This window comes from Leptospira tipperaryensis, assembly GCF_001729245.1.
GTDB classification, from domain to species: domain Bacteria; phylum Spirochaetota; class Leptospiria; order Leptospirales; family Leptospiraceae; genus Leptospira; species Leptospira tipperaryensis.
In genome coordinates, this window is sequence record NZ_CP015217.1 from 3,783,265 (window position 1) to 3,840,935 (window position 57,671).

54 protein-coding genes (2 of these 54 only partly in view) are annotated in these 57,671 nt (G+C 41.6%); 34 read left to right on the top strand and 20 right to left on the bottom strand.

The genetic code is table 11. The features are described from left to right. The 4 genes from A0128_RS17805 to A0128_RS17820 all read right to left on the bottom strand — a co-directional run. Positions 1–783 carry the beginning of an adenylate/guanylate cyclase domain-containing protein gene (locus A0128_RS17805; RefSeq protein ID WP_069608737.1) on the bottom strand. It extends 3,408 nt beyond the left edge of the window, so only the first 783 of its 4,191 coding nucleotides appear in the window; its start codon is at positions 781–783; its stop codon lies off the left edge, out of view. Between the two features lie 116 nt (positions 784–899). Then, positions 900–2,624, bottom strand: coding sequence for a GMC oxidoreductase (locus A0128_RS17810; protein WP_069608738.1), 1,725 nt, complete (start codon positions 2,622–2,624; stop codon positions 900–902). Between the two features lie 27 nt (positions 2,625–2,651). Beyond that, positions 2,652–3,086: a hypothetical protein gene (locus tag A0128_RS17815; RefSeq protein ID WP_069608739.1), complete on the bottom strand. Its 435-nt coding sequence runs from the start codon at positions 3,084–3,086 to the stop codon at positions 2,652–2,654. Next, positions 3,080–4,084: a hypothetical protein gene (locus A0128_RS17820; RefSeq protein WP_069608740.1), complete on the bottom strand. Its 1,005-nt coding sequence runs from the start codon at positions 4,082–4,084 to the stop codon at positions 3,080–3,082. Before A0128_RS17820 ends, A0128_RS17815 begins: the two co-directional genes overlap by 7 nt. A gap of 370 nt (positions 4,085–4,454) precedes the next feature. Between A0128_RS17820 and A0128_RS17830 the strand changes: the two genes are divergently transcribed. After that, the gene (locus A0128_RS17830) at positions 4,455–6,974 is read left to right on the top strand and encodes a SpoIIE family protein phosphatase (RefSeq protein ID WP_069608742.1); all 2,520 of its coding nucleotides are present in this window, start codon (positions 4,455–4,457) and stop codon (positions 6,972–6,974) included. A gap of 246 nt (positions 6,975–7,220) precedes the next feature. Continuing rightward, positions 7,221–8,153: a cation diffusion facilitator family transporter gene (locus A0128_RS17835; RefSeq protein WP_069608743.1), complete on the top strand. Its 933-nt coding sequence runs from the start codon at positions 7,221–7,223 to the stop codon at positions 8,151–8,153. 50 nt (positions 8,154–8,203) lie between these two features. Here A0128_RS17835 and A0128_RS17840 read toward each other — a convergent pair whose 3' ends face one another. Together A0128_RS17840 and A0128_RS17845 are read right to left on the bottom strand one after the other, a co-directional pair. After that, entirely contained in the window at positions 8,204–8,707 is a 504-nt protein-coding gene (locus A0128_RS17840; protein WP_069608744.1) for a PaaI family thioesterase, read from the bottom strand. Then, complete coding sequence (locus tag A0128_RS17845) at positions 8,694–9,287, bottom strand: TetR/AcrR family transcriptional regulator (RefSeq protein ID WP_069608745.1); 594 nt, start codon at positions 9,285–9,287, stop codon at positions 8,694–8,696. Before A0128_RS17845 ends, A0128_RS17840 begins: the two co-directional genes overlap by 14 nt. A gap of 432 nt (positions 9,288–9,719) precedes the next feature. Between A0128_RS17845 and A0128_RS17850 the strand changes: the two genes are divergently transcribed. The 3 genes from A0128_RS17850 (at position 9,720) to amt (ending at position 14,916) form a co-directional block, all read left to right on the top strand. Next, positions 9,720–11,333: a 7TM diverse intracellular signaling domain-containing protein gene (locus tag A0128_RS17850; protein ID WP_069608746.1), complete on the top strand. Its 1,614-nt coding sequence runs from the start codon at positions 9,720–9,722 to the stop codon at positions 11,331–11,333. A gap of 2 nt (positions 11,334–11,335) precedes the next feature. After that, positions 11,336–12,430 (top strand): MltA domain-containing protein, encoded by a 1,095-nt coding sequence (locus tag A0128_RS17855; protein ID WP_069608747.1) that lies wholly within the window; start codon positions 11,336–11,338, stop codon positions 12,428–12,430. A 380-nt stretch (positions 12,431–12,810) separates the two neighbouring features. After that, positions 12,811–14,916: an ammonium transporter gene (gene amt, locus A0128_RS17860; RefSeq protein WP_083244174.1), complete on the top strand. Its 2,106-nt coding sequence runs from the start codon at positions 12,811–12,813 to the stop codon at positions 14,914–14,916. Here amt and A0128_RS17865 read toward each other — a convergent pair. Further along, positions 14,913–15,944: a cyclic nucleotide-binding domain-containing protein gene (locus A0128_RS17865; RefSeq protein WP_069608749.1), complete on the bottom strand. Its 1,032-nt coding sequence runs from the start codon at positions 15,942–15,944 to the stop codon at positions 14,913–14,915. The genes amt and A0128_RS17865 overlap by 4 nt on opposite strands. A gap of 219 nt (positions 15,945–16,163) precedes the next feature. On the opposite strand from A0128_RS17865, the gene map reads away from it, so the two are divergent. Beyond that, positions 16,164–16,922: a type I methionyl aminopeptidase gene (map, locus tag A0128_RS17870; RefSeq protein WP_069608750.1), complete on the top strand. Its 759-nt coding sequence runs from the start codon at positions 16,164–16,166 to the stop codon at positions 16,920–16,922. A 21-nt stretch (positions 16,923–16,943) separates the two neighbouring features. On the opposite strand, the gene A0128_RS17875 is transcribed toward map, so the two are convergent. Next, a complete protein-coding gene (locus A0128_RS17875; protein ID WP_069608751.1) occupies positions 16,944–17,732 on the bottom strand; it encodes an SDR family NAD(P)-dependent oxidoreductase in 789 nt (262 codons plus the stop codon). A gap of 246 nt (positions 17,733–17,978) precedes the next feature. Here A0128_RS17875 and A0128_RS17880 point away from each other — a divergent pair, with 246 nt between their 5' ends. Beyond that, positions 17,979–18,419 (top strand): hypothetical protein, encoded by a 441-nt coding sequence (locus A0128_RS17880; RefSeq protein WP_083244176.1) that lies wholly within the window; start codon positions 17,979–17,981, stop codon positions 18,417–18,419. A gap of 123 nt (positions 18,420–18,542) precedes the next feature. Here A0128_RS17880 and A0128_RS17885 read toward each other — a convergent pair whose 3' ends face one another. Continuing rightward, positions 18,543–20,255, bottom strand: coding sequence for an acyl-CoA dehydrogenase family protein (locus A0128_RS17885; RefSeq protein ID WP_069608752.1), 1,713 nt, complete (start codon positions 20,253–20,255; stop codon positions 18,543–18,545). Positions 20,256–20,315: 60 nt separating this feature from the next. Here A0128_RS17885 and A0128_RS17890 point away from each other — a divergent pair, with 60 nt between their 5' ends. After that, entirely contained in the window at positions 20,316–20,540 is a 225-nt protein-coding gene (locus tag A0128_RS17890; protein ID WP_156781876.1) for a hypothetical protein, read from the top strand. 7 nt (positions 20,541–20,547) lie between these two features. On the opposite strand, the gene A0128_RS17895 is transcribed toward A0128_RS17890, so the two are convergent. Continuing rightward, a complete protein-coding gene (locus tag A0128_RS17895; RefSeq protein ID WP_069609387.1) occupies positions 20,548–23,931 on the bottom strand; it encodes a hypothetical protein in 3,384 nt (1,127 codons plus the stop codon). Between the two features lie 212 nt (positions 23,932–24,143). On the opposite strand from A0128_RS17895, the gene A0128_RS17900 reads away from it, so the two are divergent. The 7 genes from A0128_RS17900 (at position 24,144) to A0128_RS17930 (ending at position 30,936) form a co-directional block, all read left to right on the top strand. Beyond that, the gene (locus A0128_RS17900; RefSeq protein WP_218918950.1) at positions 24,144–24,551 is read left to right on the top strand and encodes a MerR family transcriptional regulator; all 408 of its coding nucleotides are present in this window, start codon (positions 24,144–24,146) and stop codon (positions 24,549–24,551) included. 1 nt (position 24,552) lies between these two features. Then, positions 24,553–25,479, top strand: coding sequence for a DMT family transporter (locus tag A0128_RS17905; RefSeq protein WP_069608755.1), 927 nt, complete (start codon positions 24,553–24,555; stop codon positions 25,477–25,479). Positions 25,480–25,489: 10 nt separating this feature from the next. Continuing rightward, positions 25,490–26,638, top strand: a complete 1,149-nt coding sequence (locus A0128_RS17910) for a hypothetical protein (protein WP_156781877.1) — start codon at positions 25,490–25,492, stop codon at positions 26,636–26,638. Positions 26,639–26,811: 173 nt separating this feature from the next. Then, complete coding sequence (locus A0128_RS17915; RefSeq protein ID WP_156781878.1) at positions 26,812–28,143, top strand: porin; 1,332 nt, start codon at positions 26,812–26,814, stop codon at positions 28,141–28,143. 81 nt (positions 28,144–28,224) lie between these two features. Then, the gene (gene msrA / locus A0128_RS17920; RefSeq protein WP_069608757.1) at positions 28,225–28,752 is read left to right on the top strand and encodes a peptide-methionine (S)-S-oxide reductase MsrA; all 528 of its coding nucleotides are present in this window, start codon (positions 28,225–28,227) and stop codon (positions 28,750–28,752) included. Positions 28,753–28,876: 124 nt separating this feature from the next. Then, complete coding sequence (locus A0128_RS17925) at positions 28,877–29,950, top strand: alpha/beta hydrolase (protein WP_069608758.1); 1,074 nt, start codon at positions 28,877–28,879, stop codon at positions 29,948–29,950. Between the two features lie 20 nt (positions 29,951–29,970). Further along, positions 29,971–30,936, top strand: a complete 966-nt coding sequence (locus tag A0128_RS17930) for an alpha/beta hydrolase (RefSeq protein WP_069608759.1) — start codon at positions 29,971–29,973, stop codon at positions 30,934–30,936. Here A0128_RS17930 and A0128_RS17935 read toward each other — a convergent pair. Beyond that, a complete protein-coding gene (locus tag A0128_RS17935; protein ID WP_069608760.1) occupies positions 30,902–31,513 on the bottom strand; it encodes a uracil-DNA glycosylase in 612 nt (203 codons plus the stop codon). The two genes, A0128_RS17930 and A0128_RS17935, sit on opposite strands and share 35 nt — an antisense overlap. Before the next feature lie 45 nt (positions 31,514–31,558). Here A0128_RS17935 and A0128_RS17940 point away from each other — a divergent pair, with 45 nt between their 5' ends. Then, entirely contained in the window at positions 31,559–32,563 is a 1,005-nt protein-coding gene (locus A0128_RS17940) for a ligase-associated DNA damage response exonuclease (protein ID WP_069608761.1), read from the top strand. Positions 32,564–32,900: 337 nt separating this feature from the next. Beyond that, the gene (locus A0128_RS17945; RefSeq protein WP_069608762.1) at positions 32,901–34,199 is read left to right on the top strand and encodes an ankyrin repeat domain-containing protein; all 1,299 of its coding nucleotides are present in this window, start codon (positions 32,901–32,903) and stop codon (positions 34,197–34,199) included. Between the two features lie 12 nt (positions 34,200–34,211). Here A0128_RS17945 and A0128_RS17950 read toward each other — a convergent pair whose 3' ends face one another. Beyond that, complete coding sequence (locus A0128_RS17950; protein WP_069608763.1) at positions 34,212–36,734, bottom strand: penicillin acylase family protein; 2,523 nt, start codon at positions 36,732–36,734, stop codon at positions 34,212–34,214. A 169-nt stretch (positions 36,735–36,903) separates the two neighbouring features. Between A0128_RS17950 and A0128_RS17960 the strand changes: the two genes are divergently transcribed. The 10 genes from A0128_RS17960 (at position 36,904) to A0128_RS18005 (ending at position 46,648) form a co-directional block, all read left to right on the top strand. Next, positions 36,904–38,460: a DNA ligase-like domain-containing protein gene (locus tag A0128_RS17960; protein ID WP_156781880.1), complete on the top strand. Its 1,557-nt coding sequence runs from the start codon at positions 36,904–36,906 to the stop codon at positions 38,458–38,460. Positions 38,461–38,984: 524 nt separating this feature from the next. Beyond that, positions 38,985–39,365, top strand: a complete 381-nt coding sequence (gene queD, locus A0128_RS17965; protein ID WP_069608766.1) for a 6-carboxytetrahydropterin synthase QueD — start codon at positions 38,985–38,987, stop codon at positions 39,363–39,365. 27 nt (positions 39,366–39,392) lie between these two features. Beyond that, positions 39,393–40,097 (top strand): 7-cyano-7-deazaguanine synthase QueC, encoded by a 705-nt coding sequence (gene queC, locus A0128_RS17970; protein ID WP_427854354.1) that lies wholly within the window; start codon positions 39,393–39,395, stop codon positions 40,095–40,097. Positions 40,098–40,162: 65 nt separating this feature from the next. Continuing rightward, the gene (locus tag A0128_RS17975; protein WP_069608768.1) at positions 40,163–40,447 is read left to right on the top strand and encodes an NAD(P) transhydrogenase subunit alpha part 2; all 285 of its coding nucleotides are present in this window, start codon (positions 40,163–40,165) and stop codon (positions 40,445–40,447) included. Positions 40,448–40,451: 4 nt separating this feature from the next. Next, entirely contained in the window at positions 40,452–41,852 is a 1,401-nt protein-coding gene (locus tag A0128_RS17980) for an NAD(P)(+) transhydrogenase (Re/Si-specific) subunit beta (RefSeq protein ID WP_069608769.1), read from the top strand. Between the two features lie 751 nt (positions 41,853–42,603). Then, positions 42,604–43,047, top strand: a complete 444-nt coding sequence (locus A0128_RS17985) for a hypothetical protein (RefSeq protein ID WP_069608770.1) — start codon at positions 42,604–42,606, stop codon at positions 43,045–43,047. Between the two features lie 220 nt (positions 43,048–43,267). Continuing rightward, positions 43,268–44,236, top strand: coding sequence for a dienelactone hydrolase family protein (locus A0128_RS17990; RefSeq protein WP_069608771.1), 969 nt, complete (start codon positions 43,268–43,270; stop codon positions 44,234–44,236). Between the two features lie 110 nt (positions 44,237–44,346). Further along, positions 44,347–45,231, top strand: a complete 885-nt coding sequence (locus A0128_RS17995; protein ID WP_245667175.1) for a WGR domain-containing protein — start codon at positions 44,347–44,349, stop codon at positions 45,229–45,231. Between the two features lie 274 nt (positions 45,232–45,505). Further along, positions 45,506–46,114 carry a hypothetical protein gene (locus A0128_RS18000; protein ID WP_069608772.1) on the top strand — a complete coding sequence of 203 codons (609 nt, stop codon included), beginning with the start codon at positions 45,506–45,508 and terminating at the stop codon, positions 46,112–46,114. A 117-nt stretch (positions 46,115–46,231) separates the two neighbouring features. Beyond that, positions 46,232–46,648 (top strand): YbaN family protein, encoded by a 417-nt coding sequence (locus A0128_RS18005; protein ID WP_069608773.1) that lies wholly within the window; start codon positions 46,232–46,234, stop codon positions 46,646–46,648. A 337-nt stretch (positions 46,649–46,985) separates the two neighbouring features. Here A0128_RS18005 and A0128_RS18010 read toward each other — a convergent pair whose 3' ends face one another. From A0128_RS18010 to A0128_RS18020, 3 genes are all read right to left on the bottom strand, one after another. Next, the gene (locus A0128_RS18010; protein ID WP_069608774.1) at positions 46,986–48,050 is read right to left on the bottom strand and encodes a tetratricopeptide repeat protein; all 1,065 of its coding nucleotides are present in this window, start codon (positions 48,048–48,050) and stop codon (positions 46,986–46,988) included. Positions 48,051–48,081: 31 nt separating this feature from the next. Then, complete coding sequence (locus tag A0128_RS18015; protein ID WP_245667259.1) at positions 48,082–48,429, bottom strand: LIC10301 family lipoprotein; 348 nt, start codon at positions 48,427–48,429, stop codon at positions 48,082–48,084. Positions 48,430–48,536: 107 nt separating this feature from the next. After that, positions 48,537–48,827, bottom strand: a complete 291-nt coding sequence (locus A0128_RS18020; protein WP_069608776.1) for an STAS domain-containing protein — start codon at positions 48,825–48,827, stop codon at positions 48,537–48,539. Between the two features lie 125 nt (positions 48,828–48,952). Here A0128_RS18020 and flgB point away from each other — a divergent pair, with 125 nt between their 5' ends. From flgB to fliE, 3 genes are all read left to right on the top strand, one after another. Further along, entirely contained in the window at positions 48,953–49,384 is a 432-nt protein-coding gene (gene flgB, locus A0128_RS18025; protein WP_069608777.1) for a flagellar basal body rod protein FlgB, read from the top strand. 64 nt (positions 49,385–49,448) lie between these two features. Then, positions 49,449–49,910: a flagellar basal body rod protein FlgC gene (gene flgC / locus A0128_RS18030; protein WP_069608778.1), complete on the top strand. Its 462-nt coding sequence runs from the start codon at positions 49,449–49,451 to the stop codon at positions 49,908–49,910. 2 nt (positions 49,911–49,912) lie between these two features. Then, positions 49,913–50,296, top strand: a complete 384-nt coding sequence (gene fliE, locus A0128_RS18035) for a flagellar hook-basal body complex protein FliE (protein ID WP_069608779.1) — start codon at positions 49,913–49,915, stop codon at positions 50,294–50,296. Positions 50,297–50,358: 62 nt separating this feature from the next. Here fliE and A0128_RS18040 read toward each other — a convergent pair whose 3' ends face one another. The 3 genes from A0128_RS18040 to A0128_RS18050 all read right to left on the bottom strand — a co-directional run bounded on the left by A0128_RS18040 (position 50,359) and on the right by A0128_RS18050 (position 52,946). Further along, positions 50,359–50,538: a hypothetical protein gene (locus tag A0128_RS18040; protein ID WP_069608780.1), complete on the bottom strand. Its 180-nt coding sequence runs from the start codon at positions 50,536–50,538 to the stop codon at positions 50,359–50,361. A gap of 5 nt (positions 50,539–50,543) precedes the next feature. Continuing rightward, positions 50,544–51,206: a hypothetical protein gene (locus A0128_RS18045; RefSeq protein ID WP_069608781.1), complete on the bottom strand. Its 663-nt coding sequence runs from the start codon at positions 51,204–51,206 to the stop codon at positions 50,544–50,546. 66 nt (positions 51,207–51,272) lie between these two features. Continuing rightward, positions 51,273–52,946 carry a P83/100 family protein gene (locus A0128_RS18050; protein WP_069608782.1) on the bottom strand — a complete coding sequence of 558 codons (1,674 nt, stop codon included), beginning with the start codon at positions 52,944–52,946 and terminating at the stop codon, positions 51,273–51,275. Positions 52,947–53,071: 125 nt separating this feature from the next. Between A0128_RS18050 and serC the strand changes: the two genes are divergently transcribed. The 4 genes from serC (at position 53,072) to A0128_RS18070 (ending at position 57,112) form a co-directional block, all read left to right on the top strand. After that, entirely contained in the window at positions 53,072–54,202 is a 1,131-nt protein-coding gene (serC, locus tag A0128_RS18055) for a 3-phosphoserine/phosphohydroxythreonine transaminase (protein ID WP_069608783.1), read from the top strand. Next, positions 54,199–54,786 (top strand): hypothetical protein, encoded by a 588-nt coding sequence (locus A0128_RS18060; RefSeq protein WP_069608784.1) that lies wholly within the window; start codon positions 54,199–54,201, stop codon positions 54,784–54,786. Before serC ends, A0128_RS18060 begins: the two co-directional genes overlap by 4 nt. Before the next feature lie 87 nt (positions 54,787–54,873). Beyond that, entirely contained in the window at positions 54,874–55,311 is a 438-nt protein-coding gene (rpiB, locus tag A0128_RS18065) for a ribose 5-phosphate isomerase B (RefSeq protein WP_069608785.1), read from the top strand. A gap of 13 nt (positions 55,312–55,324) precedes the next feature. Continuing rightward, positions 55,325–57,112 carry a glucanase gene (locus A0128_RS18070; protein WP_069608786.1) on the top strand — a complete coding sequence of 596 codons (1,788 nt, stop codon included), beginning with the start codon at positions 55,325–55,327 and terminating at the stop codon, positions 57,110–57,112. Here the strand turns inward: A0128_RS18070 and A0128_RS18075 are convergent. Together A0128_RS18075 and A0128_RS18080 are read right to left on the bottom strand one after the other, a co-directional pair. Continuing rightward, complete coding sequence (locus A0128_RS18075; protein ID WP_069608787.1) at positions 57,074–57,490, bottom strand: hypothetical protein; 417 nt, start codon at positions 57,488–57,490, stop codon at positions 57,074–57,076. The genes A0128_RS18070 and A0128_RS18075 overlap by 39 nt on opposite strands. Further along, positions 57,487–57,671: the 3' portion of a CopG family transcriptional regulator gene (locus A0128_RS18080; RefSeq protein WP_069608788.1), read on the bottom strand. Its footprint extends 10 nt past the window's final position; only the last 185 of its 195 coding nucleotides appear in the window; its start codon lies beyond the right edge, outside the window; its stop codon occupies positions 57,487–57,489. The genes A0128_RS18075 and A0128_RS18080 overlap by 4 nt, the downstream gene beginning before the upstream one ends.

Sequence of the window (57,671 nt, forward strand, 5' to 3'; positions counted from 1 at the left end):
GATTCTTTGATATAACTCAGGAACGATAAAACGTTTGCAACGTCTGAAAAAACGTTCCGAAGAAATTCTATCCGTCGTCGCTCTAGAAGGAGGAACGTAGTCGTTGTCGATTCTTTCACAATCGATCAAGCGTACAAATTTAGAATTGATACTTTCTCCTGTTTTCGAATCCGGAAGAAGATCCCAGAGTTTTGAGCTGAGAATGATTTCTCCGCCTAACGCTAATTTTTCGGCGGCGATCGACTCGTCGATGGGACCTCCCGCGATCACCGCTCTTAAAAAACGATCCGGATCTCCCAAAATAAATTCGTTATATTCTCCGTAACCGAGACCTACTCTTGCGGGTAAATTTACGATTTCTCCTAAGAGTTGATTGGAACTGTATTCCGAAATCGAATTAAAGATTCCTAATGCACAATTGGCGACGCGTAACGCGGTTTCCGAATCGGTTTCTTCCTCTTTTTTTTCGAAACTTACGAGCACCGAATCTCCCGCAAACTGATAAACGGCTCCTCCCCATTGATGCATGTGTTCCAAAAGGGCGGTGTAGTAATTTGAAAGAACGGTTTGTAATGCGTCGATTCCCCTTGTACCTTTTGCCGCGAGAGCCAAGGTGGTAGGAGTAAAACCGACGACGTCAAAAAAGAGAACCGCGCCCTCGAAGGACTGAGAACGCTGAAGTTTCGATTCGTTGGAATCTGCCAATTTCCGGACTACTGAAGACGGAAGATAAGGTCTGATCAGTTCAAGTGTGTCTTTGATGGATTCCGTTGCACTATTCATAATAATCCTAAAACGAATGTTATTTTTGTTTAATTAATTCTGTAAGGCTGTTAGACGAAGAATTTTGACCAATTATTCCCGGTATTGTCCTTTTGCTTGCAGAATTGTGATTTTTATTAAAGTTTTGGCGTCGGCTTTATTCCGGTAATTCCCTCCGCAACCCGCTCCGAAAGCGCCGCAATCGTCATCGAAGGATTGGCTCCGATCGCAGTCGGCGCAAGACTTCCGTCGGCCACGTAAAGGCCCTGATACGAAAAAACCTGCCCGAACGTCTTCGGTTCCGCGGAAGTCACCGCATTCGTCTTAGAATTTCCGAGGACACAACCACCTAACGGGTGCACGGAGACGTTATTGCGAATCGGCCAAGCCCAAGTCGGCATTGCAAAATGAGCCTTTGCCTTTACGAAGGACGCAAAATTCTTTGTTACATCCAAAATTGCTTCGTAGAGAGGCATACTATTCTTCTGAGGCCATTGCAGTTGCAGTCCTCGTTTTCGATCCAGAACCATTCTTCCGTCCGAACGATCCACCCCCATACAAAGTAAAACCAGAGATGTATAAGAGACGTCCCCTTTCATCAACTCGCTCATGAGATAACCGATTCTTCCGAATATTTTTCCGCTGAGAAAACGTCTGAAAAGTTCTCCTATCATGTGAAAGAAAAATCCGATTCTGAAAATAAACGGAATCGCCGCCTCTGCAAAATATGCAGCAAAGACCGGATAACTCGCGTCCTCAAGAACGAAAGCTTTATTGGGATCAAAATTTTTGAAAAGATTGTAATCGGTATACTGAGTGATCACCGGTCCGTAGTTCGGATCAGCGGGTTGTGTTCCCTTGGTCGCAAAGGAAAGAAAGTCTCCGTTTCCGGAAAATTGTTTTCCGATATGTTCCGAAATATCGGGAAGGGTTTTGTATTCGTCCTTACACTTGAGAAGAAGTTCGGTGGTGCCTAACGTTCCCGCGGAGACCACGACTCTTTTTGTAAGAACGGATTCAAGTCCTCGATTGGTCGAAGATAGATCGAGAAAATAGATTCGATATCCGTGTTCTCCGTGAGCGGACGGATCGTCGTTTCCTTCGGAAGAAACGGGAACGATTTTTTGAACGAGATGTTCCGTACGAACATCGGCTTTGTATTTATTCTCGGCAACAAACAAGTAATTCAGATCCAACGTATTTTTAGAATGTGTGTTACATCCTATATCGCATTCCGCGCAGTAAGTACAGGAAGTCTGAACGGCTCCGTAACGATTTTTTTCCTGAAGTCCGATTTCAGTCGGTTTTTTAAAATCGTTTCCAAAGAATACGTTGATATCGGCGAGTTTGGATTCTCTTCCTTGAGACTTCGCGAACTTTTGATAGAGTTCGGCGCGTACGATTCTTCTTCTTGGATCGTTGTTAAGCGGAATCGGCCGAGACCCCAAAACTTCCTTTACAATTTTATAATAGGATGTAAGGCTTTTCTTTTTTACAGTGGCCGGCCATCTTTCGTCGAAGATATGTTCCGGCGGTTCTAAAAAGACGTTTGCGTAGATCAGAGATCCTCCGCCGAGTCCCGCGGACAAAACTACGTCCATATTCGGATAATTACGAATATCGAATAGACCCGTTTGGTTTAGTTTCGATAGTTTGCCCGGTCTTATTTTTGTCTTATTTTCTTCCGGAACGTTCCAGAAGTTTTTGGCCATATCGTGCGGAGAACGCGGGAAAGAGCCTTTTGGATAACGTTTTCCCCGTTCCAGGATCAAAACCTGACCGGGCCATTTTTTACTCAACCTACAACCGTTTACGGCTCCCCCGAAACCGGTGCCTATCACAACCGCTTCATATTTTTTCATTACAACCCCGATTATTATATTAATATATTAAAATAAACTAAATTCAAAACGATACAGAAGATAAATTCCTATAATCAAGGCTCCCAAAAAGGAGGAAACGGAGAATAGAAAATGAAACTTTTCCCAGTTATCCAAGGAACGAAATCCTTTGTAACTCCGTTTCCAAGCCCATTTTGGAAGGTCTTCCAGTTCATCGCCTAACTTATGAAGATCGAAAATTGTGATCGCCAACAAGACGAGCGTGGAAATCAAAAGGATCGGTTTTATAAATCCGGAAACTCTGCAAAAAAGGTCTTCGAAAAAACCTAAGTTTCCCCAGCACACGAACGTACGCACCGTGACCCAAACCACCAAAATCGGCAAGCCGGCAAAAACGATGAGAATCTCTCCCCAAATCGAATTTCGTTTAACTTTACGTTTTCTCTTTTTACGAGGGTTTTCTTCGTTTACCGCTTCTACCATAAGTCGTCTCCGTTATAAAGTTCGATTTGTTTTCGAGAATCCTCGTCCTGAAAATAACCGAGGGCCTTCCAGACTTCCAAAGAAACGGTTTTATAAACCTTCCAGGATTTTTCGCAACTTGGCGTAATCGGAATATCTCTGAGCGCTACGACCTTTTGAACGTATTCCTGACAATTATCGGCTTTGTATCGATCCTTTTGAATGGGATCGTATTTAGGAGAAGAATCGGAAATTCTCAAACGATTCAATAAGATTTTTCGCATATTGTCTTCGCACTTCGTCCCGAAAATACAATGCCAGGGATTGTCGTTGCCCGTAAGTTGTCTGACTTTAGGGAAATCGTCGTTGACTATGATCTCTTTCAGTTGCGATCGAAAGAGGTTCGGAATTCCTTTCGCGTATTTTTCCCATTCGGTGACTCGATCGTCGCTATGAACGGGATGATCCGGAAGAGTCATATCCGATGCGTGTCCTCTTCCGGTCGGATACATTTTATTAGAATTATGTAATTTACGATGTGCGAATGAATCCCCTAATAGATGAAACGCAAATCCCAAAGCACAAAGTTTTTCAGGTTGTTTTTCTTTTTTAGAAGTAAGCTCGTTTCTCAATCGATCGAGCACGACTAAGGCGACGTTTCTGAGGTGTTCGCTATTACCGCCCGTCAATCCGTGCAAAAGCTGCTGAACTTCCGCCATTCTACCAAGCGTATAACGAGAACCTCGATCCGTAAAAACCCAGAGTAGATATTGAAACGGATGATCGATCGCCAGCTTTCTGTAAACGCCGATCGCATCCAACTCGGGCACTTCATCCGGAAGCTGCGCGCAAAACGCTACGAGCGCCGTTTCTTCCTTTGTCAACGGAGATGGAGTATGAAAATTATTTAAAACGGTTTGGACCGTATAAAAATGACCGTCTTCCTGATACGCACCAAGGCTGTGACATAACAAAAGAAAGGCGATCAAGACGAACTTAGTCAATTTCTTACCAAACATAAATCGACAATAAATGCATCTTTTAACAACAATTGCAACAATAGTTTACTTCCCTGACCTCTTTCTTGACATTTTTTAAGAAAAGTGAGAAACAAAAAGATTCCAAAAATGGAGAATCAAGACATCAAAGTCTTGAGAAAAAGTCGAAACGCCGTTCGTTGCAAAAAGAAACCGAAAGTATGCCGATCGTTTTCAGGTAAAAAATATGCTTGTAAATGCGGCGTTACGTTTCATTCTCCCCTGGGTCTTATCGATTTCCATCCACGGTAGAAAATTCGAAACAATTCCGATAACGAAACGTGCGGGCTATCCTTTATAAAGTCCAAATTATAACGGCTCGAACGGGAAGAGCCTTCTCGATAAAAAACAAATGAATCATCAGTTTAGAACTTTCGCATATACTTTCATCCTGATTCTCCTTTTTCAAACGTCACTTTTTTCGCAAAACTCGATCGATCTGGTAAAGAACTGCGATGAAGAAGGGAGTTGTAAACCCAAGGAATGGAGAATTTTAGATCGATTTGAAAGTCGTTTTTTAAAAGAAGACTTCGTTCCCGATTCCGAATGGAAGAATGTTCAGACGTTTCCGATTTGGGTGAACAAACTCTACTCGCACAATTCTTCCCTTCATACGTTTACCTTTTATACTGAGTTCGATTTACCGAATCGGTTTGTGGAAAGTCCTTTAGAACCTGGAATTCGTTTGGGAGAAATCGGAGAAGTTTTCGAAATTTACATCAACGGCAAAATTATCGCCAAAGAAGGAGAGGTTTCGAAAGAAAAAGTAATCTTTCATAGAACCGTTCGCGGTCAGGTTTATGAAATCGATCGTGAAATTCTAAAACCGAAAGGAAACCGCTTAGTCGTAAAAATTTCGGGAGATCCGAAATACGATCATACCGGATTTTATCTAATCTCGGGATATGAAATCGGATATTATAAAGAACTCATATACAAAGAGCAGGATCGGATCGCCCTCGTTCTGATCGGAATCTATATCACCACCGGGCTCTATCATCTTTTTCTTTTTCTAAAACGAAGAAAGGAAAGACACAACTTTTCCTTCGGTCTTTTTGCCCTTTCGCTCGGACTTTATATTTATACGAGATCTTCCGCGGTTTTTGAAAACCCGATCGATTCTACGACGATCCAAAGAATCGAATTGATCGGATTGTATATTTGTATTTCGAGTTATTTTACGTTTATGAGTCAACTTTTCTACGGAAAAACATTTTCACTGATTCGTTACTATTCGATCTTCAACGCGATCCTCATAATTCCGACTCTTTTTGCGCCGATGTATATCTCCGAATACTTGCTGAGACTTTGGCAAATGGGTGCGATCTTTTACGCGGTGCCGGTTAACTTCTATGTTTTGATCAAGGGTATGCGTCTGAAACTTCCCGCGGCAAAAAGATTGTTTTTGGGCACCGTCATCATCACGTTTACCGCTATCTTTGACGTTTTGGATTCATTGTTTTTTAATACTGGTTTTGCTCTTAGTAAATACGGATTTTTCTTTTACGTGATGGGAATCGCGACCATTCTTGCGGAACGGTTCAGCGAATTACACGCGAAAACCGAAGAACTCAACTCCAATCTGGAACAAAGAGTGGAAGAAAGAACGAGAGAACTTACGGACACTCTCGACAAGATGAGTAAACTCAAGGATCAACAAGACGGAGATTACTTTCTTACTTCTTTGCTCATCAATCCTCTGGGACAAAACAACGCCGAAAGCGAGAACGTTAAGATAGAATTTTTTATCAAACAAAAGAAACAGTTTCATTTTAAGAATCTCCGAAACGAAATCGGAGGCGATCTTTGCAAAACGGAAAGTATCATTCTCAAGGGAAGAAGGGTCACCGTATTTTTCAACGCGGACGCGATGGGAAAATCGATGCAAGGGGCCGGCGGAGCTTTGGTCTTGGGCGCGGTTTTCAAATCGATCATCGAAAGAACCCGTTTCAGCGCTTTTATGAAAGATCTTTATCCGGAACGATGGTTGAAAAACGCATTCATAGAATTGCATAGAGTTTTTGAAAGTTTCGAAGGTTCCATGCTGGTTTCGATCGTACTCGGAGTCATCGAAGACGACACCGGCTTTACATACTACATGAACGCGGAACATCCGTATTCCATTCTCTATCGAGACGGAATCGCTTCCTTTTTGGGCGAGAATGTTTTTTACAGAAAACTCGGATCCCAACTCGTAGAAGGAACTCTTTCCGTTCAGACGTTTCAGTTTATGCCGGGAGACATTCTCTTCAACGGATCGGATGGAAGAGACGATATTCTTTTAGAAAACATCGACGGCAAAAAGAATATGAACTACGATGAGACAAGAATTCTTCGCATAGTGGAAGAATCCAAAGGTGATCTGGAAAGAATCAATTCTCAACTCGAAAGAGAAGGAGTTCTTACCGACGACCTTTCCATTATGAGAATTGAATGGAACGGAACTGTTCCCAAAAGAGTAAAGATCAAACTCGCCAAAAAGGATAAGAAGTCCTTGGATAAATTTTTTACCGAAATCAGAGACGGAAGACAGGCCCATCCGGCCGCGGTAAAGGAACTCAGCTTGGCTTACTTTCGTTTGAGAGAATACGACAAAGCATCTTTTTGCGCGCATGAATATTTGAAAGCGGTTCCTTCCGACGATAGTATGCTGGGATATACTTCTCGAATGTTGAGAAAATCGGGACAAATGAATCAGTCCGTCGACGTCGGAGAACGTTTGCGAATTCGAGATCCGAAAAACGTCCGAAATCTGAGGAATCTCATTCGAGCTTACAAAGGATTAAACAACGCGGAAAGAATTATCAAGTTAGAAGAAATTCTCAACGCTACCGTTTCTAAAAATAAAAATCCGAAATCGATTCCTCTTTGATTTTTCCGTTTCAAAACTGAAATCCGAAGCAGAACGGAGCCATTTCATTCTTTCGATCATAAGAAATCAATTGCAAACGTCCGAAAATTCGTTTAGAAAAGTCTAATAGAAACAAGTCCTCAAGGATAAAAACAAAACGAAGATCTCTTAAGAGAATCCATTCTCAACAACGAATATATTTTTCTATTTACATATCGGTGGAGCCTCTAATCTGGGAATAGAACTCCAACTCAATTCGGAAACAATATGGGCCATCATCACTCACATCACCATTCTCACGATCATTCTCATCACGCCCATGACCATCATCAAAGCTCGAGTAAAGCGTTGATGATCGCGATGACTTTCAATCTTCTCTACGCGGCGATCGAGGCGGGAATCGGATTATGGTCCGGGTCTCTGGCTTTGTTATCGGACGCGGGACACAATTTGATGGACGTGAGTTCTTTGTTTCTCGCTTGGATTGCGATCAAACTCCAGCAAAGAGCTCCTTCTCCCGGCTTTACTTACGGTTTAAAAAAATCTTCGATATTAGTCAGCCTTCTCAATTCCATTCTTCTTTTTGGAACCTTTGCTTTCATTGTCTACGAATCGATTGAAAAACTATCCAGACCGAATCCGGTTTCCGGCGGTATGATCGCGATCGTCGCTCTTGCGGGAGTTTTTGTAAACTTCTCGACTTCGTTTTTATTTCACAAAAGTAAAGACAAGGATTTAAACATGAAAGGAGCCTATCTGCACCTGCTCGCAGACGGATTGGTTTCTTTGGGAGTGATCGGTTCCGGTTTGTTGATTCAATGGAAAGGAATCTATTGGATCGATCCTGTGACCGGTCTTATCATCGGTTTGATCATCGTCTACGGAAACATCCCGCTCTTTAAGGAAAGTCTTCGATTGAGTTTGGATTCCACTCCCGACACAATTCATTCCGAAACGGTTGAAAAAAAACTCAAAGCCATCGACGGAGTATTAAATATTCATCATGTTCATATCTGGCCTTTGAGCACGACAGAAAATGCGCTGACCGCCCATCTCGTCTTAAAAAACGATCTTTCTTCGGATCGAAGACGAAGTATCAAATCGGAAGCGCGAACAATTTTAAAAGAACTTCAAATCGCGCACGTAACCTTGGAAACCGAGGAAGAAAGGGAGAATTGCAATCAGATCGATTGCAAATGACTCGGTCTTCCGATCCGATTTACAAAGATTACGGCTTTATAATATATATTCTATTCTTCTTGCTCTTGTTTTCCGCTCATTCGTTTCAACATAGAATCTTGTAAAATCAACATACTCGTAGTGGAAGTCGCGATGAGTTTCTTTTTCGGATTGCGAACTTCAGCAAGCATGGTCAACATCGCAGGAGACTTAGCGACAACCCTGGCTTCGATTTCGATATATTCGTCTCGCGGTGCAAACGATCTAAAAAATTGAGTGGAAAGATCGGTGGTAACACAGGGCCTTTTTGCGGTGATATAGGAAAGCGGTCCGAACGTGTTATCCAAAGCCGTGCAGAGCATTCCGCCTTGAAACATACCGATCGGATTCGCAAAACGCGCGTCATACGGGAAACGAACCAGAATTCTTTTCGATTCGATTTCCAAAAATTCTCCTTTCATTTCTTTAAAAGACTTCGGCGGAACTTCAAGGCTGATCCCGAATTCCTTTGCCATTTTTGCGGACATTCTATTGAGTTCTTCGTTAACTTTTGTAATCGTATCAGTGGCCGGCATTTTTATGCTCCTTAATTTGAATCATCGATTTGAGACTTTTGATTATCCTAGGAAAATATTCCCTATCTTTACGAATTCTTGCGATTTGCATCGCACCTTGAATCGCGGACATAAACAAGTCCGCGGTTTCCTTAGAATGTAACGGAAGAATAAAGGATCCGTCTTTGACACCGTCGTTTAGAGTTTGAATTAGAAAATCTCGATGCTGATTGTGAAGGACCAAAGCTTTGTCCCTGATCGGTTGTGTGAGAACGTGATATTCGCTACCAACAACGCCGAAAGGACAGATCTTTTCATTTTCCCCTGTATAAGCCTCGTAGAGTTTAAACAGTCCAAATAAACGAACTCTCGGAGGTCTTCCTTTTAGATTTTCCGTATATTCTTCAAAATCCTTGTAAAAGATTTCCAGAAGTTCCAAACCCAATTCTTCTTTCGAAGAATAGTGATAATGAATACTGGACTTCTTAATCCCCAAATCATCCGCTATGTTTTGAAAGCTGAATGACTGAAATCCAACGCTCTGAAAGTAATCCCTGGCGAGATTTACGATCTTTTCGCTTGTATCTCCGACGAGTTTCATTCTAATCTCAAACCTACCTACCAGTAGGTAGGCAGTCAAGAATTTTATACTCAAATACCGTTGAAATTTTCTTCCAAGGAAGGTGAAACTTCGTTGTGGAAATTGATTTTTTTTTCAGTCTAAAAGAGCGCCGAAGGCCTGACGAATTCGAAATTATTTTCCACTTCGCTTAATCAAAATCGGATTAACGGAAATTAGAATTCGTTCCCATCTAAGAATCCGATTCCCTCACGCTTCGAATTTTGATTTTTAAGAGAGTAGAAAAAGTCAGCCAAATTATTTGGAACTCTTGACTGGAATAGTAGCTCTTGATAATATTAAACCGCTTGAGTTCTCGGCTTAGAAGAATGTAAAGAAAACATAGACTAACGACTGTTTTCAAACGTTTCCGATCTTCTAATAAGAACTTTAAATAAATACAATTTTATTAGAATGTTCTATCGTTTCACAAAATCAAAAATCATGGTAAGGATCCGTTTCGTTCTATTCCTTATAATTTTAGGATTCGCTTCGCCTAATTCGCTTTATTCGAATCCTCAAACTGAAATCTGCGAGTTCGGAAAAATCGAATTTGCAACCGATCCAAATCCTAACAACTCGATCCCTTTGAAACCAAAGACTGATCTCCCTTATTCGGAACTCAAAAAACCGTTTTTAAAATTCGGGTTTATAAAAGAGGCAGTTTGGGTAAGATTTAGCATCAAAGAATATCCGCGATCGAGATGTTTTTTAAGAATTCCTCAAGTCACCTTAGACGCGGCGTCGGTATTCTCCAATTCCACGATTCAAATTTCAGGAGATCGATTTCCTTATCCGGAAAGATCCGTGGACGATTACTATCCCGTTTTTCACTTGGAACCTTTGGAAGATAGCAACGCGGAAAATATTTATTATCTCTGGGTCCAGACTTCTTCCATTATCAACTTTCCTTTGCTTTTAGAATCCGGAGTGGAATATGAAAAAGGAAGCTATTATAGAAATCTAAGTATTCTTTTCACGTTGGTGCTCAGTCTTTTTATCTCCTTACTCACCGGATTTGTTTATCGTCAGACCTTAGATCCGATCTATTTGAATATCGTCGGATTTTTGATTTTTGTTTCTCTCGAAGGCTGGGCCTGTTTTGCAAGCGGCTACAAATATCTCTGGCCTATGTTTCCGGAATTTCAAAATATAACACCTCCTCTTTTTGCGTTACTCGCTCTTGGGTGCTCGGTGCATTTTATGTATCAGTTTCTTTCAGCGACCTCGCTTCCAAAAATCTTCCTAAGAATGTTATTGGGAGGATCTTTTATCGTTCTATTTTTAGCGATCTATACTTCTTTTCTTTCTTATCGTCCGCTCGCGGTTCGAATCTTTGCTTGGACTTATATCGTTGCCTGCACTCTGATCATCATCTCTACTATTTTAGTATTTGCCTCGTTTCGACCGGCGAGAAAGATCACGCTCTGTATGATTCCGATTGTGGGGAGCGTAATGATTACACTTCTTTACTATTTGGACGTAATTCCTTATAACGAATACGCGGTTCACGCCTACGTTCTTGCGCTTCCAACGGTATATGTCGTTGTGATGATCAGCTTATCGGATCGTGAAAAGTTCGTTAGAAGAAAGTCCTTAAGCCGGGCTTATGACATACAACAGTTGCAGGAAAAACTAAGAAAGCCCGATCGGATCGCGGATCCCGATTCTAAAAACAAGGCCCCTTCTCTTCAATTCAGCTTGGATCATCTATTTAAAGTGGAAAGAATATTTAAGAATCCGGAACTAACAAAGGAAGACTTGGCGAGTATTTTGAGAATCACACCTTTCGATCTCGAACAATTCATTCAAGAATCCACACAACTTCCTTCTTTCGAAAGTTATACGAATCAATACCGAGTGGAAGAGGCAAAATATCTCTTAAAAACGAGAAAGGATCTAAAACACCTGGATGTAGCCAGGAGATCCGGATTTATTTCGGCGAGAGAGATGGAAAAATATTTTAAAACATTTACCGGGATGACACCTTCGGAATTCAAACTGATGATCGATCCGGAATCCATCTAAGAATGCCTGTAGTTATTATTTTTATTATATTCTTTTTTTATAATTTTATAAATTTGAATGCAAAAGAATTGGAGGAATCCGGATTTGTACCGGTAAACAAACCGCCCGATCTACAAAAGATCGAAGACATAAAAACCTTAGAACGCGCCTTTCAAGAATCAAAGCTTTACTTTGAAAGATTACCGGCGAAATGGAAAACAAAACTCCACAAAAATTCTTACAATAAAGAAGATTTTCTGAGTTCCTTGGAGAAACTAAGAAGAATTTTAAAACAGAAAGATTCGGAAAAAAGAAAAATTGAATTCCAGAAATCATTTTTTCTTTTGGAAACCGCCGATCCAAACGAAGGAAAAATCACAGGATATTACGAAGTTATTATAGAAGGTAGAAACCGACCGGAAGGGGAATTTGCTCATCCCGTCTTGGGAACACCTTCCGACTTAGTCGTAAAAAAACGGGGAACGGAAAGGGTGGTAGGAAAGATCGTTAACGGAAATTTTCTTCCCTATGAAAGTAGATCCGAATTGGAAAATCCTTCTTCTTGGAATTCCAAAACCAATCCGATCGCATTCGTAAAAATTGTGGATCTTCATCTGGCACAACTGGAAGGTTCCGCGGTCGTTCAAACTCCCAAAGAAGACGCGTTTCGTATAACGTATGCTTCCGATAACGGAAAGAATTATATCAGCCCGGCCGAATCGTTGAACGGCGTTTGTCAAAGCCTGATTCCTTCCGATCTGAGAAACTGCATCTTAGAACATCCTCAGGAAGTAAAAGCGGCGATCTTAAAAAATCCTCGGTATGTATTCTTCCAAAAAGAGTCTTCGGCCCCGAGAGGAAGCGGCGGAATCGAACTCATTCCAAAAAGATCGGTCGCGATGGATCCGAATATTCCGCTGGGCATCCCGGCCTTGATTTCCTTTGAATCTCCTTCCGTCGCCGAAGAGAACCGTTTGGTATTCGTTCACGATCGAGGATCGAAGATAACGGGACACGGACGACTGGATTACTTTTTAGGGACGGGTAAGAAGGCCGAAGACCAAGCAGGACGAATTCAATCCCCAGGAAGAATCCTCTTAATTCTGCCGAAGAAGTAAACATTTTATTCAAAGAATCTGCAAATTGTATCAATTGCGCTCTTCGCATTAAAATATGTATTCAATTTTGATCATAATCATTATCCCCAAAAGCCGTAATAATGATTCAAAAAGAATTCTAATAAATCGTTTTACAACGTTATGATGATCTGTTTCTTATTCCAAAGAAAGTATCATTTTGTTTCACATAAGCAATAAACTTAAGAACAGAATCATAACGAACCGATTATAAAAATAAAAGGCTGTCCCCTAAGTTATCTTTTCGATACCGCGTTAGACTCGATCGGATGACTTACGCTCTCCTATCTATAAATGATAACGAATTCGGGAAAAACCTAAGATAGAAAAAAATTTGGGATTCAATTTTACAGGAAGTATGCATGCATTTAATGTTTATGGGCTCGACTGAAAAAACACTAACCGACGTTTTATGGATCTTACTCTGCTCAGGACTTGTTCTATTGATGCAGGGGGGATTCTTAATCTTAGAATCCGGATTAACAAGAGCTAAAAACTCGATCAACGTCGCGATCAAAAACATTGCCGACTTCGGAATCGCTACGGTTCTTTTTTGGTTTATCGGATTTGGCTTAATGTTCGGCCAGTCTTGGAAAGGAATTTTAGGAACATCTTGGTTTATTCCCGTATTTCCTCCCGATGATATTTGGAGCCCGGCCTTCTTTCTATTTCAATTGGTCTTCTGCGGTACTGCGGCGACGATCGTCTCGGGAGCCATCGCAGAAAGACTCAAATTCGTTTCGTATATCATTTCAACGATTCTTATTTCCGGCTTTATCTATCCTATCGCGGGACACTGGGTTTGGGCCGGGCTTTATCAATCGGAAACACACGGATGGTTATCAGTTCTGGGCTTTAGAGATTTCGCAGGTTCTTCCGTGGTTCATAGCGTGGGCGGTTGGGTCGCCCTCGCGTTTTTACTCGTAGTCGGGCCTAGAACAGGAAGATTTGTGGAAGGAGAACCTCCTCGTAAAGTTACCGGAAGCAACCTCCCCTTAGCAATGTTAGGCGGAATCATCCTTTGGGTCGGTTGGTTTGGATTTAACGGAGGAAGCACTCTCGCCTTTGACAAACACGTTCCGACCGTACTTTTAAACACGGTGCTCGCCTCGGGCGCCGCGATGTTTTCCGGGTTGTTCGTGGGCTGGTTTCGAAAAGGTTATCCGGACGCGGTCCTTCCTTTAAACGGATCGTTAGGCGGTCTTGTAGCAATCACCGCTTGTGCGAACGTGGTGAACGCGATGGAAGCCGGATTGATCGGAATTCTTGCCGGAATTCTTGTATCTCCCATCGAAGATATATTAGAAAAATTTAAAATTGACGACGCGGTCGGAGCTGTACCTGTTCATTTGGGAATGGGAATTTTCGGAACGCTTTGTGTCGGCATTTTTGGAAATCTTCAAATTCTAAATTCAGGTTTAACTCGCTGGGAACAAATCCAAGTTCAGCTTTTAGGAATCGCTTCCATCGGGACATTCGTCTTTGGAACCTCGTATCTGTTTTTTTCGACGATCAATCGATTTTTTAAATTGAGAGTCGATCCTGAAGAAGAATACCAGGGATTGAATATTTCTGAACACAGAGCGACGACCGAATTGATCGATCTTTTTTTGGTTATGGAACATCAAAAAAAAACGGGAGACCTGAGTTATAACGTTCCCGTCGAACCCTTTACCGAAGTCGGGCAAATCGCAGATCGATACAACCAAGTCCTCGGCACGGTCAGGATCACTTTAGACGAGAACGAAAAGGCAAGAAAAGAATTAGCCAAAGCTTATTCAAAAGTACAAAAGGAACAAGAACGAGCCGAAAAACTTTTGTTAAATGTTCTTCCGAAGTCGATCGCAGATAAACTTAAAAAAGACAGCTCCGTAATCGCTCAGAGTTTTAGCGAAGCGAGCATTCTATTTGCCGATATCGTAGGCTTTACCGAAATCGCAGGAAAGTTTCATCCTGAAAAAGTGGTCCGGATTTTAAACAAGGTATTTTCGGCGTTCGATCTTATGGCGGAAAAATACGGTCTCGAAAAGATCAAAACGATCGGAGATGCGTATATGGTGGTGGGCGGTCTTCCTCAACCGAGAAAGGATCATACATTAGCAATTGCTCATATGGCATGGGAAATGATGGATATGCTCAAACGATTTAGGATTAAGGAAGGAAATCTAAAACTCGATATGAGGATAGGAATCAACACCGGACCCGTTGTCGCAGGGGTAATCGGAACCAAAAAGTTTATCTACGATATCTGGGGAGATGCGGTCAACGTAGCGAGTAGAATGGAGTCGCACGGTTTGAGCGGTCAAATCCAAGTAACTAATTCCACTGCGGATCTGATTTCCGAAGAATTCTCGATGGAAAAAAGAGAAGACGTAGAGATCAAAGGAAAAGGAAAGATCAACACCTTCATCCTTACCGGGCGAAAGAATCTTCCTTCGGAAGAACTCTTTTTCGGATTTCAACCTTAAGAATTTTCTTTGTTCAAGGCTCCGGCCGTTTCCGGTTCGGAGCTGGATTCGGAAGATTCAGTTTCCACTTCGTTCACCGAGGTGGAAGCCTGTTCCGCCAAATGATCGAGTCCTTCCCCACTTTCGCCTGCAACTTCCACAGTTTCAGAAACATGAGTCACACCGTTGCCAAGATTCGCTTCCGCTTCCTTACTCGTCTTAAAGCAGTGATTGAGAATCGTAAAATCGTAGACGATCGTCTTAAACACATTGAAGAATAATTTAGGATTCAAGGTAAGAACTCGATACAACAAATTTCTATCGATCGAAGTTACGATCGCAGTATCTTCGACAGCCTTCACCGCAAAAACTCTCGGGTTCGAACCGATCAGAGAAGATAGATCCAATAAATCGCCGGGATGATAGTCTCTGATTTCAGATTCGGATCCGTCTCTAGCTACTTTACAAAGTACTAATTTTCCTTGTAGAACAAACCAGAGTTTTTCCGAAGCGGGTTCGCCGGAATGAAACAGATACTTTCCTGGAGGAAAATAATTGCTAAGATGTCCGTAGATTCTGCTGATTACCCCTAGATTATGAATTCTACAATTCTCATAATCGTCCGCAAATTCCAAATTGGAAGGATCGATTTTTATAAGATGTTGCAATTGTGTGAAGTTAAGCTCTTCTCGATAGTGTCGACTCGCCGCAGTCAAAAGCATCCGAAACATAAATTTCGGATTTTTATGGATCATGTTTTCGATGATGCTACTGTCCAAGGAAATCAAACGAACTTCATCCGTCGCGGAGATCGCTGACGCGGTTCTTTTACCGCCGGTTAGAAGAGCCATTTCTCCGAAAAAATTGTTTTCGTTAATTCGACAAATAGCTCGTTCTTTACCGTCAACCGTCTCGGACAAAACGACTGAGCCTTTAGAAATAAAAAACATCTGATCCTTAGAAGGATCTCCTTGTCGAAAAATAATCTGACCTTTGGAGTATTCTATCGGTTGAATATGATTGAGTAAGTTCTGTGATTCAGGAGGCATTTGCTACTATTCTTTTATAATTTAGAATCAAGAGACGAAAGGTTTGAAATGATTCTTAAAAGGAAGGAAAAAAAAGGAAGAATCCAAAGGGGATTAACCCAAAAGGATTATTGATTTCCAAATGATAAGCAGAGAGAATCGTTTTTTAAATGGAAAAGCCTGTTACGAATCCATTGACTTCGTAGTTGAAACCAAAAAAATCGAGTCGGAGAAAACCAGATGTCTATTGAAACAGAAAAGGATCTAATCGGTCTGAAAAAAATCGGGAAAATCGTGGGACTCGTTCTAAAAGAAATGAAAGCCTTTGCAAAATCCGGAATGTCCACCAAAGAGTTGGATGACTTCGGACTCGATCTTTTGAAAAGATACGGGGCAAGATCCGCTCCCGTGATTACATACAACTTTCCCGGCACGACCTGCATCAGCGTGAATCGTGAAATCGCACACGGAATTCCATCTTCCAAAAAAATTCTAAAAGACGGTGATCTGATCAATATCGACGTCTCCGCAGAACTTGGTGGATACTTTGGAGACAATGGAAGTTCTTTTATCTTAGGGCAAGCGCATCCGATTCTTAGCTCGTTGGTGGATTGTTCTCGGACTTCTCTTTACAAAGGAGTTGCTCAGGCCAAAGCAGGCAATCGAATCAGCGACATCGGAAAAGCGATTCACGAGGAAGCAAAATCCTACGGATTCACCGTTATCAAAAATTTAATGGGACATGGAACCGGAGGAAGCCTTCACGAAGCTCCAAAGTATATTCCTTGTTATGAAGACAAAAGATATTCTCAAAAACTAAAATCAGGAATGGTTCTTGCTATAGAAACGTTCATCTCCACAAAATCCGAAATCGCAATGGAAACTTCCGACGGATGGACCCTCGTGACCAGAGACGGAAGTTACGTCGCTCAACAAGAACATACGATCGTGGTAACAGACCAAGAACCGATTCTTCTTACTGCGAGCAACGGAGTATAAGGATATTCTAAAATTCTAATTTTATCTCTTTTTGCCTATGGAGAAAACGATCGATCCCATCCAAGCGGACATTCTCCGAGGCAAAATGGAAGTTAGAATCTGCTGAATCCGATTCACCCAGCCTACGACGATGATAGTCTGATTTTTTTCCATTCCGGAAAGAGCCGTCTTTACTACTTTCTCCGGAGTTAACCAAAGGAAATCGGGAGTTCTAAAACCTTTCGGAAAAGCCTTGTCAAAGAATGGAGTTCGAATCGGTCCCGGGGAAACCGCGTGCACGCTCACTCCTGTTCCCTTGAGTTCGTAACTCAATCCATCCGTAAAATACAATACGAAGACCTTGCTCGCTGCGTAGATCGTAAAATACGGAACCGGTTGAAACGAAGCGGTAGAAGCCAAGTTAAGAATTCTTCCTTTACCGTTTTCGATCATGATCGGAAGAAGTTTTCGCGTCATCGCCGCTAAGGCTTCCACGTTGACTCGAATCGTGGTGAGAAAACTGGACTCGGGTTCTTTCGCAAAGTCGCCAATGTAACCGAGGCCGGCATTGTTAACCAATAGATCCGGTTTTAATTTCTTTTTCGTTAAATAAGAAACGATTTTTTCTCGCCCCTCCGAAACCGAAAGGTCGGCGGGAATCGTATGAACTTCAATTCCAAACCTTTTCTCCAAGTTGCTTTGAAGATTTTTTAAAGAACTCGAAGATAAGTCGGTGAGAATCAAATTGCTTCCGTTTGCGGCGAGTTGATTGCAAAATTCAGTTCCCAATCCGCCCGATGCGCCCGTGATCAAAGCCAAATCGTATTTCATATTCATTTCCTTTTAAATTTTTTGAATGTGGAGGAACGCGAATCATCGATTTACGTTCTACCTTGAGGGATATCGTTTCCGAAGAAAGAATTCCTAAATCCAAGTGGGGACGATTTTACAAAAACGTGAATTATTTTTCGATCCGAATAATGAGATTCGGGATTTAATTTTGGTTTTCGATTCTGCGCCTACTCGGTTATGATTTCAAATATGAATCTCAATTGTAGAATTCTTAGAATCTCCCTGATGACAATGATAGTAATTTCTTTCGGACCTTTGTTTGCGCACAAAGGAAAGGCAAGTTTTGTCTTAGAGGAATTTTCGAAGCTCACGGATCAAATCGATCTTTTGAAAGACGGCGCCGTGGCTACGGATGCGTTGGAAGTTCTTTTGGAAAAAGGCGGTGAAAAAGAAAAGGATTCCGAAATTTTCAAGAAGGCGCTTCCGATCACGAGGGAACTCGGGAAAACGACGGATTCTAAAACCAAACAAGAATTATACGGAGAACTCGTAATTCTTTTCGAACGGGTGATCGGTTATCACGATCGATCCGGGGCCGCTCTTTATCACTGCCCCAAAACCGGAAAACAGTGGATCACAAATTCTGAAATCGTTAAGAATCCATTCGATCGAAAGAATACGTCCTGTATTCGAAAAAAGGAGAATAGAGATTCTCCCTCGAAATGAATTTCAACGAAAGAATCTTTTTTGCGAAACGAATTACAATCGCGAAAAAATTCGATTCTTAAATTCAAAACTACTTCTTGGATCCGACTTTTTCAAATCGCAGAAGTAGTTTTTTAATTTTTCCTAAGCCGGAACCCCGCTGACTTCCTTTAGTTTTGCAAGATTTCCTTCCAAGATCGAAAGCGTGTCCAGATGATAATCCTTTGCGTGTTTGAGACGAGCTTGTCTTCTTTCTTCCGGAATTCTACGGCAGGAAAGTTCCAAAAGAATTCCCGCGAGAAGACGAGAACAGGTCATAACAACTTCTTCCGCGTAGGTATCTTTGTCTTCTCTAGCGGGAAGATCCTTGTAAAGAGAAACGAGTTCTTGAAATCCGTGAAACAATTTATGTACAAGAGAAGAATCCAACTGGTTCACGAGTTCGGTCAGATATTCTCCGAACGTATGCGTAAGACCGGAAGTGATTCCGCCGATACTTGCGTTGATCTGGATTTGAGAAGTCCCGTCGTAGATAGTCGTAATCCTTGCATCTCGATAGATTCTCGCGATATCATAGTCTTCCGTATAACCGGCGCCTCCGTGAACCTGAAGCGCATCACTCACAACTTTTAAACAAGACTCGGAACAATAGAATTTGCTGATCGGGGTCAGAACGTTCGCGATCTTTTCCCAATAACGAACCACGGTATCGTTCTTCGCTTCCTTTTCGGAAGCCCCTTTTTTTTCCAAACGAAGCGCGCGCCAGTAGTATCGATCCATCACCCTCGATCCTTCCAAGGTCAGACAACGCATCGCAAGGGTTTCCCTTTCAAGACGATCGATAATTTTTTTCACCGCAGGAATTTCAATCAGGGGTTTTCCGAATTGAATTCTTTCTTTGGAGTATTTTAGAGCTTCATAATATGCTGCAGTCGCGAGTCCCGTGGATTGTTGTGCGATTCCCATTCTCGCTCCGTTCAACATTCCCATCGTATATTTTATGAGGCCGTATCCTTCTTCTCCGATCAGAAGCCCCGGTGAATTCTCAAAGACAACTTCGCAAGTAGGAGAACAGTGAAGTCCGAGCTTGTTTTCGATTCCCGCGATCTGAACGTCCGGACTTTGAACGAGGAAAAAAGAAAGTCCCCTCGCACCGGAACCGACTTCTCCGGAACGAGCCAACGTGAGAAGAATCGCCGGAGTTTCTCCGAAGCCGCATCCGTGAGTGATAAAACGTTTGGTTCCGTTCAAGACCCAATTCCCATTTTGATCTTTTGTAGCTTTGGTTCGAAGATTGGGAAGATCGGATCCGTGATCGGGTTCTGTGAGCCCCATAGCACAGACAAATTCACCCGCGGCCAAACGAGGAATCCATTCTTCTTTCATTTCTTTGGATGCGTGGCGTTCCAATATTTCAGCGAGATTGACACAACCGATAGCAATGGCGAGTGACGCGTCTACGCGATAAAAAATTTCGGAAATAAATGATTTCACGGTCCAGGGAATTCCAAGTCCGCCGTATTTTCTGGAAAACCCGTAAGCCTGCACGCCCGCTTCGACGACCTTCGCGACCAATTCTAACATTTTGGGAGGAAATTCTACCTTTCCGTCTTTGAATCGCAATCCTTCTCGATCCAATTCCGCAACGTGAGGAGAGAGAATGTTTCCGGCAAGATCGCCGACCGTTTCCAAAACCGTTTTATAATATTCTTTCGCTTCCGTAGGATTGGTAGGACCTCCGTCGGATGTGTCGGAGAATTCGTTTTCGTAATCGAGGATGATTTCGGTCCAGGGAAGGATGTGCTCAAAGTGATCCTGGATATCTTGGGTATCCGAAAAATAATTGTTCTGAATCATGGAACCTCCGGGGATTCCACCAGTGTAAGAGATGAGAAAGGGAGAGAAAAGGAAAATTGTGTGAGTTCCTACTTTTGGGGAGAATTTTCCGGAGTTTTGGGTATCGCTCTTGGAATTCGAGGTCGGAACTACGGAGTTTTTCAAAACGAAGCCGACCTTTTCTCTCGTCCACGAACCCGAAATCTGCAGAAAACCCCCTTGAGAAGTAGGAACTCCTTCTTTTCAAGGGGGTTCTCGAAAAATACGGGCGGCTCCGCCGCGAAGGTCGGAACTCCGGCCGCCTAACTACTCTTCAGCGCTTTTTCTTCGTTTTTTTCTTAGCGACCTTGTAACCCAAAATCTGGGCCATCTTCCAAATATCGTTGAGAGTTTTTTGAGAATCCTTTTTGAGTAGGGAAGAATCCAAACTCGACTCAGCCCTCGAATTTTCCAAAATGCTGTGCAGATGGAATTCTTCGATCCCGAACTTCACTTCCTTAGAACTCAATTGGATCCAAAATCTCGGACCGTATTCTCCGCCGCTGATTCTTTGTTCGAGCTCGATTCCTTCTTCTCCCAAATCGGGAAGTTCACTCAAAACGATTTCGGGATTCTTTCTCGCGGCTGCATCCAAAATGTAATGCGTTTCCGAATCTTTTTTGGTTTCTTTCCAAAGACTTTCGAGGGTGTTATCTCCTTCTCTTCCAAACCACGGAAGAATCGAAGGAAGTCTGGATGCAAGCGCTTCTTCCGTTGAAGACGAAGTATAAATGTGCGGGTTGGTATAACTCAATCTTCTTTTGATCAGCTTCAGGATCGTCTCGAAAGAATCCTTATCTTTCAGAAGAAATAATTTCGCCGATAACAAATCCCCCCAAGCGGCCCACTCCGGCGGATTTGAATTTAGAATCTTCAAGAGGGCTTCTTCGTCCAGTTGTAAAACCTGAGTCCATTTTTTTCCTTCTTGTTCGATAAATCGAAGAAATTGAAGACAATACAATTTCCAATCCGATCCAGCATAAGGAAGATCTAATATTCCCGCGTAAACCGGGATCGCGGATTCTCCTTGGATGAAAAGCGCTTTCATCGCCTCCCAGCGGTCATAGTTCCCGCCGTATCTATATTCATCGCAAGAATAACGAAGCGATTCTTCCAGCCAAGGCCCTCCGATCTTGACGACATCCGGATTGATATATTTTTTTTCTCTAATATTCTGAAATACGTGTTGAACGCTGTATTTTTCCGGTTTTAGAATCGCGGCCGGAAGTTCCTTTGGATTTTTAGAAAGACGATTTGCATATTCGTCATCGTCGTCAAAGGCCGGAAGTTCTTTGTCTCCGATCTGAATCCAAGCGTTTCTCGCGGCGTCTTCTATGTATGTCCAAGTATAATCCACCATCGGACTCGGATCCGCGTAGACGTAATAGTAGAGATGGTTTTTGAGTTCTTGAATCTTTGCCTTTCCCACGGCTCGAATCGGGCCGTAGGCACGATATTCTTCTCCGCGATTTCCTAAAATTCTTTGAGCGAATTGAATCCATTCTTCTCGATTCGGTTCCAAGAACAAAAGCCCGGAAAGATAACAGGCAAGTAGATCGATCGAAATTCCCGGACTGGAATTCTTTTCAGCTTTTTCGAAGAGATCTTTCAAACCGGATTTTGCACTTTCGGGATCTAACACGGCCCATGCGATGGCCCCTTCCGAAAGATTGACCAATTGATTAAACTGGAGATAAGAATCTCTTCCGCTTCCTTTGATCTGAGATCCCATCTCCAAATACGTTCGGATATAGTCCAAATTTTCTTTGAATCCCATCTTTGCAGAAACCGCGAAAGCATAACCAAGAGCGATTCCAAAGATTCCTAAATTGTTTCTATAAGTGAGAACCTTGTTTGCGAGTTTTCCGGATTCTTCGTCCCCGACCAAAAGACGTTCGTTCAAGGCTTGTTGCAGATAACTAAAGACGGTGAAGATATTGTTTAGGTTTGGCCCTTCGTCCTGCACCTTCTTCTTTTTTTCAAGAGCCCCGTCCAAAGTTTCAAAGAACTTCCACGCGGCTTCCGTCCAAATCGAAAGGGCGTCCTCGTGTTCGCTTTCCAAAAGACAACTGATAACTTCTTCCAAACGTTTATCGTCTTGTTTTAGTTTTCGAACCGCGTCTCGAAAAGCGTTCATCGCATTTTGATCGTCAAGCTTGCCTAACGTTTTGATAATTCCGGCGTAAGCTTTTTTATTTTCTACGTCGTAGTTTAAACCTTGTCTGAATGCGGCGGAAATCGGAAGTGAAAGACGCAAATCCAGATCTTCTTTATTAAAAGGCCATTCGTTATAGGAAGAATCCGTTCTTTCCTTAAAATACTGTTCCACCGTTTTCGAGAATTTTGGATCTTTTTTACCGATTTCCTTTAAAAGGAAATCGTGAGTCTCCACGTCTTCCGGAAATTCTTCCATCAAAGAAAGAGGAGCTTCCCCTTTCTGAATTCTTTTTTTCAAATCCGCGGTCGCGATTTTCTTTTTTCCGGACAAACCCGTAGCTTCTTCCAGAAGTTTTCTATTCTGGGGTTCAATCTGAGAAGCATCACAGTTTTTGAATGTTTGATCTCTCAGTTCCTGTAATTTTTTTCCCTTTACTTTTCCTAAAGAATCCGATTTTCCATCGAGTAGTAATAAAACCGATTTGGCGATGCCCGGAAGAATTTTTCCCGGAAGTTTTTTGGCAATCGAGCAGGCTTCTCTACAAGCATTTTCATTCTTCATAAAGTAATGAGCGAGAATCCAATAGGCTGCGAGTGGATGTGATTTTTCTAAGATTTTCTTTTCCGCTTCCCAATCGCTGAACTTCGGCGCTGACGCCAACTTTTCAGCGTAAGCATAAGCCGGATCTCCGTAAGAATGGCCTAAAAGCCAAGCCGATCTTTCAAATAGTTCGAGAGACTTTGTGTGGAACTGCCTTTTATCGTATTTCTTCTGGGCTTCCTTTTCGTATTGTTTGAGGAGCTTTTCATCCAAAACGGATTCGATTCTTTCTTCCGGTTCGCCTTCTCCGTCCTCGTCATCCTCATCATAGTCGTCGTCATCTTCTTCCGAGGACCAATTGGAAGCGATGAAGTGACTGATGGAAAAAAAAGGCTCATCTTCCAACTCACCGATTTCGTGATTGTAGCGATGCACTTCTGCGGAACCTTCCGCATTAGGAAGTAAGTTCACCCAACAACTGTCGCCGCCTCCATCCGATCCAAAGTCCGCGACTCCCGTAAATAAAAACATCAGACCCTGATAGGATCCAAGGATGGAATTCAATTGTTCTTCGAGGTTTTGAGCTTTTTTTAAAAGAAATTTCTGAAAAGAAACGGCGCGATAATCGGGGTCGTAATCTTCCTCTTCGGATTCTTCTTCGATCTGAAGACCACCTTCGTGATCGATCATATTCCAAATATCGCTTACGTTGTACATGATTTGCTCGTAAGCAAATCGAACGTTCTCCCATTCTAAAATTTCTTCGGGAGGTCGAAAGCCGTAGAGTTTTTCAAATTGATCCAAAAAATTCGCGGGAGCTTTTTTCTTTTTAGATTCAAACGCCTTCCAAAAAAGGTCACGATCGGATTGTTTTGACAACATCCTATCGGCTATAATTTCGGCTAACTTTCCCGAGGAAAGATCTGACTTTTTGAAGGAAGGAACGGATTTCTGTGTCATAGAAAAATAACAAAAATCTCCTTTCATTTTTGATTCTTTTTTTAACTTCTTTTTTTAGGGAAATTTAAACTTAGAGCTAACTCTAAGTGAGTCAAAAGATTTAGAATCAAACGCCTCTTAGTCTTTTTTTGAAAGAATCGATTCTTTTTTCGAGACGAAGCCTTGACTTAGAGCTAAGTCTAAGCGGTATGATTTCTAAGCAGGAGAATTCAGTGAGCGAAACCCTAAGTATTTCTCAAATTTCAAAAATGACGAACTTCAGTCCGCATACGCTTCGTTATTACGAAAAGATGGGACTTTTACCGCATCCGGAAAGAAGTCACGGAAAAGACCGCAAATATTCCGAAAAAGAGATTCGACATCTAAAAGTGATACGAACGCTCAAAGAACTGAGTATGCCTTTGGAAGACATCAAAGAGTTTATCAAAGAAGGTTGTATCTTAGATAAAATTTCCAAGGGTGAGAATCTGAAACCGCCCTTGAATAAGAGAATTCGAATTCTTAACGCGCATCTTACGACCTTGGAACAAAAGAAAAAAGATCTGGAAGTTACGATCAAACTCACCAAGGCAAAACTCAAAGAGTATGAAACTCTTCTTGCAAACGAAGAAAGGACTTAATATGAACTCGATCAAACCGTATCTTTGTCTTGTGCTTTTCGCATTGATCACCGGGACTACGTTCCAGGTGGCAAAGGAAGCCCTTCTCTATTTTTCTCCCGCACAAACCGGTGCTTTACGTTTTGTGTTAGCTTCGATTCTTCTTTTTACTTTTGTTTTTTTGAGCGATCGAAAACTGCTCAAAGTAAATAAAGAACATCTCAGAAGTTTTATATTTCTCGGGATCGTTGGAGTCTTCGGATTCAATTTCTTTTTCTTCCTGGGAATGCGAAAAGCTTCTCCGGTAAACGCGGCGATCATCGTGGCGCTCAGTCCTGCGATCACGATTTTTCTTTCCTATATTCTTCTGAAAACCAAGATTACCTTTCTTCAGTATTTAGGAACGGTCGTTTCTTTTCTCGGAGTTCTTGTAGTGATCTCGGACGGAAACTTGAGTTCGATCCGAACGGTCTTGGAGGGTGAGGGAATTCTTTTTATATTCTTAGCCGCCGCTTGCTGGGCCTTATATTCGGTAGGAATGAAAAAATATCTCAAAGGAGTTTCTACGGTTCAAATCACTACGTTTACTTCTTTTTTTGGAACGATTTGTTTGCTGCTTCTGATTCTTTTAAACGGAGACTATCACATCGAATGGAGTAAAACTCCAAGTTCGGCGTGGTTTGCAATCCTGTATATGGCGGCGTTCACAACATTCTTCGGTTATCTTTTTTGGAATTACGGAATCCAAAAAGTCGGTCCAGATAAGGCCGCAATCTTTGGAAATCTGATTCCGGTCGTCGCCATGCTAACAACTTTGTTTTTAGGAGAATCCCTAAATCTTTTCGATGTAATCGGCGCGCTTCTGGTTATAGTCGGAATTTTTATCGTAAATTCTAAGTTCAATCGGGTTCCAACGACACAAACTATAAAAACTTCCACAGCAGGTTAATTATAATATTATGATGCAGTTTATTAAAATAATTTTTTTCCTTTTTGTTTTTGTTCATTCTCTTTCAGCGCAAGAAAAACAAACCCCGGACATTCAATCCGGAATTCCGGAAGACAATCCGAAAAATCTTCCGAAAGCAACGGATAAAAAACCGGAATTCGGATTTAGTCAAACGGTGGCCAACGACGTCTATGTTTTGGGGAATAGCCTCTTCGGTGAAAGGCTGAGTAGAAGAAACAACGAATCTTACGAAACATTCTCGCAAGGACTTGTTTTGGGAACGTTTGTAAATTTTTTCACGCCGATTCCGGGTTTTAGAATGAACCTGATCATGGCCAATCCTCTGATCGGTCGATCCAATACGGATAACGATTTCTTTTATCAATCCGCTCCTGGAGGCGCCGACGAAACGAACAAGGTAATTCAATCCTTACAATCCGGTCAGTTGACCTATGATCCGAATCAAATCAGACCGAGAAAGGAAAACAACGGACTCAGAGACTATTTCATAGGACAAATTCTCTACGAATGGAATACTTCGATCGGTCAATTCTTCACCGGATTTTTAGTCGTAAACAGCGCGAACTATCCCACCAACGCGAGTCTCTTCAATTACACGATGGGATGGAAGCCGCTCTTTCTCGAATATCTGAAACCGGAGATAGTTTCCAACTATCGGATCTCTTCGGAAACCGCCGGACTCAACCAAGGAAACAGTCATCACCGAGCTGCGATCAGTCACGAGTACGAACTTACAAAGGACTTCAAATTCGTTCCGGGAATGCAAGTCGGTTATCAATATTTTAATAACAATACGGACAGAAGATCCGGAGTTACGGACATCACCGCGAAACTGCAACTGAACTTCAAAGACATGAATGTAAGCGTCAGCGACGTCTATCGACCCGATCTTTATCTTTTTGACAATGATCGAGTTTACCCAAAAGCAAACGGAGTACAAGCCGACACCAACGCGGACGACGGAAAAGTCGCGGATCCTTCCAAAATTCATGGAACCGTCAATCAGACCGTGGCTTCCGCGATTCAGTCTCTTCCTTTGGACACGGCTTCAAAGTCTTATCTTCTCAATTCTTACCAGCAACAACACATCGCAAAACATCACTTCGTGATCAATCTCGGTTACGTAACTAAATTTTAGAATTTCGTTATAATCCCGCGCTCAAATTCATGAGCGCGGTTCTTCTTTTTGACTGGATTTTTTTATCCGGAATCTATAGGATCTTAATTCTTTCTTAACTCCAAGAACCGAATCCTAATTTCTATTTGATACGACCCTCTTGAATTTTGAAAATGATCTTATAAGATTCAATCATGACACATAAAGAAAATCTTTTTCAGTTAGAATTTTTGATTAAGCTAAAGTTATACATCCTACGTCTTCGGAGTTCTATAACTCAAGGAGTTGGTGCGGATTCTAAGGTTTGGTTTTTGCTTCCGACCTACTCTTTCCGGATCTCACTGATTTTATTTTTTTTCTTTTCGATCTCGATTCATTCCCAGGAAAAGAAGGAAGAAAAAAAGGAAAACACCATTCAAAGTTTAGATTCTTCTAATAAACCTGAGACACAAATCCAAGCTCAGACCAAAGAAGAAACTCAGAAAAAAGAAGAATCCAAGCCGGATCCAAAAGCTCCTAAGTTCGGTTTTTTTGCGGATTCTTATTACGCTCACAATCCCTATGCGTCCCCGTCGAGAGAAAATAAGTACCTCACACAACCCGCGCGTTGGGATGAGATCAACATCAACTTAGCCCATATCGATGGAAAAGTGGAGACGGATCAATACAGAGGAAGGGTCGCGTTTCAATTCGGTAATTCCGTAAACTCGAACTACAAAAACGAAGTTACTTCCGAAAAAAATTCCAATCAATTCTCGGTTCGGAATATTCAGGAAGCCTACGCGGGAATCAAACTCGCAAAAAATCTCTGGCTCGACGCGGGAATTTATTTCGGGAACATCGGTCTTGAAAGTTGGATCTCGCATTCGAACTGGAATTATTCCCGGGCCCTCGCCCTCGACTACGTTCCTTATTATTCGAGCGGGTTTCGGCTTTCCTATCAGTATTCTCAAAAACTTTCCTTTCAACTGCATCTGATGAACGGCTGGTCCAATATCACCGAAACCAATCGGGACAAAGCGATCGGAACTCAAATCGACTTTCAAGTAACCGATAAGTTTAGAATCACTCACAACACCTTTATCGGAAACGAAGCTCCTGACAATGAAAGAAGACAAACGAGATATTACAATAATTTAATATTACAATATCACTTTACAAAATTCTTCATCGTAGCGGGTTCCGGAGACGTCGGGATTCAAAGAGTTCCGGACCCGGGTGTAAACGCATATCGACAATGGTATATCGGAACGTTTTGGATTACTTGGAGACCGATCGAAGAGTTTAGAACTTCGATTCGTATCGAGAGAATGTACGATCGGGATCAAACGATCATTCAATCGGGAACTAAAAACGGATTTTTGACTTCGGGTGGAACTCTTACTCTCGATTACATTCCGAACGAACAAGCGATGGTAAGATTGGAGGGAAGATACTTTCGTTCTTACGATCCGGTCTTTGACTATCACAAGTCCCGTTCCAAAGAGGAAAAATTTATCGTCTTTGCGGTGACGGTTAAGATCTAATCTTCGATACGCTCTTTCTATTACGCAAAAACGGACTTGCCCCGTTTGATTTGTAATGGCAAATTGTATCGAGAGGAAAGTATGGAATTAGCAACACTGGGCGGCGGATGTTTTTGGTGTCTCGAAGCGGTTTATCAAATGGTGGAAGGTGTAGAATCGATCGTTTCCGGATATTCCGGCGGGCAGACTCGGAATCCGGATTATCGTTCCGTATGTTCGGGAACTACGGGACACGCCGAAGTTGTTCAGATCTCCTTTGATCCAAAAGTGATTACCTTTCCCGAGATCTTGGAAATTTTCTGGATCTGTCACGATCCGACTACGTTAAACCGACAAGGAAACGATATCGGAACTCAGTACCGTTCGATCATCTTCTATCATTCTTCCGAACAAAAAAAACAATCGGAAGAAGCGATCCAAAAAGCTTCGGCAAATTTTTCGAATCCGATCGTGACTCAAGTGGAAGAGTTGAAAGAGTTTTATCCCGCCGAAAATTACCATCAAAACTACTTTCAATCCAATCCGGAACAAACGTATTGTCATTACGTTGTAAAACCGAAGATTGATAAGTTTCTCAAAGTCGGGTTCAAAGTTAAAAGTAGATCTTAAAATTCTTCTTTAAAGATTCTGAAAGTAACAAGAAAGGGGTGAATCGAAGTAGAAAATCATCCTATACCAAGTTTATTAAATTCTACTTGATCCTCTCTGTAGAAGTCGATAGACTGATTTATAAATGAAATCGAATATCCAAAGAACGTTTTTGATTCTTATCCTGGGAATTTTTCTTTCCCAATGCCAAGCGAGCATACAGCTTCAAGGCGAAATCCATCATCCTAAAACGGAAGACGGTTGGGATCTAACTCTCGAACATTTCCCTCCGCTTTCCGGAAACATCACAAAAAAATATCCCGTTATATTATGCCACGGATTGATCGCCAACAGAACCTATCTGAAGATCAACGAGAAAAGTTCCATCGTAGGAAGGCTTCAAAAAGAAGGTTACGACGTTTGGTTGTTGGATCTGAGAGGAAGAAGGGAAGCGGGTTATCCGTCTCTTTTTTTCGGAGATAAGACATTCACTTATAGCATGGACGACTATATCAAATACGACGTGGATGCGGCCATCAAACACGTGTTAAATTCTACCGGAAAGGACAAGGTCAACTGGATCGGTCATAGTATGGGCGGAATGGTAGTCTACGGAAGAGTGGGAAGTCTGGGCGAAAAGAGAATCGCAAACTTTGTCGCAATCGGTTCTCCCGCGATCATGGATCCACCGAGTTCCGCGATTCGACGCTGGGGATCTCTAACGTGGCTCATGAATCTTTGGCCCGTTGTTCCCACCGAAACCTGGGCCGGCATTCAAGGTGGAACGGGAATTCCGTTTCTTCCCCAAAAATCTTTTGAAGAGCTTTTTTGGCACAAGGCCAATATAGATCCTTCGATTCTTTCCGGAGTAAAAACTACTTCCATCAATCCGGGTGCGAAGAATGAAATTCTACAGTTCAAAGATCTCGCCGAAAGCGGAGAAATGCGGAGTTTAGACAAGAAGATATCCTATTCTGATAATCTTAAGAATATCAAAATTCCCACTCTTTTCGTTGCGGGAAGAAGAGACAAACTCGGAATGTCGTATTCTCTGCGTTATGCGTATGACACGATTTCTTCCGAGGACAAATCTCTTTTTATCGCTTCCCGATCGAACGGTCATTCGGACGATTACGGACATACGGACTTGATCGTGGGAAAACACGCGGACAAAGAAATATTCGGCCCGATCGTTTCCTGGCTGGATAAAAGAAACTAAAACCATTTTGGATTTTAAGAATGAAATATACAAAAATTAAGCTTTTCACGTTCGTATTCGTTTGTATCCTATCGATTTTCGGATGCACACGTTATGTGGTCATTACCGATCAAAAATTCACTTCACAAACGGCGAACATAGCTCCGAACGTCTATCTGACTACGTTCTCCTATGAGAATTCTTCTTATCCTCCGATTTTAATCGTGGATCCCGTTTTGATCAATAAAAAGGCCCTTTATCTTGGAGATAAATCGGGTCTGATCGGAGTTTTAAACGGAAACGGATTTTCGGTTTGGCTTCTTCATTTCGAAGATCACAAAAATATAAACCTCAAAGACGTCGGAGAAAATTTGATTCCGGAAGTGATCGGAAGAATTCAAAAAGTCACCGGTAAAAAAGAATACATTCTCGGCGGCGTGTCGTTAGGCGGACAATCTCTCCTCCATTCTTTCAAAGCCAAAAAAATTCCGGACATCGCAAAGGTATTCTTTCTCGGAACGGGGATGGATTATAAATACAACGATAGTTTTATCGAGCAGATGAAAGCCGAAAAAAGACTGGGCTCGGATATAAGTTCTTCCTGTAAAAATAAGGACAGCTTCTGTAAACGTTTTATCTCTTTCGACGCCGATGATCCTACTACCCTCTTCGTTTATCAAAATCTCTTTAATTATCTTCCGGCTCTGGAAGAAAATCCGAAGACATGGGAATCTTTTGAAAATACAAACTTCCCTTCCCTTTTTATCGGAGGTAGAATCGATAACATTTCTCCGACGGAAAGTATTCATCCCGTTTACAAAAGAAAAAAAGGAAAAAGGGAATATTTTGAAGCGGGAAGAGACAACGGAATGGCGATCGACTATGATCATCTTGGTCTTTTTGCCTACGAAGACGCACCTTCCGATATTTATCAGAGAATCGCAAACTGGTTAAAGGAAACCGAAGCTGAGCCTAAGAAGGTTTCTTCCAACCCAGCAAATCCATAACTTTCTTAATGTCCTCCCAGACGTCTCGTTTGAGAGGACTGTTCTCCCCTCCGTTTCGAATTACAAAACTCGGATGATATGTAGGCATCACCGGGATTCCATAGAAAGAACCCCAATTTCCTCTGAGTTTTGTAATCCCTTCCTTTGTGTTTAAGATAAAACGTGTGGATGGATTTCCAAGAGTAATGATAGCCTTGGGTTGAATGATTTCCAGTTGTCTGAGAAGATACGGAGCGCAGGCCCTGGTCTCTTCGTCTTCCGGCGGACGATCCTTTTCGAATTTCATATCGAGGGTCGGCCTACACTTTACGATGTTTGCGATAAAGACGGATTCTCTCGGAACTCCCATTCCCTTTTCGATGATTCTTGTTAAGAGTTCTCCGGCGCGGCCCACAAAGGGACGGCCGGTCAAGTCCTCTTGTTTGCCGGGACCTTCTCCGATAAAAACCACCTCGGCTTCCGGATTGCCTTCTCCAAAGACCGTTTGTGTTCGAGTCGTGTGAAGCTTGCAAAGCTTACAATCGGTGACCTCGGATTGGACGAGACCTAATCTTCTGATTTTTTCTTCTCTGCTCATGAAAATACGTTCGATCCAGACTGAAAAAGAAATTCTCTGGAGTCAATGGAAATGATCGTCTTAACACCCGCCGGATTGTATATTCCTCAAGCCGATGTTTATGTCGATCCTTGGAAGGGAGTGCCGAGGGCGATCCTAACACACGCACATTCCGATCATACGAGAAAGGGTTCCGCTCATTACCTCTGCGCAGAATCCGGTTTTCATCTCACGCAAGAACGCCTCGGAAAAAAAGCTCCGATCGAAACACTTCCTTACGGAAGAGCCGTATATACAAATGGGGTAAGAATCAGTCTTCACTCCGCGGGTCATATCCTTGGATCTTCCCAGGTAAGAATCGAATACAAAGGGAAAGTGACCGTGATCAGCGGAGACTACAAAACGGTTCCCGATCCGACCTGCGAACCTTTCGAAATTCTCAAATGTGATACGTTTCTTTCGGAAGCGACCTTTGCAAAACCGTATTATATCTGGGAAAATACTACATTCGTATTTCAGAATATTCTAAACTTTATTTTGGAAAATAGAAACCTCGACTCGATCTCATTGCTCTACGGATATTCGCTCGGGAAGGCGCAGAGAATTCTAAAAGGATTGTCGATCGCGGCGGAGGAACGAGGGATCGACTTGGATTTTTTTGTTCACGATTCCATTCTTTCCATGAACTCGAGATACGAAGAATCGGGAATCCAACTTCCTAAAACAAAACCCTTGGATCAATGGAACCCGAATTCTAAAAATCATTTTGTTTTTCTCGCTCCTCCGGGTTCTCCGATTCCCAATCCGGAATCTAAAAAAATCCGAAGCGCCTTTTGTTCCGGCTGGATGCAGCTTTCAAAAAATAGAAAGAACGGAAGTTTTAGCAAAGGGTTTACTCTTTCGGATCACGCCGACTGGAATGAATTGGTTCAAACGATTTCCTCTACGGAAGCTGAAGAAATTCTTCTCACTCACGGAGATACGGAAGATATCGTTCGATATCTCAAAGAGAAAGGGAAGAATGCAAAGACTCTCAAAACGAAATTTCATTCGGAAGAATCTGAATTTTGAATCTGTGTTTCCGGTAAAACTCGAGAGAACGTTTAGAAAGGATTTCTTTTTTAAAAATTGGATTCTTCCGAAATTTTATCTCGAACGGACTTTAAGTCCGATTTCAACCTTTTTTCAATGAGATTTCCTTTGTCGGAACAAGTAAAACGGAAGAGGTCCCTTTCGATTGATAAAAAGGATTCTCATATTTTCAAAATGAAATGAAAGCCTTATTCTAATTATAATCCAAGAGGAATTAACGAGGAAACTCGATTACAATGGATTTCTAAAGTTTTCGAAAGAATGGAAAATTCAAATTCTATCTTTTGAATCGAAGATCGAGGAAAACAAAGTGTCCATGACAGAAAGGAACCTACCAAAACTCAAAAAAGCAAAAACGGAACATCGATATCAGATGATTCAATGGATTGAAATGGGAAGTATCGAAAAAATCCAAGAAGAAATCGAAACTCGAGGAAAGGATTTCTACGGCGCCGCTCCCTTGTTCTTTGCCGCGAGTGAAAACAGCGTTCCCGCATTGGAATATTTTGAAAGTATCGGATTTCCTTTAGACACGAGGGATTCCGGCAATCTTTCTCTTCACTTTTATGCATGCAGAGATCGCGGTAAAAGCGAAGTCGTAAGTTATCTTCTAAATAAAAATATAACGCCGGATCCAAAGGATATTCTCGAAGCCGCGGCGAAAGGAAAAATCGAAATTCTAAAACTGTATCAAACCTTTGGAATCGATCTCAAAGATCCGAATCTCAAAAACGAAAACTACACACTTTTGGAAATCGCAACGTTCTCTAACTTAGAATGTTTAAAATTTCTCTTCGAACAAGGTCTGACTTTGGAACCGAGCCTTCTACCAAGAGCGGCCAGTTTAGGAAAATTGGATATAGTTCGTTATCTCGTCTTAGAACAAAAGGCGGATCCAAACGTAAAGGTGCACGAAAGAAACGCGATTCACGAAGCCTGTTTCGGTCCGTCCAATCACGAACCCTATGAACATTTGAATATTCTAAAATTCTTACATGAGAATGGAGGAGACTTGAATTCTCCTTCAAATTGGAGAGGAGACGAAATCTATACTCCTCTTCATTTTGCCTGCAGGCCCGGAGCTCAGGATAAAATGCCCTTTATCCGATATCTTTTGGAAAATGGAGTCGATCCGGATTTACAAAATCCGAAATCGGCTCTTAGCATCGCGGATTCGAAAACAAGAAAGGAAGTATTAAAATTCTTAGAAACAAAAGGAATCAAAGTGGAAAAGGATCCTTTCCAAAGATCGTTTCAAGTTGATAAACTGATTGCCTTTGCGGAAGACGCGATTCGAAAATTTGCAAAAGAAAATCCGGAGGCCGTCGTCTTTCAATTTGTGATCGAAGGCGCGACGATGAGCATGAGCGATCTTTTTGATCCCGAATACTACGTGGGAGAATGGAAATACGAAGGTTTCGCCGAGTTCCGCGAAGAAAACGGTTTCGATTATCCTTTGTGGCAGGAACACTACGACTCAATGGGTGAAGACGAAAACTCCCCCTATGCCTTAGCGATGTCAAAGGTCATAGAGGGTCTACACGAAAGAAAAATATTCGATCTTCTCAAACGATCCAAAAATTTCGAAACAAAGATGATCGATCACATGTATTAGAAAAATTGAATTCTATTCCGGAATCAATTTTAATACGTATTTAGAATCTTGTTCGATCTGCGATTGAGTAAAACGGATCGCCCTGTGTTCTCCGTCTAAAAACATTTTGATCTGATCCCCGTAAAAAGGAGAACCTTGGTTTCCTGAATTTCCAGTCGGCAAAACTGACCATGAATTTTCAGGATTGATCAAATCGATAATTCTTCTTTTCGAAGGTCCTACTTTCGGAGTCATCTCAGGATTGATATCCTGTTGTGCCATGACGTTCACGTTTGCTTCTCCCGAATTGATTGAAAAAGGCCCTTGATTGAAAATCAAACCCAAAACAGGAACCTTTCCAATCGGATGTTCAAACGTAATCTTGTGAGCCTTTCCCCATTTCCAGGAAGAAGCGGATCCGCCGTGTTTCTGAGAAAGATAACGAACCGTTTGTTCGAAAGCTCGAATCAAAATCTCTCTTCTTGTTTCCGCGATGCCGGGCGTCGTTAGATCATCCCAAAATGTAGAATCCGGATTAAAAAGAACGGCTTTGTACGCGTTCCAGTGTTCCGCGTTGTGACCATAGATCGCAAGTTCTCTGGAGTCCAACTCATCGGACAAAAGATTGAGCATTACGAATTGATTTAAGGTTTGGAAAATCGTAGCTCCAACGGAGTCTAACGTGTGTTCTCCGTCAAAAGACTTGTAGATATCCAGAGTTTCTCGGAAAACTCCGTTCCATTCTTTCTCTTTTTCCAATTCTCCGGCGATCAAAGGAACAATGCTCCTCGCTGAAAAGGCGTGAACGTCGGTTTGAACTTTCTTAACGTCGTCCACGGACCAACGTTGTCTTTGAGAAAGAAGTTCGTAAATTCTTCTCGCGCGATCGGATTCTTGCCAATAACCTTCCGGTCTTCCGTATCCCTTCAACTCGGTGACGGGAAGATGATTCGCCGTAAGAATGATTCCTTCCGGAGGATTGATCAATTTCGGATTTTCTGAAGCAGGGATATAACCGATCACGTCGTCTTCACCCGAAGCCCCGTCCAAAAATTTTCGCGGATTACTCTTTTTACCTCGGATCGGAAATCTCCCAACGGCCCACCAAGCGATATTCCCTTTTGCATCCGCGTAAGAAACGTTCAAACCGGGAGCCGGAAGAGACGGGACGATAAATGAACATTCTTCCAGAGAAGAACAACGACCCAGACTATAAACCGTATCCAACAAAGGAACTGTAACGTGATGAAAGATCCAGCGAACGGAAATCACAGGGCCTTTGTAACCTTCGATCGGTTTTGAAACGATGGGACCGTGAGAAGTAACTTGAATTTCGATTTCTCTCGCTTCCTCTCCCTTGACTGGAATTTTTTCTTTGAGAATTTGAACCGGAACCCAATTTCCTTTTTCTTTTACAAGATTGGGTTGTGTAGGATGGAGAACTTCCTGATAAAAATCCATGTCGTCGTTTTCCAACATCGTCAAGGCCCAGGCTTTTTTCGCGTTATGCGCGATTAAAGGAAACGGAAGAATCGGAAAATGATACCCATAGGTTTCGTGTTCTCCAACCTTCATGTGAACTTCATACCAGGTTCCAGGATTACTGAATGCGATATGGGGATCGTTGGCTAAAATGGCGCCTCCGGTTGCGGACCTCGAAGGAGCGATCACCCAAGAATTGCTTCCCGTAAAAAGAGGAAGATCTCTCAGAATGGAATCCACTTTTTGAAACGTTTTGGAAACTTCCGAAAAGTCATCGGATTTTTTTTCCGGAGAAGAAAGGGACGCAAGATTCGAAATTGTATTCCTTCGATCTTGTGTGATCGCTTTCGGAGAATACGCCGGTTGATTTTCGAAAATCGAAAACGGATCCTCTTTATCGTGTCTCGGAAATAATTCTGCGACGTTACGATTCGGAAGTTTTTTCTCTAATGTAGAATAGATCGGATCCAATCGAAGGGCTTCCGCAAAAGAAAAAGACAAAAGCGAAAGAGCGCTCAAAACATCCAAACGATCAAATGGTTTCGGTTTGTATCCGAGAACCGTAAACTCGATCGGTAAGGCTTCCGTTTTCAAAAAGAAATTGATTCCTTCTAAAAAAGAATCCAATTCTTTCCAGGCCTGAGGATTACCCTTTGCTCCTTCTTGAAGCATCTTTTCGGCGGTTCTTCTTAAGAGCATTTGCCGCAAGAATGTATCCGCAGGAATCAGGTCCGCGCCTAAAACTTCGGACAACTCCCCTCTTCCTGCTCTTCGGAGAATTTCCATCTGAAACAAACGATCGCTCGCGGTTACGTAACCTAACGCATAGTAGGCGGAATGCGAATCCTCGGATCGAATGTGCGGAACTCCGTAAGAGTCCCGAATGATCGAAACCGGCCTTGTAATTCCGGATACTTTTAATTCTCCGCTCAAACGAGGGGATTTTAAAAATAATAAAAGGGAGAATCCAATCTTCGCAAAAAGGAGAATCGCAAAGATAGACCAGAAAGAACGACGTATCCAAAGAGGAATACGATTCCAAAAGTTTAAAAATTGTAAGCTGAAGTTTCTCATACACTAACCGAATATTTATTTTTTAAAGGGGTTTACTTTTATAAAATCGGATTCTTTGAGCAAGAAAAGTTTTAATCGGTTTTCATTTTTCTGATTCTTTTCCAACCAAAAAAGAATGACTTCTCTTCCATCTGTGCGAAAACGAAACGAATCCAAGTAAGTCAATCCAGTGTTATCTTTTCCCAAATTGATCGAAGAATACAAAGAAGAATCGGATTCCGACCGAAGAAGATATCTCCTAACGTCGTTTCTCTGCCATTGTCCTTTGGAAGAATTGGATCTTGTCTTTGCGTTTCTCGCGGGGAAAAAAGAAAAAGCGATTTTGGAAGAAGATTTGCTCGTGACCTTAGCTTCCGAGTATTTGGACCAACCTCTTTGGATGATTCGATCTGCGATCGAAGAAGTCGGAGAGATTTCGGAAGCGATTTCTCTTTTGACGGGAAATCCTTCTCCTAATTTCGAAACTGAATTTAGAGTCCTTTTAAAAAAAGCGAATCAAATTATCAATTCGAAAGACCAAAGTCGAGAAGTCTTATTTTCAATTTGGAAAACGTTTTCCATCTCGGAAAAAATCTTTTTTCATAAACTTCTTCTTGGAAAACAAAATCTTAAAATACAGGAAACATTCTTAATCGAAATCTTAGCAGACCTTTTCGATTTAGAAACCGGAGTTCTTTTAAACAAATTTCGAAAATCAAAAATCCATTGGAAAACGATTTCGATCGTAGAAATTCTTTCCTCTTGGTTTCCGGATCGAAAACTCGAAAGACTGAACGAAACCGAAATTTTAAAACGAATCGATCCTTCCTTACCCCAAAAACCGCCTCGTCCTTCTTCGTTTTCTGAAAATCGGATCTCCGAGAAAATGTATTTCCTTCTTTGTCCAAAAGGAATTTCGGCTGAAGTGATCCTCTCACCTTCGGAAGTTTTTATTTGGACTAAAGATGGATTTTTATACCCGGAAGAAACTCCTCTTATCTTTCAAGAATTCTCAGAGGTAAAAAGGAATGCGCGCATTCTCGGATGGATTTCTCAAAATCAAAAAGGAGAAAGAATATTCTTATTTTATGATATTCTGAATTATGAGAACGAAAACCTTTCTTCGCAAAGCATAAAAGAGAGAAAAGAAATTTTGGATCTCATTCTCAATCGTAATTTTCAATTCGTTCGTCCGGTAGAATGGAATGGAATTCCGGAAGAAATCGATTCCATAGATTTTCAGAAAAATTTTTTGATAGAAAGTCGAAGTGCGTTTCTTTTTTATCCGGAAGGAAAGTTTTTTTCTGAATTCAAAACTCCGCTCCAAACAATCAAAGCCGTTTTGATTTACGGAAGAAAGGCGATGAACAAGGAAGGTTCTTCTTTTTGGGAGTTGAGTTTCGGAGTTCCGACCCATCTTGCGACCCATAGGGAGCAAGATGCTGAGTTACTTGCGACCCAAGATTCAAATCTAAATACCATCGCGAGAATCTCGGTCGATTCAAAACATTCTTTGTTTTTGGAAATCGATTCTTTTTTTAAAGAGAATACGATCGAAAAAAAGGGGCCGATCCGAGGAGTTCCTACAATCTGGAAAGCGGAACTTTCCTTTCAAAAGCTTCTTCCTTCAAAGAGACATAAGATGGGATTTGTTTTGGAAGACGTAAAGATCCTCGGAAAAATTTCTTCGGAAGAATCCATCGACTCCTTGGATCTACTTTTAAAACTTCGGAATTCTGAAATGTAGGAACTCCTATAATTTATGAATCCAGTTTGATGTACGACTGGAAGAGCCTGATCCGCGAAAGACTTCATCAGTAAGGGTAAGGGGTCGCGAAGAACTCAATATCTCGCTCCCTACGGGTCGCGAGATAAGTCGGAACTCCGAAAAAAATGGAAGCACTGAAATGTTATCATTCTCGATCGCGAAGATCGTCTTCCCGTCAAAAATGTAGGAACTCCTTCCGGAAATTTCTCTTCCAGAACGTTTCACCACTGAGTTACTTGACAGAGACTCGGTTTCCAGTTTTTTGGTCGATATGAACCAGAAAACTGCAAAACTTCTTAACAAATACGCAGAACTTAAGGGCGTAAGCTCAAAACAAATCAAAAGAGAATGGTTGGTTTTGAACGAGCATCAGAAAGATCAAAAAAGACAAGAAATTCTGAAAGAGCTGGTTAAATAAGACCGGCTTTTTCACAGTCTTCTTCTCCTGAACCCGGTAAACTCTTAGATCTTCCAAACGTATTCTTCAACTCGGGCAGGACCTCATGGAAGAAATCGAACTCACTAAAGAATTCCGCTTCGACGCCGCTCACCTTCTTCCCAACGTACCCGACGGCCATAAATGCAAAAGACTTCACGGTCATAGCTTTCGTTTTAAACTTCATCTCAAAGGAAGAATCGATTCTCACACCGGTTGGTTGATCGATTATGCGGAAGTCAGTAAGATCGTAAAACCCCTCATCGAAAATCATCTCGATCACTATTATCTAAACGATGTTCCCGGATTGGAAAATCCGACTTCGGAAAATATTTCTATCTGGCTCTGGAATCATCTCAAACCGCTCCTTCCTCTTTTGTATAAAATCACACTCAACGAAACTTGTACAAGCGCCTGCATCTACGAAGGTCCGAAAAATTCTCACTGAGAGAGGCGAGTTTTGAACTCAGATAAAATTAAGAATCCGAATCGAAAGAAATCCGATTCAAAATTAAAATCTTCCAACAACAAGGCCGTCGTACTTTTATCCGGAGGACTGGATTCTACCACTTGTTTGTATCAGGCGATCGCGGATGGCAAGGAAGTTCAGGCCTTATCCTTCGACTACGGACAGAGACATAGAATCGAATTGACTTATGCGAAAAAGATTACTCGCAAATTAGGAATCCCACATACGATTCAAAAGTTAAAACCGGAATTGTTTTTAGGATCTTCTCTCACTCAAAAGTCGATCAAGGTTCCTAAGAATTCTCTGGGAAAGGATGAAATTCCGAATACGTATGTTCCCGGAAGAAACATCCTCTTTCTTTCTTTTGCCACCTCCCTCGCAGAAGGAACCGGATCGGATTCGATCTATATCGGAGTCAATGCGATGGATTATTCCGGTTATCCGGATTGCAGACCTGAATTTATCAAGATGTTCGAGATGGCAATCCAACTCGGAACCAAAAAAGGAAGCCAAGGTTCTCCTCTCAAAATTATAACCCCTCTACAAAATCTTTCTAAGAAAGAAATCGTTCTCTTGGGAAGTAAATTGAATGTTCCCTTTCATCTCACATTCTCCTGTTATGACCCGCAAAACGGCAAGGCCTGTGGAAGATGCGACGCCTGTCTCTTGAGAAAAAAAGGTTTTCAGGAGACAGGAGTTTCTGAAAAGTGATCCCATCGGTAAACCCGGCCTTTCCATGCTCTTTGGGAAGGAATCTCTGATTAGGAAAAGTTATAATGGAACAGTTCGTAGGTTACCTGACGATCTTCTTATTAGCCGTATTCGTAGGTTTTGAGGTCATCACAAGAATTCCTCCTCTTTTACATACCCCTCTTATGTCAGGTTCCAATGCTATTTCCGGAATCACGATCATTGGGGCGATTTTATCTCTACATTCGGTGAACGGCCCTTTGATCAACATCATTGGATTTGTTGCTATGGTTGCCGCAACCATCAACGTGATCGGTGGATTCTTAGTCACGCACAGAATGTTAGGAATGTTCAAGAAGAAAGAAAAGTAAGAATATGGAAAAATCGATTATCAATTTAATTTATCTTCTCTCCTCCGTTCTTTTTATCGTAGGATTGAAACTTCTTTCTCACCCTAAGACCGCGGTTCGTGGAAACTTCTTAGGCGCAGTGGGAATGTTCTTTGCGATCGCAGCGGCTCTCGTTGAAAAAGGTCTCGCTTACGAATACATCTTAGCGGGATTCATCGTTGGAACTGCAATCGGAGTTTATCTTTCCATAAAAGTTGAGATGACTTCTATGCCTCAACTCGTTGCGGCCCTCAATGGATTCGGAGGTCTTGCTTCCTTTCTTGTCGCAGGTGCGGCGGTGATGGAAGTGATTCATCAAGGAACCAATCTCCAAGTCTTAAAATCGTATCAGTTCACGGTTTCTACTGCGGCCTCCGGAATCATCGGTGCAGTGACTTTAACGGGAAGTTTTGTAGCCTACGGAAAACTCCAAGGACTTCTTTCCGAAAAAGCGGTTCGTTATCCGGGTGATCAACTCGTAAAAATCATTTTCTTCCTCGGTTCTCTCGCGCTCAGTTACTTCGTAGTTATCGAACCTGAAAAGATAGAATGGTATTGGTATGTTGTAGCGGTCGGTTCCGTTTTAGGAATTCTTCTCGTAATGCCGATCGGTGGAGCCGATATGCCGGTTGTAATCGCACTCTTGAATTCTTATTCCGGAATCGCGGCGTCGGCGACAGGATTTGTTCTTGGAAATAACGTTCTGATTATTGCGGGATCTCTTGTAGGAGCGTCCGGAATCATTCTAACACAAATTATGTGTAAGGCGATGAATCGCTCTCTTGCAAACGTTCTCTTCGGAGGGCTCGGTGCGGCCGTTGATACTTCCAAAGGTGGAGAAGACATCTACGCAGGAAAAACCAAAAGTACTTCCGCAGAAGAAGTTGCGATGCTCTTGGATATGGCGCAAAGAGTTGTTATCGTTCCTGGATACGGAATGGCCGTAGCACAAGCTCAGCACGCAGTAAGAGATCTTTATAATCTTCTTACAGAACGAGGAATCGATGTTGAATTTGCGATCCACCCCGTTGCTGGAAGAATGCCCGGTCACATGAACGTTCTTCTCGCAGAAGCCGATATTCCTTACGACAAGATGAAAGAAATGGATGAAATCAATCCCACTTTTGAACAAGTCGACGTAGTGATTGTGAACGGTGCAAACGACGTGGTCAACCCACTTGCAAAAACAGATCCGACCAGCCCAATTGCGGGAATGCCGATTCTGGACGTTGATAAGGCGAAGACCGTAATCGTAATTAAACGAAGTCTGAGTCCAGGATTCGCCGGAGTTCCTAACCCGCTCTTTATCCAGGAAAATACTCTGATGTATTTCCAAGACGGAAAAAAAGCGACTCAAGAAATCGTAGCAGCTCTGAAAGAAACCTAAAAGTTTTCATTCTTTCTAAGAATGTCTCAAAGCCGGGCCGTAAAAAGTCCGGCTTTTTTATTTTGAAGCCGGCAAAAATTCTCAACGTATTACTTCCTGAGCGAATCCAATAGAGAATTATAAAAAAATAATATTCTTACCGCAGCTCGCGACGAGAATTTCTAACGCGGCACCAAACGAATCGAATGCTTTTTAATAAAAATAGAATCAACCCGTTGAAATCGACCTCGCCCATTATTTAGCCACGACAAAACCGATCTTTGACCAAGTTATGACTTCAATCGTCGACACTTGAGCCCTTAGCGTTTTGTTCTCGATTTGAGAATATAAAATTTTCTTTCAAACATTCGGATTCAATTTGTTCACAATCGAAACCGAAGATTCGATATTCCCATAAACAAATCTTTTTGTTTTGAAAATTCTGTCCTTATTTTTCCACAAAGAGCACATAACGTAAATTTTGCAGAGAATTAAACCGAATTCGTATTAAAATAAAACCTCGAAGAGGCTGATATCGTGGCAATACTTTGTCATTTTTCGATGTCGCTTAATAATCAGAGCTCGGAAAGAATATCGAATTGATATCTTGCAAGGGCATAGTCAACCTGGTAGCACAAGCTTACGGTCGATAAACTCGATTGGACCGCCTGTATTCCTGTTTGGCAAGGATATCATCTGAAGTGAAATCAAGTGAAAACGTTGCCGATGATTATGCTAAAAACAAATCCATCATGAAACGAGTGTACAGGTTTTGTCAGACAATATAAGCAAGAAAGAATTTCAAGATTCCATATCAGCAAAAAAATCAAATTTCTATCCGAATCATCCCCTCGAAAATGAGATAGAAACAAAGGTCGAAGAATTAAAAAACCTCGTCTCTCAATTTCACGAGCTCAAACCATTTTTAGAAGAATTAACTTCTCTCCCCTGGAAAGAATATGAAGAAAAGCTTTCACAAGATTATCTCAACAAATTTACTTTTGTAAAAGAAGAATCGATTGAACAAGAAAACTTTTTAGAATCGGAAGAGGACGAACGATTTTCGATTCGAGAACCAAATCAAATTCTAACAAAAGCAAAAGACTCACTCGGTTTGGGAAACGAAGCCTATGCCGCATTGAGCAATTATGTTTCCAATCGAATCGCGCTCGCGATGCAAAAGGGAGTATCGATCGCCTTAAAGAAGAATCTGTAATTCAAATTCTTAAAAATCAAATCGGATCCATTATATCCAAAGAAAGGAAACATTCTCGCGACTGTTTCCAAATAGGGAATGGCTCAAGAAAAGTCAAAATCCAAAATTCTTATCGATCGAGAATACTTCCGGAATTATCCCAATTTTATCCATCTATAATCCAAGAAGAATAATTCGGATTAAAACTGAAATAATTGAAAATCTCTCTGTTATACTTCGCATGAAGTTCCTACAAATTATGATTCTCTTTTATTCCCCTATTCTCTTCTCTTTTAACTGCAAACATACGAAGGATCCAATTCCTTTTCTTTTTCTTCTGGGCGCCATTCAAGCAAACGAGTTTCAAAATATAATCTCCGGACCTGTCCCGATAGATCAAGAAAGCGAACTTACAAATTATAAAGTTCAAATATTCAATTCTACTCAGAATATCATCATTACAGGATACTTTTCAAAACCGAGCGGATTGGGTAAATTCCCACTCATCGTAATGATGCATGGGTGCGGGGGCGCTTATTCTTTCAACGATCCGACGAGAGGAGTCGCATCTCTTTTTACCGAATGGGCGGGACGCGGAAAAAATCTAGGATACGCCACTTTACTCCTCGATAGTTTTACTCCGAGAAACGCGGAACAAAATCAATGCGGGAACGGCTCGGGTGTAGGAACTTCCGAGGTTACGGATCGCCCGACGGATGCATACGCTGCATTGGATTACGTGAGAAGATCCGCGATCATCTTAAATGAGAGAATTGTTTTACTTGGTTGGTCGCATGGGGGAAGCAGCGTCATCTCGACTGTGGATACAAATTCTACACTTCAGTACCGAGTGAAATATCCAAGGCCATTCAAAGGGGTGATTTCCTATTATCCCGGTTGCGGATTGAACAGCGCTTTTGGAGGAATTTCTACGAGCACATATCTGCCTTATACACATATTAAAATTCTCGCGGCTGGGCTCGATCCTCTTTATACGGGCGGTTATTGCGACGACAGAGTCACCCGAGCACAAACGTTAGGCGCAAGCGCCGGAACTAACAATTCGATTGCGATCACGGTATATCCGAATACACATCACAGCTTTGATCAAGCAAAGGTCGTAAATGATCAATTTGACGCCAACGATGTAAACGCCAAACCTCTTGCAGATCAAGAGGCGGTCGATTTCTTTCAATTGCATAACCCTTGAGAATTTTTAAAATTAAAAACGAATTCGAAAAAAATAATTTCATTTTTTTAAAAAAGCTAACAATACATTCTAAAATCTGAATATTACAAACTTAGACAGAGGTTAAAAGTGTGATAAAACGAGAACTCATTTTTCGAGACGAAACATCCGATAAATTTTGGAATTTAGAATCCTCCGGACTTTCTTTTACCGTTACTTTCGGAAAAACAGGAACCGCAGGACAAACACAGACAAAAACTTTCGATTCGGAAGACAAATGTCGGAAGGAAGCGGAAAAATTGATAACCGAAAAACTCAAGAAAGGATACAAAGAAAACACTTCCGTCGATTTTCTTTCGGAATGGAAGTCCACACTCAATTCTAAACCTCCGAAAGAAGCGTTCTTGCATCATTTTTCTTTTCTAATCGAAGCGGAAGAGGATAAAGAAATTCTTAAAAAACTCTCCGAAAACCTGATCTCATTTTCTTTGAATGAGAAAGAGAACGCTCTGATCGCTGAAATCAAAATCGAACATCTTAAAAATGAAAATGCGGAACTGATCTGTCATCCTCCGTTTACAAAAATTCCCGAAAAAGGATTACCGAAGAGTTATGTAAAAACGGTAAAGGTTCACAATGGAATTTATTTCGAAGACTTAGGCGGAGGTTCGATCGGTTTCTTTGGATTAGACGAAAAAGGAAAAATCAACGCTGGAGGTTGGGAACCGGAGGCAATCGAAGAAGGTGATAACGAAGAATTCTTAGAAGCGTTAGAAAACAAAGAGCTTTCCGTGGAAGACGCACCTTGTATAATCGAATTTGGTCAAAACTGGATTTTAAGCGATCCCCTAAAAAAGACAATTCACAAAGAGCCAGCCTATTTGTTTGTGTCTCATGAAGACTGCGAAGTAGTAACTATCAAAAAAGCAAATCAGTTTCTTTTTGGTCCGATTCTTTTACGAGTTCTTGCGCAAAGAATTCTCGATATCGAATTCTTTTCGGAAATTTATTCGTAATAAAGATCCGAGTTCCGTTCGAAATGTATTTTGTGCTTTGTATTTTAGGGAAAAAGAGTTTAACGTTCTATTTTGTTTTTTGCAAAAGAAGATGTTATTTTAAATTTTCGGATTGAGATAAAAGAGCCCTCTTTAAAAAATTTGAGTGTGAAAAAACGATGACTATAAATTCTACTCGGAACGAACTTCAGTTCGGCTTCAAGATTTTTTTTCGAAAAAGTTTTGCGTCATCAACGGTCGACCGAATGCATTTTCCATTGATCAGGAGTATATTATGAAAACAGAATTTTCCATTCGAATCGTGGAAATGGATCCGGAAGCAGGATTTACGGGTCATCTCGTATTGGTTCCCTTGAAAGATCTAACTCCCTTTTCGATCAGTGAAGCCGTCGTTACCTGGACGAGAATTCTTAAAAACGCGGAAGACTTTGTATTCTCCGATCCCATTTTCGAGGACTCGGATCCATGGTTTGGTTTCGGAGTAACGATAGAAGATCGAGTGCTCGACGAACAAGGATTATTCTCTCAAATTTTAGGATCGGATTCTTTAATTGAAACTTCCGTTTCGGAATACATAGAAGCTTTGATTCAATTTAACGAAGAGAACGACGACGAAGGACTTGCTACTCACGAAGAATTGGAAACGGGAACCTACGCAATACTTTGGCTTCTTCAGAGAAGCTTAAAATATCTACCTCTTTACATCCGATATCTAAATTCTTTAGACCTGGACCATACCGTGGCTCAGTTAGACGTTTTGTTTCAACTTGCAAAACAGTATTCTCCCGCCGAGTTGGGGTCGCTCAAAAAATTTGCAAAAGAAAAAGATGCGCAACTCTTAAACGATTGGTTGGAAGCGAATCGCGTTTGGACGGAACAATAAAAAATCCTACGATCGAGAGAATTTATCTAAGGAAGCCATTGGATCCGAAATCGAATTCAGGAATCTCGGTTTTGGAAAAGAATTGAATTGTCAAAAGCTATTTTCATTCTATAGAATATGGAACAGAAAGATTATAGTGACGAGGTTCGGCTTCATCGATCCAAATTGATTCGTTTTTTACTATTTGTCGCGGGTTCCATTTCCTTGGCCTTGGGAATCATTGGGGTCTTTACTCCGATTCTTCCGACTACGCCGTTTTTACTCTTGTCTGCGGCTTGTTACGCAAGAGCCTCTCATCGATTTTACAATTGGCTTATGAACAATCGATATTTCGGATCTTATATCCGTGACTGGAGAATTCATAAGATGATTCCGCTTCGTGCCAAGATCATCGCGATTTCTATGATCTTTATAACGATGGGAACTACTGTTTTCTTTTTCATTCCGATCCTGGCCGTGAAAATTCTTGTTTCACTGATCGGAATTTTGGTTGTTCTTTATTTGATTCGAATTCCGACAAAACGTGAAAGTTGAAGTTTAAGAAAATTCATTGTCGGAATTCCGATAGGAAATCGCTCTTATTTATCGTTGCGTGAAATACGAATCTGTGATAAAGGAAAGTTTCCGAGTTTTTCCCGCCGCCTCTCCCCTCCACCCAAGTTCAGGGTGGGGCGCGCGAACTTGCACGGTAGAATTGTCGGAGTTACGACAAGAAACCGATCTTATTTATCGTTGCGTGAAATACGAATCTGTGATATAGGAAAATCTCCGAGTTTTTTCCGCCACCCGCCCCTCCACCCAAGTTCAGGGTGGGGCGCGCGAACTTTCACGGTAGAATTGTCGGAGTTACGACGAAGGGGAAAGCCGTCTTTCAATACGGAGATCGAGAAGGAAACATGTGGAAAACTTTCGAGTCGTTTTCCTTGAGGAGCTCCGCGATGTCCAAAGCTTCTTGGACCTTTCTTCTTTTATCAGGTTCTTCTTGTAACCAAGAGGTCACAAAGGATTCCAATCTTCTATAATCTTTGATAAAAGAAAGGGAGCGTATGTATTCGATCTTATCTTCTTCTTCCGCGATTCTAAACTGAACTACTTGTTGATACGTCGCCGCGGCCGCGCGATAATTCCCGGTATTGTAATAGGCGTGCGCCAGAAATCGTTTTTCCTGAAACGGAAGTTCTCCGTAAAGATTGTAAATCTTAATCGCTTTTCTATAGTTCTGATGAATGTCCATTACAAGTCTTGCATGGATAAGCATAAATTCTCTGGATTGAAATCCGTCTTTTACAAATTCAACACACTGGGAATACGCGTCCGCCTTGTTCCCCAAAAGAAAATTAGATTTTAAAAGAAGAAGTTTGGCCGCTCTAAAATTCGGTTTTAACTCGATCGCCCTTTCCGCTTCCGCTTTTGCACGAAGATAATTTCCGGTCTCAAAATAAGCGAGAGCAAGATTGATTCTATAGAATGGATTGTAATTGGATAATTCCACCGCTTTCTGAAAATACTCTAAGGACCTCGGCCATTTGTTTCTCTGAACAAAGATCATTCCTAATTGATAGTAAGACGGGTCGTGTCCCGGTTGAATCTGAATCGCTCTCAGAAGAGAATTCTTTGCTTGAGGGTAACGACCCTGCGCATAGAGATAAGAACCTTTGAGGTAGTGATATTCTACCGTATTCTCGTCTAACTTCTTGATTCTTTCTATATTAACGGAAGCTCTTGCGAGATTGTTTGCTCGAATCAGATTGACCGTCTCCGTATTGAGAGCGGTGATTAGAACCCTTCTCCTGGCAGCGTCCGTCGGAGATCCGGAGGAATTCTCCAAGTTCGGACTCGGAGAAACATTTCCCGGCAGATTTTCATCTTCATCATCCGCAAAAAGAATTCCGAAAAAACAAATCGTGAGGAAGAGAAAAAGGAAAAGACGTTTCATATTTTTTTAATGGAGAAGATATCGAACCGACTCAGTTCTTTTCAAAAAATTCTACGTTATCTTCTTTCTTGTTTAGAAGTTGAAGTTCCTTTTCATTGACTTTCAGAATTCTATATTCCAAATCAAAGGCGAGGTCCGCCAGATTAAAATGAATATCATCGTCTTTCATTTTATAAGTAAGATGAAAGGTATCATACTTCGCGAGACCGTCCGGAAGAATGAGAAGATGACTTCCCTTTCCCTTGTCCGGATCCTTACATTCTCCCTTTTCAGGACAATTTTTAACCTTTACCCAATCTCCCAAAATCAGCTCCTCCTTCTTTTTACAAGAAGAGAAGAGAATCAAAGCGAGAGTTAGAATGAGAGCGATTTTTTTCATAGATTCAAACATAGAGATCCGTCCTTGCTTGTCCAATGAAAATCGGAGCCAAAGAAACGGAAGAAAACGTCGGTTTTAATAAGAAAGGGGAAAAGGAAAGGGAAGAATCACTGATGATCGATGTATTCTTTTAAGTTCAGGACCTCGAACGTATTTAGGAGGTCGGGATGGATCGCGCTGATTGTGCAGGAAATCCCTTCCGATCTCGCATTTTTTAAAAACCAAACTAGAGAACTGATGGAAATAGAATTCATTACGGGGATATCCCCGAGATTCAAAATGATGTATTTCGGTTTTTTTGCGATCGCGTCCATGAGCATGGTCCGAAACGCATAATAGTCATTAAAGAGAATGGTGAGATCCGGTGTAATTTCTACTGTTTCTGAATTATCTGACATTTTGATATTCGCTTTCAAGTTTTCCAGCGCCCTCATACACTTTCGGACGAAAAAACTTTTCTAAGTAAAAAAAATCTCTCGTGGAAAACGCAAATTCAACCGATTTTTTTGAGGGGAGAGAAATAATGTTTGAGAAAACCCATTTCATGAAAACCCAGGATTTACTGGAAAGAGGAATGAATAGTTCCGTTTTGAAGAGAAAAGTAATTTCAGACAATATTGCAAACGCGGACGTTCCTCATTTTAAGAGATCCGAAGTGATATTCGAATCGATGATCAAAAGAGCGATCGAATCCGAAAAAATCGAGGCCGTCAAAGAGGTTCCTACCCAAATTTCCGACGACCGCCACATTTCATTCTTCAAACCCTTGGATTATCGGGAAGTAAGTCCAAAGGCAAATATCGATTACCTGACAACCATGAGAGCCGACGGTAACAACGTGGACGTTGAGAAAGAGGTCGTAGAAGCATCCAATTCCCAGATGCAATATATGATGATGTCAGAGAGAATCAATCAGAACTACAGAGATCTCAAACAAGTCATGAGAATGGCTTAAGAATCGGATTTAATTTCTTGAATTTATACTAATGAGACATAATTTTACCGTTTAGGAAGTAGCCATGGGACTTTTTTCATCAATTAACATTTCCGCAACAGGCTTATCCGCACAGAGATTGCGAATGGATGTGATTTCCAACAACATCGCAAACTCGACAACCACGAGAAATACAAATGGGGACGGCCCTTTCCGAAGAGACCGAGTCGTGATGACTCCGGTCAATCTAAGAACCCGATGGAATAGTCCAGTATATCCGTTCGGAGTTTCTCCGGGAGAAGGAAAAGGTGTTAAGGTGATGAAGATCGAAAAGGATATGACTCCTCTTCGTTTGGTTTACGACCCGACTCACCCGGACTCGATTCAGATCGGACCGAAAAAAGGATACGTGGAAATGCCGAACGTGAATATCGTCACCGAGATGACTGATATGATCTCGGCTTCCAGGTCTTATGAAGCAAACGTACAGATGATAAACGGATCCAAAGCGATGTTTAACAAAGCGCTGGAAATAGGTAGGGCATAATCATGGAAATCAATTCTAATTCTTCACTCTGGTATACTTATAATTCCGGTTATAACGGTGGAAAGGCTCATCCTCTGACTCCGAAAGGAGACAAAGTAAACGTCTTCACGACGGAAGATAGACATTACAAAGATGTAAAGCAGCCGGTCTCTCCTGATTACGTCGCCGAAAGTTTTTCGGAAGCGATGAAGAATGCGATGACTTCGGTAAACGATCTTCAAGTAGAAGCGGACGAGCTGACTCAGAAGATGGTCTTTGATCCGAATTCAGTAGACGCTCACGAAGTTATGATCGCATCCGAAAAAGCGAGAGTCGCTCTTACGTTCACAAAGACGATCGCTGATGGAGTGGTTCGCGCTTACAGAGAATTAACTTCTCTGAGATAAGATTTTTTTAAAATGATAGAACGGCATTCTAGGCCGTTTCCGAATGAAAACGTTTTTCCTTTCTAAAAATCCTTTCTATACAAGTTTATAGAAAGAATTTTAGAATCCATTTCCGTTCTTTTAAGAACTTTGGAAATCGAAGAAAGTTTTACATTCTTATCCGATTCGAACCAAGTCCGATGGTAAAAAACCGACTTCTGAAATACATTGGAAATCGCTTTAATCGTTTCTGCGACAGACATTCAGTTTAATTCGAAAGTTCCCTTTTCATTGTTCTTTGAACGGATTTTTGATTTTCTTCGAACGCATCGGAAACGATTAAAACGATTTCCTCATAGTCTTCTTCGGGAATCGAGGAATCGTTTCGAATTTCTACACAGATTTTCTCGGCAAAAGATGAGATGGAATCAGTCTCAATCAAGTATTCTTCCAAGCCTTCGCTTAACATTTCGCCGAGCTGATCAGAACCGAATTGTCCCCGGAAACTTCTTGCCGCGGCAAGAGATAATATCTCCTCACACCAACCCCATCTTTTTATCAACTCTTGAATATCGTCGCTTTGATAAACTTCGTGATCCAGATCGTTCGTTCGCAGAAAGTCGATATATTCTTTTACATAGATTTTGTCAAAAAGGGCTAAGGCCATGACGGCGTGCGTCCCCGCGTGTTCTTCTTCCGAAGACCAGAGAATCGGACCTTTTCGGTTGTGATCGATAATTTTTCGAATATAACCTAATATCGGTTTCTGAAGCTCAACGTGTTTAAGTGCCTGGATATAAAAGTCTCTTTCCGCTAAAAATGGTCTTTCGGAATTCGTCGATGTATCTCGGACCGGAAAAAAGTTTTCCGACTTTGTTACGAATTTATCGATAATTTCCTGAAGAATCTTCGGATCGAATTCCAAATTCATAAATCCTTAAAATAAAAAACCGGGATAAGGGCTCCCGGTTTTTTAAACCTATTGAAAAGGTCGGAACTACGGCTTGATCTTCTTGATCAGCTTCAAGTCCGCTTTGTTAAAAACGGTGATCTGAATGCTTCCCGAACCTTCTTCCTTTCCGGTAACATAAATCTTTTCTCCGTAAAAGGTTACGTTTGAATTCGGGCTAATCTCTTCGGAAGATTTTGCCTGTTTTTTAAGGTCCTTTCCAAAACGAGAAAGATAGTATTTTTCCTGAACTTCTTCAAAGGCGTAAATCTCATCCCCTTTTACGATCATTGGAGAACGCCAAAAAATGTTATCCTCCGCGGAGATGGTAGGCTTCAAAGTTTCTTGATCGATCAAGATCAGTTTGTGATTGGAAGAGTGACCGTCTTCAAAGCCGATTACAAGGGCTTTTCCGTCTACGATCTCGAAGGTTCTTCCGCAGATCTTATTAAAGTCTCCTCGAAAAATCGTATCGTCTTTAGTAGGATCCAAAACCTGAAGTTCGTTGTTATAATGACCTTTGTCCAAATATTTCAAAGTTTTTAAGAAAAGAATTTTACCTCCGACTACGTTCTTGTCGAATTCTTCTTTTTTCTTTTCTTCTTCTTTCTTGGTTTCTAATTCCTTTTTGGTATCAGCCAATTCTTTTTTCAGTTCGGCTTCCGTCTTCTTGTCGTCGGAAGAAGATTTACTATCGCTTCCAGACTTACTTCCGGAATCACTCTTAGAATCGCTGGATTTAGAAGAACTGGACGAGCTCGAGGAACTGGAACTGTTATTGCTCTTTCTCTCTTCGTCTTTTTTAACTACTTCCTTTTCTTTCTCTTTGAGTTTCTGTTCTTCTTTTTTAACTACTTCTTTTTCTTTTTGGACTTGTTCTTTTGCTTTTTTCTTTTCTACGATTTCCTGTTTATTTTTAACAGGATCTTTGTTGAGCTCTTGAAGTTCTTTGTCCGTCTTTACTTCCTTGTCGTTCAGCTCTTTCTGTTTGTTTTGATTTTCTTCTTTTCTTCTTTTGATTTCTTCTAATTCTTTCTTATTTTTTTCTCTCTGAAGATCGTCGAACTTATCCTTTTCGGATTGTCCTTCCTTCTTTTTATCGAGGTCTTTATTGACTTCGTCTTCCAATTCATCCGTATGAACGTCTTTTCCTAAAACGTCTTCCACCAAGGGAACGAGAATTTCAGTTTTACCGGGCCATTCCGAGTAACGTTTGGAAATCCCGATCGACTCGGGCTTCAAAACCTTAATTACGGAATTGGAATATTTCTTTGCAACGTAAGCCTTACCCTTTCTATGAATCGCATTGTAATAAAGAATATAAGTCGCGAGAATTTCGGAATTCTTATCGTCGTAGCCGAAGTTTGATTTTACAAAACCCGCAAGAATTCTTTGAATCGAATTGATATGTCCGTAATCGGAATCTTCGGAAAGAGAGAAAATATCGGCTCCGAATTTTTTGTCTTCGGGTGCGATTCTTGTAACGCTGACGCCGCCTTGGCTGTGACTTTTATTAGGTTCTTTTTTTAAAATTTCCGCTAAACCGGCTCCGACTTTTTCGTTGGTGCCTCTGACTTCTTCTCCTGCTCTCGCGGAGGAACGGTTGATAAACTGAACCCTTCCCGAAGAACGAATTTCTTTTTCTCCGAGTTTAGAATTATCCTGTGACGATAACGAAAAAGAAAAACCAACGCATACAAGTGCTATCAAGATTCTGAACATTCTAAAATACTCCTTTTCATCTCCGGAAGGGAAAGCAGTCGTTTGACCAGGGGATATGCTATCCTCAAGCATTCTATTGCGACAAGGATTTTTCCCGATCCGGAGTCTTCTTTCTGAGAAGAAAGTTGATCCCCAAACTCCCCTTTGCAACCTTATCCTATATGTATCAATTCCAGGAAAGAATTTACAATTTCGGCGCGGGACCGGCCATGCTTCCCAACGAAGTCATGGAAATCGCGGCGGCTGAGTTCTTAAATTATAAGGGCTCCGGAATGTCCATTATGGAAGTAAGTCACAGAGAACCTCTCTTTGAAGACGTTCTCAAAGAAGCGGAATCACTCTTACGCAAGCTCTTAAACATAGGGGACGATTATTCGATCGCGTTCTTTTCAGGAGGAGCCACGCTTCATTTTTCCGCCCTCCCTCTCAATCTTCTCAAAGAAGGAGAAAGTTTCGACATCGCTCACACGGGAATCTGGACAAAAAGAGCCTGGGAAGAAGGACTCAAGTTCAACGGAGTCAACGTGATCTATGACGCGACTGACAATAAGTTTACGGACGTTCCTTTTCTCGATGACAGCAAACTTTCAGGAAAGGGAAAGTATCTTCACATCACTTCCAACAATACGATCTATGGAACACAGTATCCTACGCTTCCGAAGATCAAACAAATTCCTCTTGTTGCCGATATGACGAGTGAACTTCTCTCCCGCAAGATCGAAGTAAAGGATTTTGGAGTTATCTTTGCGGGCGCTCAAAAGAATATCGGTCCTTCCGGTTTGAGTCTTCTCATCATTCGAAACGACCTGATAGGAATTTCCGGAAGAAAAATTCCGGTTCTTCTCGACTACGAGGTGATGACAAAAAACAAATCCCTCTACAACACCCCTGCAACGTATTCGATTTACATTGCAAAGTTGGTCTTCGAGTGGTTGTTAAAACTCGGCGGGGTCGAAGTCATCCAGAAGGTGAACGAACAAAAGGCACAATTGTTATACGACTTCATCGATTCTTCTTCTTTGTATACCTGCCCGGTTCAGAAGAACGCACGTTCCCAAATGAATGCGGTTTTTTTACTAAAGGATAAAAATCTGGACGCGAAGTTCTTGGACGAAGCGGAGAAGAACGGACTTCACGGTTTGGGCGGACATAGATTGGTGGGCGGATTTCGCGCGTCGATCTACAATTCCATGCCACTCGCGGGAGTTCAAAAACTCATTTCCTTTATGAAAGAATTTGAATCTAAGGCGAAATGAAATTCTTAGCTTTAAAAAGAATTTTATTAGCATTTCTCTTTTTGGGAAGTATAACCGGAGGCCTGAGCGCTTCCGGTTTGAACTTTATCACACAACTTCCGATTCAGGATTGTTTTACAAACGAAGCCGCGTCCTCCGAACTTTCCAATCTCTTTAAATCAACGATCTCTTTGGAAGAAAAGAAAAGAATCGCGGAAACGATCGCTTACAAAGAAGGACGGTCCCGTTTTCAGTCGCTGAACTGTATCCAAAACAAAAAACTTACCGAAGAAGAATATTCGATTCTTTTCTTGGATTGGAATCGCCATCTCGCGACTTACAACGAGTTGAATTCTTATTACGAAAACTATATTCTTTCGGATGAAAAAACTAGATCTCTCAATTCTATAGAATGGGAACTTCTGACGACCCATCTCAAACAAAAACGCGAACTTCTCACAAGACTCAACGACGCTACCTCGTATTCTCTCAAAGGAGAAAAGGTCTCCGAAGATAACTTCTCGATGATCTATCTTTCCCTATTCTTAGTCCAGGTTGAATTTTGGGACGCGATGCCCAAGGCTTACAAAGAATCCGTCTTGTAGAATCTTTCGATTCTCCCTTTTGACATTAAAACAAAGAATTATTTGCTTGAATCCTGAGTTCGGTCGGGACATAACCAAATATAGATCATGAAAAAAATCGGAATCGCCTCGGATCACGGAGGCTTTGAACTAAAGGAATTTCTCCGCACAGCGCTTGCTGGAGAATTGGAAATCGTAGACTATGGAACCAAAGACGAAACCTCCGTCGACTATCCGATCGTCATAGCAGACGCTTGTAAAAAAGTTCTTTCCAAAGAAGTGGAAGGTTTGATCGCCCTTTGTGGAACCGGAATCGGCGCGTCCATAGCAGCCAATCGCCTGAGCGGGATCAGAGCCGCGCTCTGTCACGATCAATTAACCGCGGAATTATCCAAACGCCATAACAACGCAAACGTTCTTGTTTTGGGCGGAAGAATTCTCGGAAAAGAATTGGCTCTCAATATCGTTCGTACTTGGATCGCAACTCCTTTCGAAGGCGGACGCCACGAAAGAAGAGTCAATCAACTCGAAACCTTAAACTCTTAATTAAAAAAACCGAATGGGATGGATTACAAATTCTAAAGTATCGTTAGTCGCCCTTTCGGCTTTTCTCTTTTTCTCTCTTTCCTTTTTTCCTATTTTTCCGGAAACCAAGATTCTATCTCTAAACGATCTTCAGAGAAACGGTTTGGAACTTTCGGGGAAGAATGGGGAACAAAAAACTCTTAAACTTCAAACCCGCGACCGAAGTTTCGGATCCGATCTCTATCTCAGTTTTGATTCCGGAGAACCGGCCAACCTAAAAGATATATCAGGAAATTATAAAGTTCTTTCTTCTTCTTTTCTTCCGGATTCCGAAAACGTACTTCATGCAAAAAGAAGCGCTCGATTTTCCGGAAAAAGAACCGGAATCAGAATCGCACATTCCAACACGGGTGTTCTCACTTCCAAAGATCTCACGGAAGAATTTTATATCGCATTCAGCATTCTTCCCGGAACCGTTGAAAAAGACGCGACCCTCATTTCAAAACTTTATGAAACTTCCGGAAACACTTTCGGATGGGATCTCAAGATTGCGGACGATAAACTCAAAGCCGGATTTTATTCCTTCTTTGAAACCGAAGAAAAAAGATTTCTTTCTCTTCAACTTGTTTCAAATACAACTCTCAAAAAGAATCAGTGGAATCGAATTCTTCTCTATTTCAATCCTTCGGAAAGAGAAATCGTTTTATATCTGAATGGAAAGGAATCCGCGAGAGGTTCGATTCCCGCTAATAAAAATTTAATAAGAATGGGATTTTATCCCGAAGATACGACTTCATTTCGAATCGCGAGTTCTTATTACGGATGGATGGAAAACTTCGCCGTCTTTCGAGGTAAACCGAATCCGAACGCCGAAGACGTTCCTTTTCCCGGACAAGACTTTGATCCGGACACGCATACGACCCAATCCAAATTTGGAACCGCAATTTCTCCTGTTTACAAAAGTAAATACTCCAGCGCCTTCTTGGAAGAAATCGAACTGAAAGCTGATATTCCAAAGTCTTCTGCGATGGAACTTTATTTCCGAGTATCACCCACGGTCTTTCATCCGACCTCGGAAGGACCGGCCTGGATCGCAGTGGACTTAAGAAAATTAGAATCTTTTAAACTAGATTCTTTAGATCCGAACGTTTATAGAATTTCACTCAAAAATTCCATTAAAAAGTTTTTAGGAATTTCGGAAAACAAAGAAGACCTTCTTCCGTTTCGATACTATCAATGGAGAATCAAGTTCAAGTCCGATCCGAGCGGAAATCAAACTCCGGAATTAAAAAATCTAACCCTCACTTATAGAGAAACAAATCCTCCGGTTCGTCCACTGGGTCTAAAGGTTTCTGACAATTCAATCGACGATTCCGGGCCGAGCGTTTGTTTGACCTGGAAGTCCAATCCGGAACGAGACGTGATCAACGGAGGCGGATATTTTATTCACTACGGAATTCATCCGGATCGAATGGTGGGAATCATTCGAGGAACTTATCCTTTGACAAACGAAGCTCCAAACAAAAAGACAAGACCCAAACATCCGGCTTCGGATTATTTAGATCCGATTACCGGTTTGCCGGACGGTAAGAACGCAAGCAATATTCAAGAATATTATAATAAGCTCAATACCTGCGTGGACAATCGGATTATATCCTTAAACGCGGAAATCCTTCTGGAAAAGAATCAGCTTTTTTTAAAAAAAGGGACTACCTATTACTTTAGAATCAGCGCCTTTAATAAGGCGTATCATTTCCAAACAGGAAAGGATCAAGTATCACCTCTAAGCGATCCCGTTGAAGTTTATTTCCTGAGCGAGTAATACCTTGATCATCTTCTGATTCGGAAGATTTTTATCGATCGTGATAAAACCGTCCAAATCCTTTTCGATCGCGATCGCCATCTCGTTCCAAACCCAATCTGCATTTCCAAACTCTTTGGATAATTTCTGAGCCAGGGAAAGATTTTCGGATTTAAAATCCAGAATTTCTAAACAAAGGCGTTTGACCTGAGTCCAGATAATATCCTTCTGCATCGGATCGTTTTGTTTTTCCAAAAGGGGAAGAATGGAAATTGTCCCTGTATAAAATAAATGTTGTTCCTTGATCAGATTTCCGATCGATTCCACAAGAATTGTTTTTTGATCGGGTGCACCTTCGACCAAGGATTCGAGCAGGGACTTGGAAAGATAATATCTCATTCTTCTTTCATACTCGCGAGAATGTTGAGAGCTTCCAGACGTTCGTAGGAATCGGAGCGATAGACTTCGTTTCTCAAGGAAAGTCGGAGCATCTCTCCTGCGGAAAGACTTCTTTTGTCGGCTTCATTTTTTAAGAGTTCGAGTTCTTCTTCCGTCATGAGTAGCTGAAATCGTTTGTCTA

Coding starts and splice junctions, on each gene's coding strand:
- flgC (WP_069608778.1), top strand. CDS start 49,449: ATGGGACTTTTTTCATCAATTAACATTTCCGCAACAGGCTTATCCGCA.
- A0128_RS18075 (WP_069608787.1), bottom strand. CDS start 57,490: ATGAGATATTATCTTTCCAAGTCCCTGCTCGAATCCTTGGTCGAAGGT.
- flgB (WP_069608777.1), top strand. CDS start 48,953: ATGTTTGAGAAAACCCATTTCATGAAAACCCAGGATTTACTGGAAAGA.
- A0128_RS17925 (WP_069608758.1), top strand. CDS start 28,877: ATGAAATCGAATATCCAAAGAACGTTTTTGATTCTTATCCTGGGAATT.
- A0128_RS18005 (WP_069608773.1), top strand. CDS start 46,232: ATGGAACAGAAAGATTATAGTGACGAGGTTCGGCTTCATCGATCCAAA.
- map (WP_069608750.1), top strand. CDS start 16,164: ATGTCTATTGAAACAGAAAAGGATCTAATCGGTCTGAAAAAAATCGGG.
- A0128_RS17930 (WP_069608759.1), top strand. CDS start 29,971: ATGAAATATACAAAAATTAAGCTTTTCACGTTCGTATTCGTTTGTATC.
- A0128_RS17845 (WP_069608745.1), bottom strand. CDS start 9,287: ATGAAACTCGTCGGAGATACAAGCGAAAAGATCGTAAATCTCGCCAGG.
- A0128_RS18060 (WP_069608784.1), top strand. CDS start 54,199: ATGAAATTCTTAGCTTTAAAAAGAATTTTATTAGCATTTCTCTTTTTG.
- A0128_RS17950 (WP_069608763.1), bottom strand. CDS start 36,734: ATGAGAAACTTCAGCTTACAATTTTTAAACTTTTGGAATCGTATTCCT.
- A0128_RS17975 (WP_069608768.1), top strand. CDS start 40,163: ATGGAACAGTTCGTAGGTTACCTGACGATCTTCTTATTAGCCGTATTC.
- A0128_RS17990 (WP_069608771.1), top strand. CDS start 43,268: ATGAAGTTCCTACAAATTATGATTCTCTTTTATTCCCCTATTCTCTTC.
- A0128_RS18050 (WP_069608782.1), bottom strand. CDS start 52,946: ATGTTCAGAATCTTGATAGCACTTGTATGCGTTGGTTTTTCTTTTTCG.
- A0128_RS18040 (WP_069608780.1), bottom strand. CDS start 50,538: ATGTCTGTCGCAGAAACGATTAAAGCGATTTCCAATGTATTTCAGAAG.
- A0128_RS17885 (WP_069608752.1), bottom strand. CDS start 20,255: ATGATTCAGAACAATTATTTTTCGGATACCCAAGATATCCAGGATCAC.
- A0128_RS18000 (WP_069608772.1), top strand. CDS start 45,506: ATGAAAACAGAATTTTCCATTCGAATCGTGGAAATGGATCCGGAAGCA.
- A0128_RS18045 (WP_069608781.1), bottom strand. CDS start 51,206: ATGAATTTGGAATTCGATCCGAAGATTCTTCAGGAAATTATCGATAAA.
- A0128_RS18020 (WP_069608776.1), bottom strand. CDS start 48,827: ATGTCAGATAATTCAGAAACAGTAGAAATTACACCGGATCTCACCATT.
- A0128_RS18070 (WP_069608786.1), top strand. CDS start 55,325: ATGGGATGGATTACAAATTCTAAAGTATCGTTAGTCGCCCTTTCGGCT.
- A0128_RS17880 (WP_083244176.1), top strand. CDS start 17,979: ATGACAATGATAGTAATTTCTTTCGGACCTTTGTTTGCGCACAAAGGA.
- msrA (WP_069608757.1), top strand. CDS start 28,225: ATGGAATTAGCAACACTGGGCGGCGGATGTTTTTGGTGTCTCGAAGCG.
- A0128_RS17980 (WP_069608769.1), top strand. CDS start 40,452: ATGGAAAAATCGATTATCAATTTAATTTATCTTCTCTCCTCCGTTCTT.
- A0128_RS17945 (WP_069608762.1), top strand. CDS start 32,901: ATGACAGAAAGGAACCTACCAAAACTCAAAAAAGCAAAAACGGAACAT.
- queD (WP_069608766.1), top strand. CDS start 38,985: ATGGAAGAAATCGAACTCACTAAAGAATTCCGCTTCGACGCCGCTCAC.
- A0128_RS17835 (WP_069608743.1), top strand. CDS start 7,221: ATGGGCCATCATCACTCACATCACCATTCTCACGATCATTCTCATCAC.
- A0128_RS17905 (WP_069608755.1), top strand. CDS start 24,553: ATGAACTCGATCAAACCGTATCTTTGTCTTGTGCTTTTCGCATTGATC.
- A0128_RS17875 (WP_069608751.1), bottom strand. CDS start 17,732: ATGAAATACGATTTGGCTTTGATCACGGGCGCATCGGGCGGATTGGGA.
- A0128_RS17915 (WP_156781878.1), top strand. CDS start 26,812: ATGACACATAAAGAAAATCTTTTTCAGTTAGAATTTTTGATTAAGCTA.
- A0128_RS17855 (WP_069608747.1), top strand. CDS start 11,336: ATGCCTGTAGTTATTATTTTTATTATATTCTTTTTTTATAATTTTATA.
- amt (WP_083244174.1), top strand. CDS start 12,811: ATGCATTTAATGTTTATGGGCTCGACTGAAAAAACACTAACCGACGTT.
- fliE (WP_069608779.1), top strand. CDS start 49,913: ATGGAAATCAATTCTAATTCTTCACTCTGGTATACTTATAATTCCGGT.
- A0128_RS17940 (WP_069608761.1), top strand. CDS start 31,559: ATGGAAATGATCGTCTTAACACCCGCCGGATTGTATATTCCTCAAGCC.
- A0128_RS17840 (WP_069608744.1), bottom strand. CDS start 8,707: ATGCCGGCCACTGATACGATTACAAAAGTTAACGAAGAACTCAATAGA.
- A0128_RS17865 (WP_069608749.1), bottom strand. CDS start 15,944: ATGCCTCCTGAATCACAGAACTTACTCAATCATATTCAACCGATAGAA.
- A0128_RS17895 (WP_069609387.1), bottom strand. CDS start 23,931: ATGACACAGAAATCCGTTCCTTCCTTCAAAAAGTCAGATCTTTCCTCG.
- A0128_RS17830 (WP_069608742.1), top strand. CDS start 4,455: ATGAATCATCAGTTTAGAACTTTCGCATATACTTTCATCCTGATTCTC.
- A0128_RS18015 (WP_245667259.1), bottom strand. CDS start 48,429: ATGAAAAAAATCGCTCTCATTCTAACTCTCGCTTTGATTCTCTTCTCT.
- A0128_RS17815 (WP_069608739.1), bottom strand. CDS start 3,086: ATGGTAGAAGCGGTAAACGAAGAAAACCCTCGTAAAAAGAGAAAACGT.
- A0128_RS17810 (WP_069608738.1), bottom strand. CDS start 2,624: ATGAAAAAATATGAAGCGGTTGTGATAGGCACCGGTTTCGGGGGAGCC.
- A0128_RS18010 (WP_069608774.1), bottom strand. CDS start 48,050: ATGAAACGTCTTTTCCTTTTTCTCTTCCTCACGATTTGTTTTTTCGGA.
- A0128_RS17820 (WP_069608740.1), bottom strand. CDS start 4,084: ATGTTTGGTAAGAAATTGACTAAGTTCGTCTTGATCGCCTTTCTTTTG.
- A0128_RS17850 (WP_069608746.1), top strand. CDS start 9,720: ATGTTCTATCGTTTCACAAAATCAAAAATCATGGTAAGGATCCGTTTC.
- A0128_RS17935 (WP_069608760.1), bottom strand. CDS start 31,513: ATGAGCAGAGAAGAAAAAATCAGAAGATTAGGTCTCGTCCAATCCGAG.
- rpiB (WP_069608785.1), top strand. CDS start 54,874: ATGAAAAAAATCGGAATCGCCTCGGATCACGGAGGCTTTGAACTAAAG.
- A0128_RS17910 (WP_156781877.1), top strand. CDS start 25,490: ATGATGCAGTTTATTAAAATAATTTTTTTCCTTTTTGTTTTTGTTCAT.